We start from the raw sequence: 57,378 nt of genomic DNA, 5'->3' as shown, positions 1-57,378 counted from the left end.
GGTTCTTGTCCTCTGAATTTTTTGTATAATTCCATTGGAGGTTGTGTGCCACCTTGAGAAAGTACGTTGTCTTTAAACTTAGTTGCAATTTCTCTGTTGAAAATGCCATTTTGTTTAAAATAATCAAACGCATCGGCATCTAAAACTTCGGCCCATTTGTAGCTGTAATATCCCGATGAATATCCGCCCGCAAAAATGTGTGAGAAAGCTGTGCTCATTGCATTTTCTTTAACATCTGGATATAACTTGGTACTTTCGAATTGTTCGTTTTCAAATGCTTTTAAGCTCGTGATGTTTTTAGGGTTTTGAGCATGCCAGCCCATATCTAACAATCCAAAACTCAATTGACGAACGGTTGCCATTCCTTCTAAGAAACTCGCACTTTCTTTGATTTTTTCAATCAATTCCATCGGAATGGTTTCACCTGTTTCGTAATGTTTTGCAAACAATTCTAAAGCTTCTTTTTCATAACACCAATTTTCCATTACTTGCGATGGTAATTCTACAAAATCCCAATATACAGAAGTTCCGGATAAGCTTGGATAAACGGTGTTTGCCAACATGCCGTGTAACGCATGACCAAATTCATGGAACAACGTAGTAACTTCGTTAAAAGTTAATAACGATGGTTTGGTTGGTGTTGGTTTCGTGAAATTACAAACAATAGAAACATGCGGACGTTCGTTGATTCTGTCTTTGATAAATTGCGGTTTAAACGAAGTCATCCAAGCGCCGTTTCTTTTTCCTTTACGTGGGAAGAAATCGGCATAGAACAAAGCAACTAAATTGTTGTTCTCGTCTTTTACTTCGTAAGTTTCTACATCTTCGTGATATACATCAATGTTAGAAACTTTTTCAAAACGTATTCCGAATAATTTATTTGCAACTTCAAAAGCTCCGTTTAAAACATTTTCTAATTTGAAATAAGGTTTTAGTATTTCATCATCTAAATTGAATTTTTCTTGTTTCAATTTTTCAGAATAATAAGCGCCATCCCATTTTTCTAATTGCTCAATGTTATCTAAGTTTTTAGCAAAAGCAGTTAATTCTTCAAATTCATTAGTTGCAGCAGGTTTTGCTTTGACTAATAAATCGTTTAAGAAATCTAAAACTTTTGTAGGATTTTGAGCCATGCGTTCTTCCAAAACAAAATCGGCATGTGTTTTATATCCTAATAAATTTGCACGTTGCTGACGTAAATTTACGATGCGTAAAACGTTTGCTTCGTTATTGAACTCATTATCTTGAAACGCTTTTTTTCCTGCTGCAATCGAAATTTCTTTACGTAATTCACGATTTTTAGCATAAGTTACAAATGGTAAATAACTCGGGAAATCTAAAGTGAAAATCCAACCTTCTTTATTTTCAGATTCTGCCAATTGTTTTGCCATGATTTTAGTGTCTTCCGGCAAACCATCTAAATCATTTTCGTTGGTGATATGTAATTGGTATGCGTTTGTTTCTGCTAAAACATTTTCACCGAATTTTAATGATAACAACGCTAATTCGGCATCAATAGTTCGAAGCTGCTCTTTTTCAGATTCTGATAAAAGCGCACCGTTTCTTACAAAACCTTTGTACGATTTTTCTAACAACATCAATTGTTCTGCTGTTAAATTAAATGTTTCTTTTTTATCATAAACGGATTTTACACGTTTAAATAAATCTGGATTTAACGTGATATCATTTCCAAATTCAGATAATTTCGGAGCAACTACTTGCGCAATTTTTTGTAATTCTTCGTTAGTTTCTGCCGAATTTAAGTTGAAGAAAATGTTCGAAATTCTATCTAGTTGCATTCCAGAAAATGCCATTGCTTCTAATGTATTTTCAAAAGTTGCTTCTTCTGAATTGTTGATGATATCTTGAACTTCTTGTTTTGCATCTTTAATCGCTTGTTCAAAAGCGGGCTCAAAATCTTCATTTTTGATTTGAGAAAAAGGTGCCGTATCGAATTTTTGTAATAAAATATTTTCCATATAAATAAAAAAAGCTGTCGGTTTTATTTGACAGCTTAAAATTACGAATTATTCCGTTAACGAATTGTGAAATGGTATTTTTTGCGATTTACAAATTTCAGCAATTACTTTATTTAAATTTTTTGGATTTTGTGTTCCAATCATGACTTTTTTACCATTTTTTAAAAACAATTTTAATCCAATATTTCCCTTGATGTTGTAAGCCTTATCATCTCCAAGTCCGCGAATTCCCCAACCACCATATTCAACCAAAGGTTGGTATTTCTTTAATTCAATTTTCTGAATATCATCCCATAAAAAGGATTTTGGTTTTCTGATAAAAGGAAAAAACTGAATATCAATGCTTTTTTGGTTTATGGATGTTTTTAAATTCATTACAAGAAATAAAATAATAATTAATAGGGTCGGAACCAAACAAATTAGTAACGAAACAAGATTTACTTCTGATGAATTAACTATTGGTAAAATAGAAATTGGTGTGGTAATTAATATAATTGCCCATAACCAAATTTGTTTAAAATATTGTTTTTCTGTAAAAAGCATGATTTGTTGTTTTCTCAAAGATAAAAAAAATAAGCCAACTAAAAAGTTGACTTATTCTGAAATTTATTAATTAATGTCCCACCAAATTTTGATGTTCATATCGTCACCGCCCATATTTTCAACCGCTTTGATGTATTCATTTCGGTTTTGTTGTTTGATGTTTGGTGGATACGGATAACGCGAAGGCATGATTCCGTTGTTATGTATGTTTTCGACCAATGGCATTGATGGATAACCAGTTCGTCTGAAATTATTCCATTGTTGATTGTCAGTAAAATGCAGTGCAAAATATTTGTGAAGAATTATTTGCTCTAATGTATTATTGAATTTATTCTTAGGATTTTCGAAATACGTTGTTGGTACTTTTACTCCCCAAGTTTCAATAGCAGCAATAATTCCTTTTTCGTAAGCAGATTGTGCATCACCAGCGATTAAACCTTTCTGAATTAATTCGGCTTTAATGAACTCTATTTCTGCATAGGTCATAATAAAGTTTTTCATTGGTGTTTTTGCTTGCGCATCATTTGGCTCAGATGGTGCATAATCGATTAAAGATTCGTTTCCAAAAAAGCCACTCGGAATTCCTTTATAACCAATTTCAACATTGTCTTTTTTTGCTTTGGTAGCCCAAAGTGGTAAACGTGGGTCGTCCATTGCAACTAAATTGTCAATAAAGAAAGTTGATAGTTTTCTTGCTCCACCTCTAAAATCTTGTATACGAGGCCATGGTGTTATGTTTGGAGTAATTCCGGTGTTTATTAAAATGGCATTGTCAGCATTGCTTTCAAATATTGGATAGGTTGCTGCATCAGTTAACATGGTATTGATTTTCTGAAATGAAATTGCAGGTTGTGCATCCGAAACTTGTAATAACAATCTTAAATGAATTGAATTGGTCAGTTTTCTCCATTTAGTAAAATCGTTTGCGTATAATAAATCGGCAGTGTAATTACTTTTTTTATTCGAATCGTAAATGGCATTTGCTTCTTCAAGATATTCAAAAATAGTTTTATAAATTTCTCGTTGGTCGTCGAATTTCGGATTGGTAATTCCTAATTCACCTTTTGAAGCTTCAGAAAATGGAATGTCTCCAAAACAGTCAACCAAGTTTGCATAGCACCAAGCTTTTAAAGTTAAAGCAACAGCTTTGTAGTTTGGGTCGGCAGCTTGTTCTGAGGCAACTAACATTTCTTCAATATTTTTTAACCAACGGTAATGATTGTTCCACATCGTTGTTCCGATATTTTCAGTTACGTGATAACGGTCATATCTTTCTTCAACATCAGAAGGAAAAGGAACAATAGTTTGCATTAAAAATGCATTTCTGTAAAAATATGCCGAATAAGAATTATGATTCGTAACTCCGTATAAAATTGGATTTAATAAAGTACTCGGGCTAATTGCATCTAAACGATTTGGGTCTGTATTTATTTCTTCAAAATTATCTGTACAACTGCTTAAAGTTAACGAAGCAATTACGATGGCTAATATTGAATTTTTGATTTTTTTCATTGGATTATATTTTTATAAACTAACTTTTAAATTGAAACCATAAGTTGCAGGCGATGGCATTTGTCCCATTTCAACTCCAGGAACCATGTTTGCACCATTTAATGCTGCTGTTTCTGGGTCATAGATTGGGAAGTCAGACCATGTGTAAAGATTTCTTCCGTAAATACTTAATGACAAGCCTTTTAGTTTTGTTTTTTCTAAGAATGATTTAGGGAAAGTATATGTAAAACTAATTTCTCTTAATTTTACATAAGTTGCATCAAAACTATTTGCTTCAACGTTTGCACGACGATAATATTCAGAATAATATCCTGGAACATCCACTTTTGTTGTATTTGGACTGAAGCTACCATCTGCATTTTGGATTACTCCATCTCCAATGATAAATCCTTCTTCACGTCCAGGCAACGAACCATTAAGTTTTCCGTGTTCCATCATTTTATGATACGATTGCGAATATAAAGTTCCTCCGAAAGAACCGTCAATAGTAACTCCTAATGTAAAGTTTTTATATTTGAAGTTGTTTGTCCAACCACCTTTCCAGTCAGCGTAAGCATTTCCGATTTTTTGAACTTCGTCAGGTCTTACTGGTAAGCCTGTAGTTTCGTTATAAATGATTTTTCCTTCGTCATTTCTAACAAAACCATAACCATACATATCACCTGTAGAACCACCAACTTTTCCAATGATACTTACCGTACCAGAAGATGATAATGTTTGTTCGTCTCCACCTTCAACACCTGCAGCTAATTCTAAAATTTCGTTGTGATTTTTAGAATAAGTGAATGTTGTTTTCCATTCAAAGTCTGGAGATTTTAATGGAGTAGCATGTAAAGTAACTTCAATTCCACGGTTTAAAACTTTACCAGCATTAATATATTTACTTGTATATCCGGTTGCATAATCTACAGGTACACGAATGATTTGATTTTCTGAAACGGTATTATAGTAAGAAAAATCAAAACCAATGCGGTCATGTAAAAAACGCATATCTGCACCAACTTCAAAAGATGTTGTTAATTCTGGTTTTAAATCTGAATTAAATAAGTTTGTATCTACAACTGCCGATGCGGCGAAATCACTATTATTATAATATTTACTTACTAAATACGGATTTGAATCATTACCTACTTGTGCCCAAGAACCACGAATTTTTGCAAAGTCAATAAATAATGGCATGTTTATGATGTCACTCATTATCACACTTAAGTTGGCCGATGGATAGAAATACGAATTGTTTTTTGCAGGTAGAGTAGAAGACCAATCGTTTCGAGCTGTTAAATCTAAGAAAATTTGGTTTTTATATGAAAATGAACCTAATGCATACATACTGTTTACCTTTTGATAAGCATCGTCAGTATTTGTAATTACAGTGTTTAAGGCATTAGCAAATTTGTAAATTCCAGGAACAACTAAACCATTAGCTTTTGAAGTCATCTGTTGGAATTTATTAACCATGTTGTTTCCTCCAACTGATAAGCTATAATTGAAAATTTCAGATTCGTTTCCTTTATATGTAAGTAAGAAATCAGTGTTAATTTCTTCGCTATGAATCATACTTTTTGAATAGTATCCTTGAGCGAATTTATTTAAATCGTACGGACGTTTTTGTTCACGAGTTTCTTGTGATGTATTGATTCCCGAACGAACCATTAATTTTAAGTTTTTAGTAAAATCAATATCTAAACTTAAATTACCCGTTAATGTATTGTTGTTCATGCTGTTTAGTACCTCGTAAGCTAACACATACGGATTCTCTAAATACGAACTAAATGGACTAATTTGTTCTGTTTTACTATTGTCTTTCCATAACTGATATTTATACCAATCTAAATTCGTATTTGGATTCGTAAGAATCATAAAATAAGCAATCGAATGGTTGTTGTAACCGGTTAAAGGTAAGTTGTCACTTCCGCGATTTGAAAAGTTGATAGTTGAATTAAGCTTAATGTTTTTAGAGATTTGATAATTTCCTTTAGTAGAAATTACAGTTCTGTCAAATCCAGTATTAGGCATAATCCACTCGTTTTTTGTATGTGTTAACGATGCACGCATTGAACCTTTATCATCACCACCTTCAAAAGAAAGGCTGTTTGTTACCGTATTTCCGGTTTTCCAGAAACCTTTACGAGCGTTGTCATAGTTTTGCCAAAGTGTTCTTTCAGCGCCTTGACCTTGTGTAACTGGGTCGTATTGGAAATAATATTGACCATCAAATTTAGGTCCAAATCCTAAATTACTTTGTGTTCCAGGTCCATCTTCACTTGCACCAAATGAATAGTATAAATCACCATCAGCATTGAATGCTTTTCCTGTTCCTGAACCATATTGAGTTTGCCAATCTGGCCAGCGTTGAATAACATCAACTGAAACGTTTGAGCTATATGTAATTCCTAATCCTTTTGCTTTTTTACCAGATTTAGTAGTAATCATAATTGCTCCGTTTGCTGCACGAGAACCATATAATGCAGTTGCTCCAGCACCTTTAAGTACAGTTACCGATTCGATATCTTCTGGATTGATGTCTGACATTCCATTTCCGAAATCGACTGGTGAATCTGAAGATAGATAACCGTTTGATTCTCCCGAAGAAACCATTCCAGAATTAATTGGAATACCATCAACTACAATTAAAGCGCCGTTTGCGTTTGCGTCAATCGAACGATTTCCACGTAAAACAACTTGGGTTGAACTCATAGGTCCTGAACTAGCAGAAGTAAAAGTCATACCAGCAACTTTACCTTTCATATTATCAACCCAATTGTTTGATCTTGCATCGGTAAAATCATCAGCACCTAATTTTTGTTGTGCATAACCTAATTGTTTTTCTTCTCGTTTTATACCTAAAGCTGTAATTACCATTTCTTCCATTTGATCATTTAAATCAGGAAGCATGGTTATAACAATGTTTTTTTGACCTGTGTAAAACATTTCATATTCTACATATCCCAAATAATTAACTACAAGCGTAACATCGTTTTCTAAACTTTCTAGAGAGAAAACTCCCAGCGCATTTGTTTCTGAACCAATGTTTGTTCCTTTTATATGAACAGAAGCTCCTTCTAATGGTTTTCCGTTTTCATTTAAAATAACACCTGTGATTAGAATCTTTTCTGAATTAACATTCGAAGCAAAATGATATTTTGTTTCATTTGCATAGGTAATTGTTGAATTACAAAATACGAGCGACGCTAAAGAAAAAATTCGGATCAGCGTTTTTAAATCGCAGTAATTTTTTTTCATTGTTAGTTGTTTGATTTTTATTGGGACAAATTTCAATCAACAAAATTGTTTTAAAGGTGTAAATAGGATTATCAAAATTGTAATAAAAGGTTATCGGAATATTAGAAAAACAAGTAGTTTTCCTGATTTTATTAAAGTTTTAGTAATCTAACTTTTTTTTCGAAAAGAATATTATTTAGGAGTTTTGTTAGAACTAAAAATCAATAAAAATGAATATTAAAAGAATTGTTTTAGCGACATTCCTTTTGTCTTTTTCAGTTTTGAATGCCCAAGAAAAAGCTAAAGGTTTTGTTTTTAATGACAACAATAAAAATGGTAAAAAAGATTCAAAAGAAATCGGTATTCCAAATGTATTAGTAAGTAATGGTGTGGATGTTGCGGCGACGGATGCTAAAGGTAAATATGAAATAATGCTTACCGATGGACAAACTTTATTTGTTATTAAGCCAAATGCATATCAGTTTTTGCTAGACGAATATAATTTGCCTAAATTCTATTATAATTATCGTCCTTCTGGTTCACCAAAATCAAAATACAAAGCTATTGAACCAACAGGAAAGTTGCCTAAAGAAATCAATTTTGCTTTAATTCCTCAAACAGAATCAGACCAATTCACAGCTTATGCATTTGGTGATCCACAAGCTTATACTTTAGAAGAAATTCAATTTTTTAAAGATGGAATTGTAAACGAAATCGATAGTAATAAAGCTGTTTTTGGAATCAGTTTAGGTGATTTGGTTGGTGATGATTTAGATTTGCATTTACCATATAAAAATGTAATAAAAGAAATTGGTTTGCCATGGTATAATGTAATCGGAAATCATGATATGAATTATGATGCTAAAATCGACGAACATTCTGATGAATCATTTGAACAGAATTTTGGACCTGCTAATTATTCATACAATTACGGAAAAGTGCATTTTATTATTTTAGATAATATTTTGTATCCAGATCCGCGTGACGGAAAAAGTTATTGGGGTGGTTTAAGAGAAGACCAGTTGAAATTTATTGAAAATGATTTGAAACATGTCCCAAAAGATCATTTGATTGTACTGTCACATCATATTCCGTTAGAAGATAATAATGGAGAATGGTTTCGTGTAGAAGACAGAGATAGATTATTTGATTTATTAAAAGATTTTCCAAATACCTTGTCACTTTCTGCTCATACGCATATTCAACAACAAATTTTTTACGGAAAAGATAAAGGATTTAATCGTTCAACTCCGCATCATGAATACAATGTAGGAACAACTTCTGGAGATTGGTATTCAGGTGAGAAAAATGCGCAAGGAGTTCCGGCTTCGACGATGCGTGACGGAACGCCAAAAGGTTATGCTTTTATTCATTTTGATGGAAATACTTATAAAGTAGATTATAAAGTTGCTGGTAAACCAGAAGCTTATCAGATTAATGTTTTTGCGCCAAAGGCTGTTAAAAAAGCTAAGAAAAGTCGTCATGAAGTTTTTGCAAATGTGTTTATGGGAACGCCAACCGATGAGGTTTTATTCAGTGTAAATAACGGAGAATGGAAAAAAATGAAATACACAAATGATGATGACCCTGCGTACGAAAGTACTTTCTATAAATGGGATGTTTCAGAAAAAGCCATGGAAGGTCGTCGTCCGTCGAAATCGATGAAGTCAACACATTTATGGTCTGCTAAAATCCCTACAGATTTGCCTGTGGGTGAATATAAAGTAAAAATCAAAGCGACAGATATGTACGGAAAAGTACATTTCGGAGAAACAATATATAAAATTACTGAATAAGAATTTTTATTCAAGTGTGTGTGTGAAAAAACCAACCTTTCGGGGTTGGTTTTTCTTGTTGTATCTTATTTGTTTAAACCTTCAGCAGCTTTTAAAACCGCTTCTTTTAAACCTAATTTGTATTGAATCATTTTTTCTAATAAATCTGCATTTTGACTAGCAAGAATTTGTACTGCTAATAATCCTGCATTTTTTGCTCCGTTTAAAGCTACCGTTGCAACCGGAACGCCACCTGGCATTTGTAAGATAGATAAAACCGAATCCCAACCGTCAATAGAGTTTGATGATTTTACAGGAACTCCAATTACCGGAAGCGGACTCATAGAAGCTACCATTCCTGGTAAATGTGCAGCTCCACCGGCACCCGCGATAATTACGTTGATTCCGTTTTTGTGTGCGTTGTTAGAAAAATCTACTAATTTCTCTGGAGTTCTGTGCGCTGAAACAATATCAACATGTGTTTCAATTCCGAATTCTTTTAATACGTCGATGGCTTGTTGCATAACCGGCATGTCCGAAATACTTCCCATTACTACTGCTACTTTCATTTATTGTTGTGTTGTTGTTTATTTATGCATTTTTGATTCGTCTCTTCTTGAATCCCAAATTAAGTGAATAATTATTTCTGTTAAGTTGAATTCGTACATGATTAAATAATCTTTAACTGGAGTAACTCGGATATTTGAATCGTTTGTTTTTCTACCAATTTCAGGATATACAGATATTAATTTAATCCGTTCAGAAAATAAATCATTTAGTTTTTTGTTGTATTTTTTTTGATAATGTTCGATGAAATCAATATTCAAGAATTTGTTTTCGATTAGAAATTGCAGATTTTGTCCAAATTATTTTTCGCTTAACCATTGGTTAATATCATTAGTTGCTTCATCGTCATTTAAACAATCTCCGATTTTATATTCTTTTCGAGATTCTTCAATAGCGTTTAATTGTTCAGATGATAAATTATAAACATCCTTACTTAATTCAAAATCTAAAAGACGCTTAATTTCTTCTATGATTCTAACTTCTTTAAGTTCGGCTATTTTACTAATAATTTCTAATTTTAAATCTGCAGTTTTCATAATTTGAATATTTTGATTTTCACCAAGCTTTTGTTTGGTTGAAGATTTATTATAGAATACTTATTGTCTTTCTAATTATAAATTATTGTAGATTAAATAAGTGAATTTTTCTTGGTAACAAATCTGTAATAAAATAACAATTAATAAAGCAATGCTAAAAGAAATATAATTCTGATGTTTTTGATTTCTACAAATTTTTTTCAATAAAAGCTTTATTATAAAACCAATAAAAAAAGTAAATATAAATCCATTGACTATTTGCATTAATACATCAAAAAAAGAAAACATTTTTCCGATTCCATCTTGACCTTCAGCTTTCATTATGCTAGGAAAAAAAAGAATTAAAAATACCCAAATAGATTTTCTAAATTTTTTCATTAATGATTTATAGATAATTTCTTAAGCTTGCAGCCAATTATCAAATTTACAAAAAAATTATTTCGAAATCACTCGAATCGTTTCTTTAACTTGTTGTGCAACTTTACGAGCTTCAGCCATGTTTTCGTTTACAATAGTTACGTGACCCATTTTACGGAACGGACGTGTTTCGCGTTTTCCGTAAATATGAGGAGTAACACCGTCAATTGCCATAATCTTTTCGATGTTTTCATAAACTACTTGTCCAGAATAACCTTCTTCACCAACTAAATTTACCATAATTCCGGCAACTTTACTATCGGTGTTTCCTAAAGGTAAATCTAAAATTGCGCGAATGTGTTGTTCAAATTGCGAAGTATAACTCGCTTCAATCGAATAATGACCTGAATTATGTGGGCGAGGAGCAACCTCATTCACTAAAATCTCATCGTTTTGAGTTTGAAACATTTCAACAGCTAATAAACCTACATGATTATAAGCTTCTGAAACTTTTAAAGCAATTTCGCGAGCGTTGTTTGCAACCTTCTCATCAATACGAGCCGGACAAATTACGTATTCTACTTGATTTGCTTCTGGATGAAATTCCATCTCAACAACCGGATACGTTTTGATTTCTCCTGATACCGAACGAGCTACAATAACTGCTAATTCGTTTTTAAACGGAATCATCGTTTCTGCAATACATTCAGTTTCTGGAAGGGTTTCTAAATCTTCTATTTTACGAACTACTTTAACGCCGTTTCCGTCATAACCACCTTCAGTTGCTTTCCAAACAAAAGGGATTTCAATGTTTCCGTTTGCAACTTCCGCTTTTAAAGCCGTTAAAGTTAAAAAACGTTCGTATGGTGCTGTTGGAATATTATGTTGGGTGTAAAAATCTTTCTGATTTCCTTTGTTTGAAATCAAACGTAAGGTTTTTGGCGAAGGAAAAACTTTTTTACCTTCTGCTTCTAAAGTTTCTAAAGCTTCAAGATTTACATTTTCAATTTCAATGGTTAAAACATCTACTTGATTTCCTAAATCGATAACGGTTTGATAATCGTTTAAAGAACCTTGAAAGAATTTTGTAGCTCCGAATTGGCAAGGTGCCTCAGAACTTGGGTCAACTACATAAGTTTGAATGTCGAATTTTCTAGTTTCAGTCAACATCATTTTACCAAGTTGACCGCCACCTAAAATTCCTAATTTAAAATCTGAAGAAAAAAAACTCATCGTTAAATTTTTAATTGTGTTGTTGTTTAGAGCGCAAAGATAAAATTTTACAAGAACTTATTACTTAGCTTCTTTATGAATTTTCTTCATTATTTTTTTGGCTCGGCTAACAAACGAAGCTTCGTTTAATTGCATTTGTTGGTCAATGATTGCTACAAGTTCAGGTTTAATCCAATCGGTTTCGTTTCGTAATTCAAATAAAACGCTTAAACAATTGACTCTTGTTGCAACTAACGAATTTGTAATTAACCAATCAAAATGAATGTCGATTAATTTATCTTTTTGTTTTTTTGAAAATAATGTAGCGTCGTATTTAAGTAAATTAAAAATAATTCGACTTGTGCAGCGTTTGCAAGTTTCGTTTGCAAAAGTTTCTTGAAGATTAATAAAAAGGACTAAATCATTAGCTAAAAAATCGGGATGTTCGTCAATGATATAATCTAAAACACAAATAAATAAAACTTGAGTTCTTTCGTTAGAAATCTTGATAAAATGAATCAACTCTTTAGCGTTAATTTGTGAATCTAAAATAGTGTTTCTAGCAAAAATTCTACTTTTGATGCTTAGGTCAACTTTTAAATTTGATAATATTTTTAAAGAATCCATTTTATTTTTTTTGAACTAATAATTTATCGCAAATAAAACATAATAAATCATAAAATTAAACAAATCAAAACAAAAGCTCAATTCAAATTCATATATTTGCATGTCGTAAGAATCTTAGATGATATGGAAATTCAAATTTTAGACAAAGTTTTCGTGCCTTATATTTTGGAAGAAGAAATTCAGACGAGATTACAAACTGTTGCTAAACAGATGATGCAAGATTTAGGAGGTGAAACGCCTGTTTTTACAGGTGTTTTAAATGGTTCTTTCATGGTTTTGTCTGACTTAATGAAGTATTATGAAAATCCGTGTGAAATATCATTTGTAAAAATGGCATCTTACGAAGGAACACAATCTACAAACGAAGTAAAGCAACTAATCGGTTTAGATGTTGATGTAACAGATAAAACGGTTGTAATTGTTGAAGATATTGTAGATACAGGAAATACAATTGAAGTTTTAGAACAACTTTTTAATAGATATAAAATCAAAGGGTTGAGAATTGCTACTTTGTTTTTTAAACCAGAAGCTTACACCAAACAAATTAAAATGGATTATGTAGGTTTTGAAATTACCAATAAATTTATTGTTGGATACGGTCTAGATTACAACAAACAAGGTAGAAATTTACCAGCTATTTATCAAATCAAATAAAGAAACAAATTAATTATGATTGCTATTGTTTTATTCGGGAAACCTGGAGCAGGAAAAGGAACTCAGGCAGAATTTTTAAAGGAAAAATATAACTTAACACACATCTCAACAGGTGATGTTTTTAGATATAATTTAAAAAATGATACCGATTTAGGAAAACAAGCGCGTGTTTATATGGATAACGGCGAATTGGTTCCGGATGAACTTACAATCAATATGTTAAAAGCTGAGGTTGAAAAAAATATGGATAAGGCTGGTTTCTTATTCGATGGTTTTCCAAGAACAATTCCGCAAGCTAATGCTTTAGATGCTTTCTTAAAATCTATTAATTTAGATGTAACAGCAACGATTGGTTTAGAAGCGAATGACGATATTTTAGTAGCTCGTATTCTTGAAAGAGGTAAAACTTCAGGAAGAGCAGATGACCAAGACGAAGCTAAAATTAGAACACGTTACGAAGAATATAACGAAAAAACAGCGCCACTTATCGAGTTTTATAAAACACAAGATAAATATTATGCTGTTGATGGTATCGGTACAATTGCCGAAATTACAGAACGTTTAAGTAATATTATTGATAAATTATAATAATCATAAAAAATAAAATTGCATTAATCTTATCTTTGAATTTCAAGGATAAGATTTTTGTATTTTTAATAACCTAAACAAACAAACTTTGGAATTACTCATTATTTTCTTTTTGATTATATTAAATGGAATATTTTCTATGTCCGAAATGGCGTTAGTTTCTGCTCGAAAAAATCGATTAGAAATTGCTGCTAAAAAAGGAAGTTCAAGTGCAAAAGCGGCTTTGGAGTTGGCGAATAATCCAAACAACTTTTTTTCGACTGTACAGATTGGAATTACTTTAATCGGAATTTTAACAGGTATTTATTCTGGCGATAATATAACAACATCTGTAAAAGATTATATTATTCAATTTCCAATTTTAGCTCCTTATGCAGCATCTTTGAGCGTTGGTTTGGTTTTGTTTATCTTAACTTTTTTTACATTGATTTTAGGTGAATTGGTTCCTAAAAGATTAGGTTTAAATTTCCCTGAAGGAATTTCAAAAGCCGTTGCTTTACCAATGACTTTGATTTCAAAAATTGCTGCGCCTTTTGTTTGGTTGCTAACATTCTCAACAGATGGTGTGCTTAAAATTTTAAACATCCGTCCAACAGCCGATGGTAAAGTTACCGAAGAAGAAATCCGTTCTATTATTCGTCAAAGTACAGAAGGTGGCGAAGTTCAAGAAATAGAACAAGATATTGTTGAACGCGTTTTTAATGTCGGCGATAGAAAAATAAATTCGTTGATGACTCACAGAAAATCGGTGGTTTATATTGAATGTACCGACGATTTGCAAACGGTAAAAAATAAAGTTATCGATGAACTGCATTCATTTTATCCAGTTTGTGAAGACGGATTAGATGAAGTAATTGGGATAGTTACTTTAAAAGATTTATTTTTGCTGTTCGAAAATCAACATACCGATTTAAGAAGTATTACCAAAGAGCCAATCTTTTTAATTGAACATACTTCGGCTTATAAAGCCCTAGAAATATTTAAATCGACTAAAATTCACTATGCTTTAATTACCGATGAATATGGAGTTATTCAAGGAATTATTACTTTAAATGACATTTTAGAAGCTTTAGTTGGTGATGCATCTGAATTTGATGAAGAAGAATATCAACTTCAAGAAATTGAAGAAGGAAAATATATTGTAGATGGTTTTTATCCACTACATGATTTGTTTGCTTATTTTGAATTAGACGAACTTATGCAGGATTACGATGTAACGACTGTAAGTGGTTTGGTTATGAAAGAATTATCTTATATTCCAAAAACGGGTGAAAAGCTAATTTGGAATAAAATGGAATTTGAAGTTCTAGAATCAAACGGTGTCAAAATAAGTAAAATAGGAATTAATTTATTAAAAGAATAACTTGAGTTTTTCAAGTAAAACAAAATACAATGACTGAAGGGAATTTCGTAGATTACGTAAAAATATATGTAGCTTCTGGTAAAGGTGGTAAAGGTTCAACGCATTTGCACCGTGAAAAATTTATCGAAAAAGGTGGGCCTGATGGTGGAGATGGTGGTCGTGGTGGTCACGTTTACATTGTTGGTAATGAGAGTTTATGGACTTTATATCACTTAAAATTTGCACGTCATATTAAAGCCGGACACGGTGGTGATGGTGGAAGCGCACGAAGCACCGGAGCTGATGGTGAAGATAGATATCTTGAAGTACCATTAGGAACTGTAATTAAAGATAAAGAAACTGGAGAAGTTTTGTTTGAAATTACAGAAAATGGCGAAAAGAAAATTTTAGCCAAAGGTGGAAAAGGAGGTTTAGGAAACTGGCATTTTAGAAGTCCTACAAATCAAACGCCTCGTTATTCACAACCAGGTTTACCAGGGGAAGAGTTGGATATTATTTTAGAACTTAAAGTTTTAGCTGATGTTGGTTTGGTTGGATTTCCAAATGCAGGTAAATCAACTTTACTTTCTGTGTTGACTTCGGCTAAACCTAAAATTGGTGATTATCCATTTACAACCTTAAAACCAAATTTAGGAATTGTTGCTTATCGCGAATTTAAATCATTTGTGATTGCTGATATTCCTGGAATTATCGAAGGTGCGGCAGAAGGTAAAGGTTTAGGGCATTATTTCTTGCGTCACATCGAACGTAATTCAACTTTATTGTTTTTAGTTCCGGCAGATGCGAAAGACATCAAGAAAGAATACGATATTTTGTTAGATGAATTACGTCGTTATAATCCAGAAATGTTAGATAAAGACCGTTTAATTGCTATTTCAAAATCGGATATGTTAGACGATGAATTAAAAACAGAAATGCGTGTGCAATTAGATAAAGATTTTGGTGGAATTCCGTATATGTTTATTTCATCGGTTGCGCAACAAGGTTTAACCGAATTAAAAGATAAGCTTTGGTTAATGCTAAATAAATAAAATATAAGTCTCTTCGAAAGAAGGGACTTTTTTTATATCTTTAATGTTGATAACCAAACTTATAACTTATATATGAAAGTCAAATTTTTATTTTTTATTATGTTTTTATTTTCAATCAATATGCAAGCACAAGATGACGACGTGGTAGCAATTGATGTTTTAGGTGATGAATTTATTATCGAATCACCAATTGATACGTTAAATTTCAATTCAGGTAAACCTCAAGTTTTTTTAATTCAAATTCAAAGTCAAAACGATGGTTATACCATTGCTGGAAATGATATTGAACACAAAGAACTTCTAAAGAATTTTAATCACAATCAAGTTAAGATAAATTATATTACAAAACAATCTTACATTAGATTAGAAGATGGTCAATACATCGATGTAACCGATGTTAACGCTTCTTATGACGCCATTGTTTTTTGGAACGGAAAAAGTAAATCAAATTTAAAAACGCAAGAAGGTTCTCGATTGGCAACCGAATTTGTTTCGGAACAATTAGGACAAAAAAAGAAATCATCTTACATCACAAATTCCGAGTTATATAAAAAAGAAATTGCGCAACTTCCTAAGCAAGATAATTTCACTGAAAAATCAAGAAAAGTAATGAATCGTTTTTTGAAAAATTATTCAATTTCAGAAATTTGCACTCTAAATCATCATTTGTTTTTTAATCTTAATCAAGATAAAGTCAAAACAATTACCGTTTATCAAGTAAATCCAAAAGGTAAGAAAACCAAATATGAACAAATTCACTTAAACGAACTGAATCATCCTATAAAAGTGATTCGATTTGATGATGATGGAAAAACGGTTTATTATGCTACCGAATTTAAATATGAAAATGATATTCTAAAATCAATTAAACACGATGAACGTGAAGATTTTATTAGATACAATGATGACGTTTTGTTTTTTACATCTGATTTAGGTGGTGCAAACGAAACTACTTTTTATATTTTAAAAGATAACGAATTGTTAATGAAACGAATTTTATTAATGAAAGATGATGTTGGTTTTGAAGAACAAAATTCGTTTGTAGAACAACGTCTAGAAAAAGGAAATATCAATTATTATATCGATAATGAACTTTGGACAAGTACAAGTAAATCGGCTCCAAACAAATTTCCGTTTGTATTAACCGTTACATCTTATGATGGTGAAAATGTTGTCCATAAATTAAGAGAAGAAGTTGTGAAAAAATCAGACTCGCAATATGAGATTTTTTATGATAATGTGTTGCATGTTCATAAAGGTAAAAACAACATCCAATTAAATGACAGAGGACTTTTAGAAACATTTACTTATAAAGACGAAAACGAAATGGAGAAATATCAACTTGAATATACTTATTATTAGTTAGCGTTATAAAAGTATAAATAATATGAAGTTTTGATAATTTAAAACACTAAAACTAAGTTAAAGATGACGTTTATGTTATATAAAGTTCGTTTTATTTATAAAATCAATTATCTTCGCATGTGAAATCATTTAATTATAATATGAAAAAATTAGTTCTATTCTTAACAGTTGCTTTAATGGCATTACCATTAAAAGTAAAAGCTGATGAAGGAATGTGGTTTTTAATGTTCATTGAACGTTTAAATCACCGCGATATGCAAAAAATGGGACTTCAGTTAACAGCTGAAGAAATTTACAGCATCAACAACAATTCATTAAAAGATGCTATTGTTCAGTTTGATGGTGGATGTACTGCAGAAATCATTTCTAAAGAAGGTTTGATTTTAACAAATCACCACTGTGGATATGATAAGATTGCTGAGTTATCAACGCCACAAGACGATATTTTAACTAACGGTTTTTGGGCTAAAAGCAAAGCAGAAGAGCGCGCTCCAAAAAACATTTCTGTTCGTTTCTTTGTTCGTATGGACGATGTTACAAAACGTATTTTAGGAGTTACAAATCCTAACATGACGGAAGCTGAACGCGAAAAAGCAATCAAAGCAGAAATCGCTAAAATCGAACAAGAAAATAACGAAGGTGGAAAATATACAGTTTCTGTACGTCCGTTTTTTCAAGGTAACGAATATTACTACTTTGTTTATCAAGATTTCGAAGATGTTCGTTTAGTTGGAACACCTCCAAATGCAATCGGTAAATTTGGTGGAGATACAGACAACTGGGAATGGCCACGTCATACAGGAGATTTCTCTTTATTCCGTGTGTACACTGATAAAGATGGTAATCCTGCACCATATTCTCCAGACAATATTCCAATGAGTCCAAAGCATCACTTACCTGTTGCTACATCAGGAATTAAAGAAGGAGATTTTTCAATGATTTTAGGTTATCCAGGTCGTACAAACCGTTGGATGCCAGCACAAGGAATCGAGCAAAACGTTTCATTCGCTTATCCAGCTTGGGTTGAAGGTTCAAGATTAGGAATGGATGTGATGAAAAAATACATGGACCAAAACGATGAAGTTCGTTTAAACTATGCAAGTAAATACGCAAGTGTTGCTAACTACTGGAAAAACCGTCAAGGAATGATTGATGCTTTAAAAGCTCACAAAACGGTTGAAAAGAAAACGAAAGAAGAAAAAGACTTTAATAAGTGGGCAAATAAAAAAGAAAATAAAGCTACTTACGGAAAAGTTATCGAAGATATCAATGCTTATTACGCAGCAACTAACGAAAAATCACGTCATGATAATTACTTGATGACTATTTTACGTACGTCTGATATGGGAGCTTTACCTTATAGTTTAGGAAGTGCTTTTTCTCAATACATGGAAGCAAGCCCTGAGCAACGTGCTGAAATGAAACCATATTTAGTTAACGGAATCAACGAATCTTACGCAACATTAGCTTTACCTTTAGAGCAAGAAATGTTAGCTAAACAATTACAATTATACGCAACTAAATCTACAGGTTTTGATATTGCTCCATATGTAAAAGAAATCGGTTCTAAATCAAATAATGATTTTACTGCTTATATCAACAATGCTTTTGCAAATAGTATTTTTGCATCAGAAGAAAAAGCAATGGCTTTCTTAGAAAATCCAAATGCAGATGTTTTAAATAACGACGAATTATTTAAATTATCTTCTGATTTAATTAGACAATACAATACGGTTCCAGAAAACGTAAAAACATTACAAAACGATTACCAAAAATCTTACAGATTATTAGTTGATGGTTTAAGAAAAGCAAATCCAGACAAAAAATATTATCCAGATGCTAACTCAACTTTACGTTTAACTTACGGTAAAGTTATTGACTTACCAAGAGGAAATAAAGTAAACGATGCTGCCGAAAATTGGTACACAACTTTACAAGGTACAATTGCTAAACACAAAGCAGGTGACGAAGAATTTGAAGTTCCACAACGTTTAATCGATTTGTATAACAATAAAGATTTTGGAACTTACGCTGACGAAAACGGAGTTTTACACGTGAACTTCTTAACAGACCACGATATTACAGGTGGTAATTCAGGTTCTCCAGTTTTAAACGGAAAAGGTGAGTTAATTGGTTTAGCTTTCGACGGAAACATTGAAGCTATGGCTGGTGACGTTATTTACGACCCTAAATTGCAACGTACAATTAACGTTGATGTTCGTTATATTTTATTCATTATCGATAAATATGCAGGTGCAACAAACTTAATTGAAGAAATGACTTTAGTGAAATAATTCATTAAACAGTAATAAGTTTTAAAAACCGTTTCAGAATTTTCTGAAGCGGTTTTTTTGTGCCCTTTATTTTTGTATTTTTATTCAATGAAAAAAATCTTTTGGCTTTTAATTTTATTACTAGGTTTAAGTTGTTCAAAAAAAGAAAACAATATTGCCACATCTTTTTATTATTGGAAAACTCAATTCAAGTTAGATAGTGCAGACGTCGATTTTTTGGAACAAAATGGTATCGATAAAATGTATGTTCGGTATTTCGATGTTGGATTAAAAGGCGGAAAACCAATTCCGATTTCAGCTATAACTTTTGATTCAATACCTAAGAATTTACAAATCATCCCAGTAGTTTACATCAAAAACGAAGTGGTTTTGATTCCGAATTTAGAAGTAAAAGAATTAGCAAAAAACATAGTAACGTACATCAATCAAATCAATTCGAAAAATCAAATTTCTATAAACGAAATTCAATTAGATTGCGATTGGAGTTTAAAAAGTAAGGCGCAATTTTTTGCTTTGGTTGATGAAATAAAAAAACAATCGAATTTAAAATTAAGCGCAACGATTCGTTTACATCAAATAAAATATTTCGAGAAAACGGGAGTTCCAAATGTCGATGAAGGCGTTTTGATGTATTACAATATGGGAACGATTGCAGCCGATTCGTTGAATTCTATTTATGATAGAGAAGTTGCTTCAAAGTACACAAATAGTTTGGCAAATTATCCATTGAAATTAAATGTTGCATTGCCCGTTTATTCTTGGTTGGTGCATACACGAAATCGAAAACCAATTAATTTGATAAGTCGCATTCGTTCTGAGCAATTAGATACGATTGCTAACTTCAAAAAAATAGACGAAAACCGTTATGTAGTTCAAGAAGGTAAATCGTATTTTGGGACTTATTTTAAAAAAGGCGATGTCGTGAAAATCGAAAGTACATCGGCAAAACAAGTAGAAGAAATGATGGCTGATTTGAGCGAAAAAATGAAAACAAATCCAACCGAAATTATTTTTTATGATTTCGATAAAACCAATACCAATTATTATGAAAATGAATTTTTTAAGAAAGTCGTTACTAAGTTTTAGTTTGTTATCCGTTTTTGGTTACGGAGTTTATTCTTACGGTTGTGCCGATGGTTGGTGGGGCAACGATTTTAATTCGATGTTTGCACCTGAAACATTTGTAGATAAATCGTACAAACCTATGTTTTTTGATTCGTACAATTTATTTTATAATTATAATCCATTAGAAGATTATACGACTAAATTTAAAGATGATATCGTTTCTGATTGGACAAATTATATTGGTAAATCAGAACCAAAAGCTGCTATTTCTTATTATTTATTGAATGATACCGCTGCGCAATACATTCCTAAATTGATTAATAAACAATCGGTTTCTGGCGCAAAATATAGTTTGAATCTAAAAAATCAAGAAGCTAAAAATTTTCTTGAGTTTCTTCAAATTGCCAAAAAAGTAGAACAATATGCTACAAATTCTTATAGTTATTGGGATTACGAAAATAAGAATCAAGAAAAAGCAGATGCTAAAATCGTTTCAACAATCGAAGATTATTATAATAAATTAGGAAGCAAAGACGATTTTTATAAAAACAGAATTTGGTTTCAGTTAATGAAAGCCAAGTTTTATTCGAACAATGTAAATGACGCGGTTACTTTTTTTGATGCAACACAAGCCAGTCAACCTAAAAACTTATTGTATTATCGTGCTTTAGGTTATGTTGCTGGAGTTTATTATCAGAAGAAAAACTATGATAAATCCAATGTTTTGTTTGCGGAGATTTTTGATAAAGTTCCTCAGTTAAGACAAGAAGCATTGTATAATTTTCATCCAGAAGATGAAGCTACTTTTTTTAAGCAAGTAGAATCAGCTCCAACCAAAGAAGTTAAAGCTGCAATGTGGGCAATTTATGGTTATTATGCCGATGAGTTTAAAGCCATGCAAGAGATTTATAAAATCGATTCGAAGAGCGAACATATCAATTTCTTGTTGACACGTTGGGTAAATATTCAAGAAAATTCGATTAATATCTATCAAGAAAAAGCGATTTCTACACCAGGAAATTATCATAAAGAAGTAGCTAAAGCCATCAATCAAAAACAATTTAAATGGATTAATGAAGTTGCTTCAAAACCAGACTTGCTTCAAAATCCTGAATTATGGTATTTAGCTTCGGGATATTTGAATACGTTTCAAGGAAATTTTAAAGTTGCAGAAAAACAATTTGACCAAGCTAAAATTTATGTGAAAGCTGGCGACCAATTAGCAAAAAATCAAATCCGATTGATGAATTTGATTAATAAAGTTTCGCAAGTAAAAACCATTTCTTTAAAAGAAGAAGCAACTTTAATTGAAGATTTAAATTGGTTGTTGTATGAAGTTCCAGAAAAGTACGATTATCAAAATCCTTTCCGTTCTAATTATGCAATCAGTTGGGTTAAAAATTATTTATCATCGGTGTATAAAAGTCAAGGCGATTTGGTGATGTCTGAAATTCTAAAATCGGACAAGGTTTTTTATGAAAATGAGAAAAACGGAAATGCGATGGAAAGCTTCTTCTTAAAGAAAAATAAAACCGCTTGGGAAGAATTGTTTGTTGGTTTGTATCCGTATAACATCAGCGATATTTACGAATGCAGAGCAATTAATCTGTATTATGCTGGTAAGTTAGATGAAGCTATTGCGATGTTCGAGAAAATATATCCAATTAAAATGCGTACTTATAATTACGATTCTAGTAAATATGTAACAGATTTTGTCGACTACAACAAACGCGAACTTTACGGAAATCCGTTTAACGGAAAAATTAAAGATTGTAACGATTGCGATCATCAAGCGAAGCAATCTGTAAAATATTCGAGTTTAGATATGCTTCGTAAAATGAAAGAAATGCGTACAAATGTCGAAGTCGGTAACGATGTGTATAACAATGCGTTGTTACTAGCAAATGCGTATTACAATACTTCGTATTACGGAAATGCACGTTCGTTTTATTACAATGCTATTTTCGGAGAAGATGGAAGTAATTATATATCTAAAGAAAATCAGCATAAATTATTTGATTTATCTCAAGCTAAGAAATATTATGAAATAGCTTTTAAAGCTGCAACTGATAACGAACAACGAGCCAAAATTACTTATATGCTTGCAAAAGTTGAACGTAATGATTTTTATTACAATCAATATTTTAGTACAGATAGATATTGGGGATATGGCGATGTCATGTTTAAAAAATGGAACGGTTTTAAACAGTTAAAAGAAAATTATGCTGATACCAAATATTATCAAGAAGTAATCAAAGAATGTGGTTATTTTAGAAAGTATTTAGGTATAGAAAAATAAAAGTTTGCATAAAACATGAAGATTTTTAAAAAGATAGGGTTGACGTTTTTCATGATTATTTCTAGTTTAGGAATATATGTTTACGCCTGTGGTTATATTGAATGGTTTGGTTATGATTATCAATCCATGTTTACACCCGAAGCGGTTGTTGATGAATCGTATCAATCCATGTTTTATGCGCCTCAAGATTTGTTTTATGGTTACGAAAATTTGGATAATGTTAATCGATTTAATTCTGATTTTGTTTCGGATTGGTCAAATTATATTGGAAAGTCCGAATCTAAAGATGCAATTGCATATTATCTGTTAAATGATACAGCAGTTCAATATATTCCTAAGTTGATAAATAAAGAATCAGTTAAGGATGCGAAATATCAATTAAATCTAAAAAATCAAGAAGCTAAAGACTTTTTAGAATTTTTGCAAATAGCCAAAGAAATAGAAAAATTTTCAATTCGGTATGATTATTATTGGGATTATGATAATAACGAATACAAAAGTTTAGATTCAAAAACGATTGCTACAATTGAAGAATATTATAATCAATTAGAAAATAGAAGTGATTTTTATAAGAATCGCATTTGGTTTCAGTTAATGAAAGCTAAATTTTATTCCTATAATCCGAATGATGTAATTACTTTTTTTGATTCAACTTCTAAAAACCAACCTAAAAATTTATTGTATTATAAAGCTTTGGAATATGTTGCTGGAGTTTTTTATAAACAACGTAATTATAATAAGTCTAATGTTTTATATGCTCAAATTTTTGATGAAATTCCTAAACTGAGAAAAAATGCTCTTTTCTTTTTTCATCCAGAAGATGAAACTACTTTTTTAAAGCAAGTGGAGTCAGCTCCGACTAAAGAAATTAAAGCATCATTGTGGGCAATTTATGGTTATTATACCGATGAGTTTAAAGCGATGCAAGAGATTTATAAAATCGATTCTCAAAGCGAGCATATAAATTTCTTACTTTCTCGTTGGGTAAATAATCAAGAAAGTAATATAAATGTTTATCAAGAAAAGGAATTAAATTCATTAAATAAATATCACAAAGAAGTAAAAAGGGCAATAAATCAAAATCAATTTAAATGGATTTGTGAAGTTACTGCACAACCAAATAAACTTCGTAATCCTGAAATATGGAATTTAGCAACTGGATATTTAAATGTTTTTCAAGGAAATTTCAAAGAAGCAGATAAGCAATTTATAGCAGCTTCTGAAAATATTAATAAAGATAATCAATTAGCTAAAAATCAAATTCGCTTGTTTCAGTTAATTAATAAAATCTCTCAATTAAATAAAGCAAATTCAAATAATGAAAAAGCTTTAATTGATGATTTAAATTGGCTCTATTTAAATACAGAAAATGATTTAAGTTTTGGAACTTTACGAATTGATTATGCTACCGTTTGGATAAAAAAATATCTTTCGGTTTTATATAAAAATCAAAGCAATGGTTTAATGTCAGAACTTATTTATTCAGATAAAAGTTTCATTATTCAAGAAAAAAATCTAGATAAAATGATTCAGCTTTTTGAAAAAAAGAATAAATCCGATTTCGAAAAATTATTTGTCAAAGTTTACAAACATAGCATTAATGATTTATATCAATGCAAAGCAATTTATTTATATCAATCTGGAAATATAGACGAAGCTATTGCATTTTATCATAAAATGAAACCAATGCCAATTCGTTTTTTTAATTACGATACAAGAAGATATGAAGTTGAAAATAGTGGAAATTTAGAAAGCCCATTAAAAGAGTTATTTGGAAATCCGTTTAACGGAAGAATTTCTGATTGTAGCGATTGTGACCATGAAGCTGTACAAAAGGTAAAATATACACCTTTGACGATGCTTTTGAAAATGAAAGAAATGCAGACTAATATTGATAATAATCAAGATGTTTTTAATAATGCTTTGTTAATCGGAAATGCATATTATAATACGTCTTATTACGGTAATGCAAGAGCTTTTTATTATAATCCTATAATTAATAATAATTTGTCGAATTCTAATTTAGCTGTTGATGTTGAAAATGCAAATGTTGTTTTAGATTTCAATCAAGCTTTTAAATATTATAATATCGCCTTGAATGCTGCTCAAAATGATGAACAACGTGCTAAGGCAACTTTTATGTTGGCTAAGATTGAACGTAATAATTATTTTTCTAAAAACAGTATGGGTTTTAAAAAATTCAACAAGATGAAATCTAGTCAAAAATTCTTAGATTGGAATAGTTTTAAGAGTTTGAAGGAAAATTATGCCGATACCAAATATTATCAAGAAGTAATCAATGAATGTGGTTATTTTAGAGATTATATTGAATTTAATAAATAAAAAAAAATTGTAGATTTACGCTACTATTTTAGATTAAAAAACAGAAATCAAATGCGTGTACATTTTATAGCAATTGGCGGAAGCGCTATGCACAATTTAGCATTAGCTTTACATGAAAAAGGTGATGTAGTTACCGGAAGTGACGATGCTATTTTTGAACCTTCGAAAACCCGTTTACAAAACGAAGGTTTATTACCAGAACAAATGGGTTGGTTTGCAGATAAAATAACTTCTGACATCGATGCGGTTATTTTAGGAATGCACGCAAAAGCTGATAATCCTGAGCTTTTAAAAGCACAAGAATTAGGTTTACATATTTATTCATATCCCGAATTTATTTTCGAACATTCAAAAAATAAAACACGTGTAGTTATTGGTGGTTCACACGGTAAAACAACGATTACTTCGATGGTGCTTCACGTGATGCATTACCACAATCGCGCGGTAGATTATTTAGTTGGTGCGCAATTAGAAGGTTTTAAAACCATGGTGCATTTAACAGAAAATAACGATTTTATTGTTTTGGAAGGGGATGAATATTTATCTTCTCCAACAGATTTACGTCCGAAGTTTCATTTGTATCAACCAAATATCGCTTTAATTAGCGGAATTGCTTGGGACCATATCAATGTGTTTCCAACGTTTGAAAATTACGTAGACCAATTTAAAATCTTCATTGATAAAATTACCGATGGCGGAATTTTAGTTTATAACGAAGAAGATGCAACGGTTAAACAGATTGTTGAAGAAGCTACAAAGCCAATTCGTAAAATGCCTTACGAAACTCCAGAATATACGATTGAAAATGGTGTTACACTTTTAGAAACTCCAGATGGTCCAATGCCAATTGAAGTTTTTGGAGCGCATAATTTAAATAATTTAGCCGGTGCAAAATGGATTTGCCAAAACATGGGAATCGATGAAGAAGATTTCTATGAAGCCATTCAAAGTTTTAAAGGTGCGGCAAAACGTTTAGAGAAAATTGCAGAAACTTCATCTGCTGTTGCTTATAAAGATTTTGCACATTCGCCAAGTAAAGTTAGTGCGACAACACAAGCGGTTAAAAAACAATATCCGAATAAGAAATTAATTGCATGTTTAGAATTGCATACGTATTCGAGTTTAAATGCCGAATTCTTATCGCAATATGAAGGTGCTTTAGATGCTGCTGATGTTGCAGTTGTTTTCTATTCGCCAGATGCTGTTGCTATTAAAAAATTAGAAGAAATTTCTAAAACACAAATTGAATCGGCTTTTAACAGAAACGATTTAATTGTTTATACCAATCCAACAGAATTTCAGAATTTCTTAAAAGAACAACCGTTTAATGATTCGGTTCTTTTGTTAATGAGTTCTGGAAATTACGGAGGTTTAGATTTTGACGAAGTTCAAACGATAATTTCATAAAACAAAAGCGACTTTTTAAAGGTCGCTTTTTTTGTGATTTTTTTTCAGATGTTCAATATTTCAGGTTTGTTGATTTATTAATTCGTGTAGACTTTTAAAACTTACTCCTTTTAAAGGGGTTAAATTTAATAGATATAAATTTCCATTATGATTTATAAAACTAACAGAATTATATTTCGTGTAAAAAATAATACCCAAATAAGCTTCATTTATATTACCAAAAGAAATAAAAATATTTGTAGGTTCTAAAACACTTGGCATTTTATCAAAATAGCCAGATTCAATTTCTAGTTCAAAAAAAATGTTTTCATTAGTACGAATAGAAGATGCGTTACTTGTAAAAAAAAGATTTGGATTATTGAATGGATATTTACTCACATTTATATAACCTCCCACTAAATCTAAATATTCAGGATTATAAAATAAATTAGGAGCCTTTATCTCAATTTCTTTATCGATTTTAGTAATATCAAATTTTTTATTTGAAGTCCCCAATAAAGTTATTTGAAGATAGAATTTATTATCAATTAATACGTTCTCACCTGCATATTTATCTTTTATGTAACAACTGTTTAAATATGTAATTCTGTCTTTATTAATAGGGATAATGTCTTGTATAATTAAGCTGGGGTAATCTTTTTTAAATTCAATAGCATTTTCATTTATAAAAAAAAGAGTTATTTTATAAATGAAATAAATAAGAAAAACGGAAAGAATAATATACAATATTTTATACTTTTTCATAAATCGCATTTGAGTTTCTATTTACAAATCTAATGTTAAAAAAGGATACTAAATTAATTTTTTAGATGTAATGCTTAGGATTGTTTTTTTTTAATTTAAATTTAACTCATGAGAATTTATCCCGAAGAAGGTTTTAAAATAGTTGAAGTTTCAGATACGCCACCAAATAAGTTCTATGCTTTTATGGAAACAAAATCTTTAATTTTAATTTTTTTAATTATCGTACTTGCTTGGATTTTAGAAAGTTATTTTCCAAATAATTCATTAACTAACGTGTTATTCTATTCTGTGATTTTCTTAGTAATGTTTTATGTTACTTATGTAAATGTTGGAAATTATTTTCGTTATGAAAATGTTGCATTCACGGTGATTGGTAAACTACATTTTTATCGAGATTATATTGATGTAAACGGAAAATTATTTGATTTTACTAATGTTTATCGATTAGATATTTCAAACTACGATTATGTTGATAAGTTTTCACCAAGTAGATTTCGTCCGTCAAATTCTTATGGAATTTCTAATTATTTAATCATACATTACAGAGGCGGTGTGAAAGAAAAAATTCAATTCATACAGAATAGTGAAATTCATTTAAAATACTTTAGAAATGAATTTAAGCATTATTACGATTTAGGTTTGTTAGATATTGAAACGCTGAATCGATTGAAATAAATTAACTATATAGATTATTTATGAAGTATAAACTTTCAGATTATTTGCTTTTGTTTAGTTGTGTTTTTGCAGGATTGTTTTTGTACTTTGTTTTTTATCTTGTGCCAAATGACAAAGTTGTAGAGACAATAGGATTTGTTATTTTTTCAATGCTTTATATATTGTTAATTTTTTTACTTCCAATGATTACCTTTTATTATTGGCGTGAAAATCGTTATTCTTTTAAATCAAAAGAATTTTTGTCTTTAGTTTTTTCTACTTTACCTTGGACGTTAACTATATTTCTTTTGTTGGTTCGTTATGTTATCGAATTTGTAGTTTAAATCAAAAACTATTTCGTAACTTTAGTTATTAAGTTGTTGAAATATGGACGATTATCAAGATAAACATTTCTCGATAAAACATTGGTCAGAAGATGATAAACCACGAGAAAAACTCATGCTTAAAGGAAAAATTGCTTTAAGTGATGCCGAACTTTTGGCTATCTTAATTGGTTCAGGAAGCAGAAACGAATCGGCTGTGGATTTATGTAAACGTATTTTAGCTTCAAACGAAAACAATTTAAATCAACTCGGTAAACAATCCATTCAGCAATTACTTCAGTTTAAAGGAATCGGTGAAGCTAAAGCAATTACCATTATCGCAGCTTTAGAACTCGGTAAACGTCGTCGTTTAGAAGAAGCAAAACAACTCACTCAAATCAAATCAAGTAAAGATGTTTTTGAACACATGCAACCTTTGATTGGCGACTTGCAAAACGAGGAATTTTGGGTTTTACTTTTAAATAATAGCAATAAAATCATACAGAAAATCCAACTTTCAAAAGGTGGTTTAACCGCAACTTTGGTTGATGTTCGTTTGCTTTTTAAACAAGCGTTAGAGCATTTTGCAACCGCGATTATTTTAGTTCATAATCATCCTTCAGGTCAATTAAAACCAAGTGAAGCCGATAAAAATATCACCCGTAAAATTGCCGATGCCGGAAATGTTTTAGAAATCAAATTATTAGACCACATCATCATTACAGAATATGATTATTTTAGTTTTGCCGATGATGGTATTTTATGATTTATTTTGGATTTAAATTCTTAAATTGCAAGCTATTATTAGAAACAAACTTTTTGAAATGATTACAACTCAAAATCTTCAGTTTTCTTATAACAGTAAACAAAATTTTTCGTTTCCTGATTTAGCTTGCAAATCTGGAGAAACGCTTTTGATTACCGGAAGTTCAGGAAAAGGAAAAACAACATTACTTCATTTACTTGGCGGACTTTTAACGCCAACATCAGGTAGTATTCTTATCGATGAAACTGAAATATCAAAACTCTCGCCATCTAAGTTAGATGCTTTTCGTGGAAAAAATATCGGAATGGTTTTGCAAAAATCATATTTCGTAGAAGCTTTGTCGGTTTTAGATAATGTGATTTTGGCTTCTTGGTTAGCAACTGGGAAAAAGGCAAAAGAAAAAGCGATTCAACTTTTAACGCAACTCGATTTAGAAAATCAAATACATAAATTGCCAGCTCAATTGAGTATTGGTCAGCAACAACGTGTAAATATTGCTCGTGCTTTAATCAATAATCCAAAAGTGATTTTGGCAGATGAACCTACGTCAAGTTTAGATGACGAAAATGCACAAATTGTTGCAGAACTTCTTTCTAATTTGGCAAACGAACACAAAGCTGCGTTGATTATTGTAACGCACGATCAACGTTTGAAAGCACAATTTACTAACGCTATAAACTTATAATATGATTGGGAAAATAGCTTGGAAAAATATGTGGTTCAAACCACTAAATACGGTTTTAAGCGTTTTGCTTTTAACGGCTTCGGTATCTATTATCACCGTTTTGATTTTATTGCAAAAGCAATTCGAAGAACAGTTTTCATCTTCAATGGATGATATTGATTTGGTTCTTGGAGCCAAAGGAAGTCCGTTGCAATTGGTGCTTTCTTCAGTTTATCAAATCGATGCGCCTCCCGGAAATATCAATTATTTAGAAGCTAAAAAATGGATGGAAAATCCGTTTGTCGCTTCTGCAATTCCGTTGGCTTACGGCGATAATTACAAAGGATATAAAATCATCGGAACTACACCTGATTATATTTCAAAATATGGAGGTGAAGTCATGCAAGGACAGGTTTTTCAAAAAGATTTTGAAGTGGTTGTTGGTTACGAAATCGCTCAAAATTTAGGTTTAAAAGTTGGAGATACTTTTTTAGGAACGCATGGCGATGCTGAAGAAGGTGGAGAAGTTCATGAAGATAAACCTTATACTATTGTTGGTATTACTTCTAAAACCGGAAAGATTTTAGATAAAGTGATTTTATCAAATATCGAATCAGTTTGGAATATGCACGACCACGATCACAGCCACGAAGGTGAAGAAGTTCATGTTCATGCTGAAGGAGAAGAACACGACCACGACCATGATGAAATGCACGATCACGAACATACCGCAGATTGTAATCACGAACATAGTGAAGTTACTTCTTTAGAAGGAAAAGAAATTACAGCTGTTCTTTTAAAGTTTCGAAATAAAATGGGAATTGTGACGTGGCCAAGAATGATACCACAAAATACCGAAATGCAAGCAGCTTCGCCAGCAATCGAAATCAATCGTTTGTTTTCATTGTTCGGAGTTGGTTTAACGGCTTTACAATATTTAGCTTACGGAATCATGTTGATTTCTGGAATTAGTATTTTTGTAGCACTTTATAATACTTTAAAAGAACGTAAGTTCGAATTTGCTTTATTACGTGTGAATGGTGCAACACGTTTACAACTTTTAAAATTGGTTCTGATAGAAAGTTTATTACTTTGTATTACAGGCTTTGTTTTCGGAATGATTTTTGGAAGAATCGCTTTGTATTTCATTTCACTTTCTTCCGAGGCTGAATTTAAAATGGCTTTTAATCCGTTTGAATTCATTTGGGAAAAAGAAGGTGTTTTGTTCTTACTGACTTTATTTGTCGGAATTTTAGCAGCCTTAATTCCAGCAATTAAAGCTTATTATTTAAACATATCAAAAACATTAGCAAATGCTTAAAAAATATATATTACCTGCGGTTGTTTTCAGTGCTTTTGCATTGATGAGTTTTACAACTTTTAATCACGAAACAAAAGAAAATGATTTTGAATATTTTCAACAAAAAGATACCATTACCTGGAAACAATTAGGAAATATTACCTTTCTGAAGAAAAAAGATCCCACTTATGGCGAAGTGATGTTTCCGGTTATTAATGCAAATTTGAAAACTAAACAAGGGAAGAAAATTGTTGCTAAAGGTTTTATTGTACCTATCGATAATAAAACTTATGCATTAAGTAAGAATGTTTTTGCACAATGTTTTTTCTGTGGAAATGCTGGGCCTGAAACGATTATGGGGTTGAAATTTAAAGGGCCGACTCCAAAATTAAAAACCGATCAATATGTTACAATCGAAGGGAATTTCCGTTTTAACGATAAAGATATCGAAGATTGGATTTATCATATTGATAATGCTGTAATTGTAAAAGGAAAATAGTGAAAGATTTTGAAAAAATAACCGATATTTTCTTTGATTTAGATCATACGATTTATGACTTCGAGAAGAATTCTGAATTAACTTTCCTTCAGATTTTCGAAGATTTGAATTTGGATGTACATTCTGATTTTATGAAGCATTTTAAACCAATTAACGATTATTATTGGGATAAAATGACTAAAAAAGAAATTACGCATGAGTATTTACGTTATGCACGTTTGGCTGATACTTTTAAGATGGTAAATATGCAACCGTCAGATGAAATTATCTATCAGATTGCCGATTTGTTTATCGAAAATTTACCCAATTACAACCATGTTTTCGAAGGCGCTCATGAAACTTTATCTTACTTAAAGTCTAAATATAATTTGCATATTATTACAAATGGACCTGATAAAGTTCAAGAATTAAAATTAAAAAATGCCAATCTAAATCAATATTTTTGTACAGTTACAAATTCAGAATTAGCAGGCGTTAAAAAACCAGATCCTGAAATTTTTAATTACGCTTTAAATCTTGCAAAAGTTTTTGCCGAACAAAGTTTGATGATTGGTGATAATTTAGATGCAGATATAAACGGAGCTTTAAATGCTGGACTTCAGGTTGTTTGGTTTGATGAATTTAAAACTAACGTCGAACAAGAATTTGTTACTATTAATGAATTAATTCAATTAAAAAATATTTTATAAAAATGAAAAAAATAATATTGCTATTTATAGCGCTTTTTTCTCTAGGAATGAGTGCTCAAAAACAAGATGTGAAATTTATCAATTTGAAAAGAACATACGATTTTCAGTCAGAACCTAACGAATATAGATTGAATACAGCTTTAAAGCAAAAATTAGAAAACTTAGGTTATATTGTTTATTTTGATAATGAGATGCCTCAAGAAGTTCGTTTAGATCCATGTGCTGAATATGTTGGTGAATTAACAAGAGGTAAAGGAAGTTTGTCAACTGAATTAACTTTTGTACTTAAAGATTGTAAAGGCAATATCGTTTTTAATAATAGTGGAAAAAGCCGCTTGAAATTACATAGTAAATCGTATATGGATGCGCTTCAGAATATTTTTAAATATTCAACAATTGGACGTCTAAAAATTAACTAATTGCTAAAAAAGCACTTCGAAAGAAGTGCTTTTTTAATAATTATATTTTCCTTGCCAACGTTGACGTAAGAAATCTTGTGTTTGTTTTTCTCTTGTGTTTTCACCAGGTTCGTAAAACGGAACATTACTCAATTCGTCGGGTAAAAATTCCTGATAAGCAAAATTCCCAGGATAATCGTGTGAATATTTATAATCTTCGCCGTAACCTAATTCTTTCATTAATTTAGTTGGCGCATTTCTCAGATGTATCGGAACCGATAAGTCGCCAGTTTGTTTTACTACTTGTTGCGCTTTTCCGATGGCTAAATAACTTGCGTTACTTTTTGGAGAAGTAGCTAAATAAATAGCACACTGACTTAATAAAATTCTACTTTCTGGATAGCCAATAACTGAAACCGATTGAAAGATATTATTTGCCATAATAATCGCTGTCGGATTTGCTAAACCAATATCTTCAGAAGCGGAAATAACCAATCTTCGAGCGATGAATTTTAAATCTTCGCCGCCTTCAATCATTCTTGCTAACCAATAAACGGCTCCGTTTGGGTCGCTTCCGCGAATCGATTTTATAAAAGCGGAAATTATGTCATAATGTTGTTCGCCAGTTTTGTCGTATCTAACCGTATTTTGTTGAACAACTTGTAAAACTTTATCATTGGTGATTTCAATCTCATCTCCAGAAATTGAGTTCACAATTAATTCAAACGTGTTTAAAAGTTTTCGACCATCGCCACCAGAAATTCGGAATAAGGTTTCAACTTCTTTTAATTCAATATTCTTTGTTTTTAGAAGATTGTCTGTTTTGATTGCGCGTTCCAATAAAGCTTGTAAATCGTCTTTTGTAAAGGCGTTTAAGGTGTAAACTTGACAACGCGAAAGTAGGGCTGGAATAACCTCAAAACTTGGGTTTTCTGTAGTTGCACCAATTAATGTAATCCAACCTTTTTCGACGGCAGCTAAAAGAGAATCTTGCTGGGATTTACTAAAACGATGAATCTCATCAATAAACAAAATAGGATTTTTTGCTGTGAAAATACCACCGCTATTTTTTGCCTTTTCGATAACTTCACGAACATCTTTAACTCCTGCATTAATCGCACTTAGAACATAAAACGGACGTTCACTTTCTTGAGCAATAATTTCTGCTAAAGTAGTTTTTCCGGTTCCTGGAGGTCCCCAAAAAATCATCGAAGGAATTAATCCACGTTTGATGTTTTGTGTTAAAATACCTGATTCACCAACCAAATGTGTCTGACTGATGTAATCTTCTAATCGTTTTGGACGAATGCGTTCTGCTAAAGGTGCTTCCATTTTGTAAAAATAATAAAATCGTTTTTAATTTTTTCATTTCTGTCAAAATAGCAGTCTTTTTTTTGTGGTTGATTTTTTGATTGCTTTTGATTATGCAAGAAAAGAAATTTGAATTTTCAACAAACGTTATATTAAATCCTTTTTTATTTATTTTAGGAATGTGGTCGGTTTATTATTTAAACTGGAGCTATTTTTTAGAATTGAATGAATTCGGAATTTACCCTCGAACTTTTGAAGGTTTAAGAGGTGTTTTGTTCAGCCCATTTCTTCACGGGAACATTGGTCATATTACAAATAACTCTTTAGCGTTAGCTGTACTTTTACCAATTTTATATTTCTTTTATAGAGAAGATTTTTGGAAAGTTTTACTAATTGGTTGGTTAGCTTCTGGACTTGGAACTTGGCTTATTGGACGTGAAAGTTTTCATATCGGTGCAAGCGGTATCGTTTATGTTTTAACGAGTTTTATTTTCTTCGCAGGAATGCGAACCAAATATTATCGATTGATGGCACTTTCGTTTTTCGTGGTTTTAATTTACGGAGGTTCTATTTGGTATTTGTTTCCAGATGTCGAAAAAGGTATTTCTTGGGAAGGGCATTTATCAGGATTTATTGTTGGTTTGATTTTAGCTTTTACGTTAGAAAAACGTCAATACGAACCGATTTATAAATACGATTGGCAACATCCCGATTTTGACGCTTCTGAAGATAATTTCATGAAACATTTTGATGAAAAAGGGGATTTTAATCCGAAACCTAAAAATTATATCGAGTTAAATAAACCCAAAAGAACCATTAAATATTTAGAATATTCGATGATTTATTCAGGTAAAGTTACTTATGAATTTAATTCGTATTCTTGTAATTTCGAATCACAAATTGAATTGCCGTATCCAGAATTTCTCCCATAGTTTCGCAGTTTTTAAAAGCTTTTTCGTGCGTTAATTTTTGTAAAGCTTTTCTTAGGTTTTCAACGTGCTCAAAAGGTGCAATGTTGTCTTTTTTCATTACAGCAATCAAATCATCAAAGCGTTCTTTGTTTGCTAAAACACGACGTGCTATCACCGAACGAACTTCTCTACGATATTGCTCCATCGAACCGCGAACTAGTTTTTCTAAAACCATTTGAACCATCGTAAAGTTTTCTTTGAAATACTGCGGTAAATAGATTTTTAAATTGCCTTCGTAATTCTGTTGGTCAAAATCAATTGGTCGAATTCTGTAAACTACTTGATCAAAATCATGCGTTGGAATAACCACATAATTGTACGAACGCATATCGCCTAAAAGACCAATCATGCAACGTTCATTAAACTTAACAAACTCTTTAGAAATCTGTGCTTTTTCTAATTCGTTACAATTTGGTAAATGATTTTTAATAAACACATCGCCCGGAATTCCTAAAATATGTTCTTCAATTAAAGTGTCTTTGTAAACCAAGTAATTCATCGGATAGGGCAAAAGCATTTCTTCTAATTCCAATCCGTATAAACGAGAAGCATCGGCACGTTTAATGTAAAAATTGGTGTAATTATCGTTTAAGATATTACGCACTTTTACACGAAATGGTTTTGAATTTCCGAACGTACAGAAATCAATACTATCAACTTTTAGATAAGGTAAAACATCTTTATCGCCGTTAGAATGTAATAAAGTGTAAATTTTATTTAAGCTGTCTTCAATTTCCTTTTGTTCGAATTCTGGATAATAAACTCGCAACCAAAGCGTGTCGTTTCCGTCTTTGTCTTCTAAAGAAATGAAACCTGAAAAACGCATCAAATCATCGTAAAAAACACTTGTTTTTGTAGTACGATTGTATTTTTCTAAATATTCCATAAGTTCAGGAATAATCGGATAAATGGGTTTACGATATTCTATTTTAACGTCGTTTTTCATAATTGTTTTATTAAAAAATGAGATATTAAATTTGTTGTGCAAACTCAATATCTCATCATGTATTTTATTCGAATTCTAAAATTTTCTTATAATCTTTGACGAACGGCTTCATATAAAAAAGCACCGCAAGCTACAGAAACATTCAATGAAGAGATGGTTCCGTACATTGGTAATTTTGCTTTTTCGTCTACAATTTTTAAAACCGATGGATTTACTCCTTTGTCTTCAGAACCCATAATAATCGCAATAGGTTGATTGAAGTTAATGTCGTAAATGTTGTTTTCTGTTTTTTCGGTTGCAGCCACAGTAACATAACCTGAACCTTGTAAATAGAAAATAGCATCTTTAATATGGTCAACTTTACAAATTGGAATGTTGAAAACCGCTCCGGCAGAAGTTTTTACTGTGTCGCCGTTTACAGGCGCAGCTCCTTGTTTTCCGATGATGATAGCGTCAACACCTGTACATTCTGCGGTACGGATAATAGCTCCAAAATTACGAGCATCTGATAATTGGTCTAATATTAAAATTAGAGGTGTTTTTTCAGATTCTGATATGGTTTCGATTAAGCTTTCTAGTTCAACAAATTTAATCGGAGCAATTGAAGCAACTGCACCTTGGTGATTATTGAATTTGCTTAATTTGTTTAATTTTTCAACAGGAACATAAGAGAAATTGATGTTTCCCTTTTTCATTGTTTTCATTAGCTCTTGCATTAATTCACCTTGAGCTTCTTTCTGGATAAATACTTTATCGATTTCTTTTCCTGCATTTATCGCCTCGATAATTGCACGAATTCCAAATATTTGATGTTCGTTTTGCATAATGCAAAGATATTATTATATTTATAAATTCTGAGAAAATTTATCCTTAGGTTAAATCTATTTTTATGAAAAAATATGTATTGCTTTCTGTTGGATGTTTGTTTTTTATTTCGTGTAAAACAAATGCGACTTTAGATAAATCTAATTTTGATGTAGATGTATTGGCTCAGTCCATTTCTTTAGATGCGGTTCAGCTTCAACAAGGTATGAATTATATGGGGCAAGTTCGTGTTACGGATTCGGTTTATGTTTATGGAAATGTTCCGCAAACAGTAATCGATTCAGTTATGAACGCAAGAAAACTTGAAAATAAAAAATAAGCAGACTTTAATTAGTCTGCTTATTTTTTTAAAACTGTGTTTTGTAACTCAAGTGAATAATCGAATTACTCATTTTAAAATCTTGTTTAGGTTGCAATCCGTTAGCGTAAATCAGATTAAATAATCCAGATGGTGTTGCAATTCCAATTCCCAGTCCAACTGAATATAAATTTCCTTTGGTATTGGTTGAGTCGTCTACATAATACACATAATCGGTAATGGAATGCGCATATAATGTTGGCGAAAGTACAAATCGATATTCTGTAAAGATACCGGCTAACGATTGTGCTTGTAATGTGTTTTCGTTAAATCCACGAATGTTTTGTACACCACCAAATCGATATAACTCATTATATAATATGTTTGGGCTAAAAAGTTGATAGGCTTTTCCTTTTAGATAAACAATATTCCGCTCATCGAGATAAAAATGATAAAAAGCTTCTAAGTCAATAAATTGTTGCTTGGTTTTTGATTCATCATCCGTTCGATTTCCTGTTCCTAACAAAGCGGTAACTCGTGTTTGTAGTGGAAATAATACATGTTCTCTGTAATGCGAATATTCGTAATTCAAAGTCAAAAAACGATTCGAATAATTCTGTGCGGCATACGTATTAAATTCTCCAGCAACTGAGGTTGTGCTTTGATATCCCAGACCAATTTTATTGTTGTAAGTAATATAATATAAAAGTGACGCGTTGAATTTGGTATTTTGTTGCGTGCTGTCTTGTTTAAATATTTGCAAATTTGCTTTTAATCCAATCGGACTTTGGAATAAATAGGGTAATTCGGTTCCTAAATTAAAGGTCGATTGTTGATTTCCGTCGTTTCTCCAATATAAGTTAAATTGTTCACCTTTGTTTAAAATGTTCATCAATTTTAAATCTACATTTCCGTTAAATCTGACGGTTCCGTTATCATCATTTGCGAATCCAATCAAACCATCAAATTGATTTGCATTTGCCTTTTCAAGGTATAAATACAAAATCGTATTGTTTTCGGTAAACAAAACTTCGGGTGGTTTTAAGGTTTTGATGAATGGAAATTGACCAAGTTCTTTTTGAAGTTCACTTATGGTTTGTTGGTTAAAATCTTTTTTAATGTATTTTTTTAGCAATTGCTTGTTGATTCCTTTCGGGAAATTGGTGTACGGATTTATTGTGATTAAATCGATTTTTCTTTTTTCGTCTAAAACGATTTTTAACTGAGAATTAATTTGGTTGTCTGAAATGATTTGATTGTCAAGCTTAATCTGACTAATTGAATAACCTTGTTTCTCTAAAATCTGAAGGTAATTAGCAATGAAACTTTCGGTTTTGTTTATAGGGATTTCAGTAAACGTTTCCTCGATATTTAATATTTTTTTTACGTTTGAATCTATTGAGTCGAAATTTATTTTTATACTTTTGATGCGCTTATTTAAAGCGATATGATATGTAAAGGTTGAATCGTTTGTTTTTTCAGACGAAAGTAAGCGTTGATTTATATATCCATCATTATATAAGGTGTTCTGAAATTTTTCAAATTCAGTAATGATGCTTTTTACATCGTCGTGATTTTTTTGGTAAGAAATACTATCGATGGTTTTACTTTCTATTTCGGTATTACCTTTGATTTTCAAAATCAAATTCTGAGAATTCATTTTGAAAAAACTTAATGTAATTAATATAAAGAGGAATTTATTCAAGAGTAAGATGTTTTTGTATAAACGAATTTAAAGTAAAATTTGGTATTCAAACTCATAAAAATAAAATAGAATTGAAAATAAATAAATTAAGTTTGTTTTCGTTAAAATTATTTATATATTTGCAACCCCGTAAATAGCGGGATTTTAATATTGTATTAAATTATTTAATAAACATTATGCCAACAATTCAACAATTAGTAAGAACAGGGAGAACCCAATTGACTAAGAAGAGTAAATCGGTTGCTTTGGATTCTTGTCCTCAAAGAAGAGGTGTTTGTACGCGTGTTTATACTACTACGCCTAAAAAGCCAAACTCTGCGATGCGTAAAGTAGCGCGTGTACGTTTGACTAACGGTAATGAAGTAAATGCTTACATTCCAGGAGAAGGACACAATTTACAAGAGCACTCGATAGTATTAGTTAGAGGTGGAAGGGTAAAAGATTTACCAGGGGTTAGATACCACATTGTACGTGGAGCTTTAGATACTGCCGGAGTTAACGGTCGTACTCAAAGACGTTCTAAATACGGTGCGAAACGCCCTAAAGATGCAAAAAAGTAATAGTTTAAAAAACTTTTAAGAAAAAGACATGAGAAAAAGACAGGCAAAGAAAAGACCTCTTTTACCGGATCCAAAATTTAACGATCAGTTAGTAACGCGTTTTGTGAACAACTTAATGTGGGATGGTAAAAAATCGACTGCTTTTAAAGTATTTTATGATGCTTTAGATATTGTTGAGTCTAAGAAACAAGATGAAGAAAAAACTTCATTAGAAATTTGGAAAGATGCTTTAACAAATGTTATGCCTCACGTGGAAGTTCGTTCTCGTCGTGTAGGTGGAGCTACATTCCAAATTCCAATGCAAATTCGTCCAGATAGAAAAATTTCTATGGCAATGAAATGGATGATTCTTTATGCAAGAAGAAGAAATGAGAAATCTATGGCTGGTAAATTAGCTTCTGAAATTTTAGCTGCTGCTAAAGAAGAAGGTGCTGCAGTTAAGAAAAGAATGGATACTCATAAAATGGCAGAGGCTAATAAAGCATTCTCTCACTTTAGATTCTAATTTTATATAAAGAACAGAAATGGCTAGAGATTTAAAATATACTAGAAATATCGGAATTGCTGCTCATATTGATGCTGGTAAAACAACAACAACTGAGCGTATTCTTTTCTATACAGGTAAAAATCACAAGATTGGTGAGACTCACGAAGGGTCCTCTACTACTGACTGGATGGAGCAAGAAGCAGAAAGAGGTATTACAATTACTTCTGCTGCGGTAACTGTTGAGTGGAATTTCCCAATGGAAAATGGAAAACCAACAGATGAAACTAAAAAATATCACTTCAATATTATTGATACTCCTGGGCACGTTGACTTTACTGTAGAGGTAAATCGTTCATTACGTGTATTAGATGGGTTAGTGTTCTTATTCTCTGCAGTTGATGGAGTTGAGCCACAATCTGAAACTAACTGGAGATTAGCTGATAACTACAAAGTTCCTCGTATGGGATTTGTAAATAAAATGGACCGTCAAGGTGCAGATTTCTTAAAAGTTTGTCGTCAGGTTAAAGAAATGTTAGGTTCTAATGCAGTGCCTATTGTTTTACCAATCGGTGATGAAGTTGACTTCAAAGGAGTTGTAGATTTAATTAAAAACCGTGCAATTGTATGGCATGATGAGAATCATGGATCTACTTTCGATGTTGTTGAAATCCCAGCTGAAATGGTTGATGAAGTTAAGCAATTTAGAGGTCAGTTAATTGAAGAAATTGCTGCGTATGATGAAAATCTTCTTGAGAAATTTATGGAAGATGAGAATTCAATCACAGAAGATGAAATTAATGCTGCTTTACGTGCTGCAACTTTAGATATGAGTATCATTCCAATGATGTGTGGGTCTTCTTTCAAAAACAAAGGAGTTCAGTTCATGATTGATGCTGTTTGTCGTTACTTACCAGCTCCAACGGATAAAGAAGCTATTGAAGGAACTAATCCAGATACTGATGAGCCAATTACTCGTAAGCCTTCTGTAACGGATCCTTTTGCTGCATTAGCATTTAAAATTGCTACTGATCCATTCGTAGGACGTTTAGCTTTCTTCCGAGCTTATTCAGGACGTTTAGATGCTGGTTCTTATGTTTTAAATAATCGTTCAGGTAATAAAGAGCGTATTTCTCGTATCTACCAAATGCATGCTAACAAACAAAATCCAATCGAATATATTGAGGCTGGAGATATTGGAGCTGCTGTTGGATTTAAAGATATTAAAACAGGAGATACGTTATCTGATGAAAAACACCCTATTGTGTTAGAGTCAATGGACTTCCCTGATCCAGTAATTGGTATCGCTATTGAACCAAAAACTAAAGCGGATGTTGATAAAATGGGTATGGCTTTAGCTAAATTAGCTGAAGAAGATCCAACGTTTACTGTACGTACAGATCAAGCTTCAGGACAAACGATTATTTCTGGTATGGGTGAGTTACACTTAGATATCATTGTTGATCGTATGCGTCGTGAATTCAAAGTTGAAGTGAACCAAGGTGAGCCTCAAGTTGAATACAAAGAAGCTTTCACTAAAGGTGCATCTCACAGAGAAACTTACAAAAAGCAATCTGGTGGACGTGGTAAATTTGGTGATATCGTATTTAAAATCGGTCCAGCTGACGAAGTTGACGGAAAAGTTCCAATGGGATTACAATTCGTTAATGAAGTTAAAGGTGGTAACGTACCAAAAGAATATATTCCTGCAGTAGAAAAAGGTTTCCGTGAAGCAATGAAACAAGGGCCTTTAGCTGGATTTGAAATGGACGCTTTAAAAGTTACTTTAACTGATGGATCTTTCCACCCTGTGGATTCTGATGCATTATCGTTTGAGTTAGCTGCTAAAATGGGTTATAAAGAATCTGCAAAAGCTGCTGGTGCTGTTATCTTAGAGCCAATCATGAAATTAGAAGTGTTGACTCCGGAAGAAAATATGGGTGATATCGTTGGGGATTTAAATCGTCGTCGTGGTCAAATCAATGCAATGGATGATAGAAATGGAGCAAAAGTTGTTAAAGCTTCTGTGCCATTGTCAGAAATGTTTGGTTATGTAACTACATTGCGTACATTATCTTCAGGACGTGCAACTTCTACAATGGAGTTCTCACACTATGAGCAAACACCTTCTAATATTCAAGAGGAAGTTATTAAGAAAGCAAAAGGAAACGCTTAATTTTTAAGAAAATGAGTCAAAAAATCAGAATAAAATTAAAATCTTACGATCATATGTTGGTTGATAAATCAGCAGAAAAAATCGTAAAAACTGTAAAAAGTACTGGAGCAGTTGTAACAGGTCCAATTCCGTTACCAACTCATAAAAAAATCTTTACTGTTTTACGTTCTCCACACGTTAATAAAAAGTCAAGAGAACAATTTGAAGTAAGTTCATATAAAAGATTATTAGATATTTATTCATCATCTTCAAAAACTATCGATGCTTTAATGAAATTAGAGTTGCCTTCAGGAGTTGAAGTTGAAATTAAAGTGTGATAAAATTTTATTTAAAATAACTTGTGTATTTCAAGCGTTGGTGTTATATTTGCCGACGCTTGAAATTATTTATGTATAATAATTATTAATTTATATTTATGTCTGGGTTAATTGGTAAAAAAATCGGCATGACTAGTATTTTCGATGAGAACGGGAAAAACATTCCTTGTACTGTAATCGAGGTGGGTCCATGTGTCGTTACCCAAGTCAGAACCAAAGAGGTTGACGGGTATGAAGCGTTTCAACTTGGTTTCGATGACAAAGCAGAGAAAAATGCAAACAAAGCTGAGTTAGGTCACTTTAAAAAAGCAGGAACTTCTGTTAAAAGAAAAGTTGTTGAATTCCAAGATTTCGAAAACGCTTATAATTTAGGTGATGTTATCACTGTAGATTTATTTAACGAAGGTGACTTTGTTGATGTTCAAGGTGTTTCTAAAGGTAAAGGTTTCCAAGGGGTTGTTAAACGTCACGGTTTTGGTGGTGTTGGTCAAGCTACTCATGGACAACATAACCGTTTAAGAGCTCCTGGTTCTATCGGAGCTTCTTCTTATCCTTCTCGTGTATTCAAAGGAATGCGCATGGCTGGAAGAATGGGAGGAGTTAATGTAACAGTTCAAAACCTTAGAGTTTTAAAAGTTGTAGCTGACAAAAACTTATTAGTAGTTAAAGGTGCAGTTCCAGGTCACAAAAACTCTTATGTAATCGTTCAGAAGTAATGGAAGTAAAAGTTTTAGATATCAACGGAAAAGAAACTGGAAGATCAGTACAATTAGCTGATTCAGTTTTCGCAATTGAGCCTAATAAACACGCTGTCTATTTAGATGTTAAACAATATTTAGCAAATCAAAGACAAGGTACGCATAAGGCGAAAGAAAGAAGTGAAGTTGCGGGTTCTACTCGTAAGATCAAAAAACAAAAAGGAACAGGTACTGCTCGTGCGGGAAGTGCTAAAAACCCTTTGTTTAAAGGAGGAGGTACAGTTTTTGGACCAAGACCAAGAAGTTATTCATTTAAATTGAATAAATCATTAAAAAGATTAGCTCGTAAATCAGCTTTCTCTTTAAAAGTTAAAGACTCTAGTTTGATTGTTGTTGAAGATTTTACATTTGAAGTGCCAAATACTAAAAATTTCATTAACGTGTTGAAAGCTTTAGGGTTAGAAAATAAAAAATCTTTATTAGTGTTGGGAGAGTCAAATAAAAATGTATATTTGTCATCTCGTAACTTACAAAGAGCTTCTGTTGTAACTTCTTCAGAATTAAGTACTTACGGAATTATGAATAATAATGCGTTAGTGTTAACTGAAGGTTCTATAGAAGGAATTGTAGATAATTTAAGTAAATAATAGGAACATGAGTACTATAATTAAACCTATAATTACCGAAAAAATAACTAAAGACGGTGAATTATTTAACCGTTTTGGTTTCATTGTAAATAAAAAAGCTAACAAAATTGTTATTAAGAAAGCTGTTGAAGCAGCTTACGGAGTTTCAGTTCTGTCTGTAAATACAATGAACTATAGAGCGGACAGATCAACTAAATATACTAAAAGTGGTATGATTAGTGGTAAAACTAGTGCTTACAAAAAAGCAATAGTTCAACTTAAAGATGGAGAAACAATAGATTTCTATACTAATATCTAATAAAAATGTCAGTAAGAAAATTAAAACCTATTACCCCAGGTCAGCGTTTTAGAGTTGTAAATAGTTTTGACGCTATCACAACTGATAAGCCGGAGCGTTCATTAATCGCACCGATAAAAAACTCTGGAGGTAGAAATAGTCAAGGAAAAATGACCATGCGTTATATCGGTGGTGGTCATAAAAGAAGATACCGTATTATTGATTTCAAAAGAACTAAAGTTGGAGTTCCTGCTGTAGTTAAAACAATCGAGTACGATCCAAACCGTTCAGCTTTTATTTCTTTAATTGCTTATGCAGATGGAGAAAAAGCTTATATCGTTGCTCCTGCAGGATTACAAGTTGGTCAAACTGTAATTGCGGGTCCAGATGTACAGCCAGAAGTTGGAAATGCAATGCCTTTAAGTAAAATTCCTCTAGGTACAATTATTTCTTGTATCGAATTACGTCCAGGACAAGGTGCTGTTATTGCACGTTCTGCAGGTACTTTTGCTCAATTAGTTGCACGTGATGGAAAATATGCTACAATTAAAATGCCTTCTGGTGAGATTCGTTTAATCTTATTAACTTGTATGGCTATGATTGGAGCAGTTTCTAACTCTGATCATCAATTAATCGTATCAGGAAAAGCTGGTAGATCAAGATGGTTAGGTAGAAGACCTAGAACAAGACCAGTAGCAATGAACCCAGTTGATCACCCAATGGGAGGTGGTGAAGGACGCTCTTCAGGAGGTCACCCACGTTCAAGAAAAGGTTTACCAGCTAAAGGTTACAGAACACGTTCTAGCGTGAAAGCAAGTAATAAGTATATTGTAGAACGTAGAAAGAAATAATTAAGTAAGTATGGCACGTTCATTAAAAAAAGGACCTTTCGTTCACTTTAAACTTGAGAAAAAAGTTTTAGCGAACGCAGAAAACGGAAACAAAGCAGTTGTTAAAACTTGGTCAAGAGCATCTATGATTACTCCAGACTTCGTTGGTCAAACAATCGCAGTTCACAATGGTCGTCAATTTGTACCAGTTTACGTAACAGAAAACATGGTAGGACATAAATTAGGAGAATTTTCGCCAACAAGATCTTTTAGAGGTCACGCTGGTGCAAAAAATAAAGGTAAAAAATAATAAGAAGCTATGGGAGTTCGTAAAAGAGAAAGAGCAGAGCAGATTAAAGAAGCAAACAAAAGTATTGCTTTTGCTAAGCTAAACAATTGCCCAACTTCACCTCGTAAAATGCGTTTAGTTGCAGATTTAGTAAGAGGACAGAAAGTTGAGAATGCTCTTAATATATTAAAATTTAGTACAAAAGAAGCTTCAGGAAGATTAGAAAAATTATTATTATCAGCTATTGCTAACTGGCAAGCTAAAAATAGTGATGCTAATATTGAAGAAGCAGAATTATTTGTAAAAGAGATCCGTGTTGATGGAGGTATGATGTTAAAAAGATTACGTCCAGCACCACAAGGTCGTGCACACAGAATCAGAAAACGCTCTAACCACGTTACTATCGTTTTAGGAGCTAATAATAATACACAAAGCAATTAATAAACAGTATGGGACAAAAGACAAATCCAATCGGAAATCGCCTTGGTATCATCAGAGGATGGGACTCAAACTGGTACGGTGGAAATGATTATGGTGATAAACTTGCTGAAGATGCAAAAATCAGAAAGTATATCCATGCTCGTTTAGCAAAAGCTAGTGTTTCTAAAATAATTATCGAGAGATCTTTAAAGCTTGTAACCGTTACTATCACTACAGCTCGTCCTGGAATCATCATTGGTAAAGGTGGGCAAGAGGTAGACAAGTTAAAAGAAGAGCTTAAGAAAATTACTAACAAAGAGGTACAAATCAACATCTTTGAAATTAAAAGACCAGAATTAGATGCTTATTTGGCTGCAACAAGCATCGCTCGTCAAATCGAAGGTAGAATTTCTTATCGTCGTGCTATTAAAATGGCAATTGCGGCTGCAATGAGAATGAATGCTGAAGGTATGAAAGTACAAATTTCAGGTCGTTTGAATGGAGCAGAAATGGCTCGTTCTGAAAACTTCAAAGAAGGTCGTATTCCTTTATCAACTTTCCGTGCTGATATTGATTATGCTTTAGCTGAAGCTCACACTACTTACGGTAGAATGGGTATTAAAGTATGGATCATGAAAGGTGAGGTTTATGGTAAAAGAGATCTTTCTCCGTTAGCTGGTATGGATAAGCAAAAAGCATCTAAACCTTCAGGATCAGGAAGACCATCAAAACCAAACCAACGCAACAAAAGAAAGTAATTTTAAACTAAAGAAAAATGTTACAGCCTAAAAGAACAAAATACCGTAAGGTACAGAAAGGTAAAATGAAGGGAGTGTCTCAAAGAGGACATGAACTTTCAAACGGAATGTTTGGTATTAAATCTTTAGATTATTCATTCATTACTTCTCGCCAAATCGAAGCTGCACGTATCGCTGCAACTCGTTTTATGAAAAGAGAGGGGCAATTATGGATTAAAATTTTCCCAGACAAGCCTATTACTAAAAAGCCTTTAGAAGTACGTATGGGTAAAGGTAAAGGTGCAGTTGAATATTGGGCTGCAGTTGTTAAACCAGGGAGAATTATGTTTGAAGTAGGAGGAGTGCCATTAGCAGTAGCTAAAGAAGCGTTACGCTTAGCAGCACAAAAACTACCAGTTAAAACTAAGTTTATCGTTGCTAGAGATTTCGAAGCATAATCTAATGAATATTATGAAACAATCAGAGATATTAAATCTATCTGCAGCTGAGTTACAAGAAAAACTTAGTCAGTTAAAGAAAACTTATACCGACCTAAAATCAGCTCACACTATTTCTCCTATTGAGAATCCTCTACAAATTAGAACTTTAAGAAGAACTATCGCTAGAGTTAATACTGAGCTAAGCAAAAAGTTACAATAATTGTATTCTGCTGAAAGATGGAAAAAAGAAATTTAAGAAAAGAAAGAATAGGTGTTGTTACTAGTAACAAAATGACGAAATCTATCGTTGTTTCTGAAACTAAGAGAGTAAAACACCCATTATACGGAAAGTTCGTGTTGAAAACTAAGAAATATGTAGCGCACGACGAATTAAACGACTGTAACATTGGTGATACAGTAAAGATCATGGAAACAAGACCTTTATCTAAAAACAAATGTTGGAGATTAGTTGAAATCATTGAAAGAGCGAAATAATTATGTTACAACAAGAATCTAGATTAAAAGTAGCAGATAACACGGGAGCAAAAGAAGTTTTGACAATCCGTGTTTTAGGAGGAACGAAACGTCGTTATGCCTCTGTTGGAGATAAAATTGTAGTAGCTATTAAAGACGCTACTCCAAATGGTAATGTTAAAAAAGGAACAGTTTCTACTGCTGTAGTTGTACGTACCAAAAAAGAAGTGAGAAGAGCTGATGGTTCTTACATCAGATTTGATGATAACGCATGTGTATTATTAAATGCTGCTGGAGAAATGAGAGGAACTCGTGTTTTTGGTCCTGTTGCAAGAGAACTTCGTGAAAAACAATTCATGAAAATTGTATCATTAGCACCAGAAGTGCTTTAATTCGTTATTAAGATGATAAAGCTAAAAATAAAATCAGGAGATATCGTAAGAGTAATCGCTGGTGACCATAAAGGTTCAGAAGGAAAAGTTTTACGTGTATTACGTGATAAAAACAAAGCAATCGTTGAAGGTGTAAACATGGTTTCGAAACATACAAAACCAAGTGCTACAAATCCTCAAGGTGGAATTGTTAAGAAAGAGGCTGCAATTCATATCTCAAACATTCAATTAATTGATCCAAAATCAAACGAAACTACAAAAGTAGCTTACAAAATTGAAGGAGATAAGAAAGTAAGAGTTTCTAAAAAATCTAATCAAGTATTATAGTCATGACTTATATACCAAGACTTAAACAAGAATATAGAGACAGAGTTATCTCTGCTCTAACTGAAGAATTCGGTTACAAAAATGTGATGCAAGTTCCTAAACTTGAGAAAATTGTTGTAAGCCGTGGAGTTGGAGCTGCAGTTTCAGATAAAAAATTAGTTGATTACGCTGTTGAGGAATTAACTAAAATTACTGGACAAAAAGCAGTTGCTACAATTTCTAAGAAAGACGTTGCTTCTTTCAAATTAAGAAAAGGAATGCCAATTGGTGCTAAAGTAACTCTACGTGGAGAAAGAATGTACGAATTCTTAGATCGTTTAATTACTTCTTCATTACCACGTGTAAGAGATTTTTCTGGAATTAAATCTAATGGATTTGATGGTAGAGGAAACTATAACCTTGGAATCGTTGAGCAAATCATTTTCCCAGAAATTGATATCGATAAAGTTAACAAAATTGCTGGTTTTGATATTACCTTCGTTACTTCTGCAGATACAGATAAAGAAGCAAAATCATTACTTTCTGAACTAGGATTACCTTTTAAAAAGAACTAAAGCATGGCTAAAGAATCAATGAAAGCCCGTGAGGCTAAAAGAGAAGCGTTAGTAGCAAAATATGCTGCAAAACGTAAAGCTTTAAAAGAAGCAGGTGATTACGAAGCGTTACAAAAATTACCTAAAAATGCATCTCCAGTACGTTTACATAACCGTTGTAAATTAACTGGTAGACCAAGAGGGTACATGCGTCAGTTCGGTCTTTCACGTGTTACATTCCGTGAAATGGCTAATCAAGGATTGATCCCAGGAGTTAAAAAAGCAAGTTGGTAAAAATTTTTAATTGGTTGTAGGTTCAATTTTTAATTGAAAACCGTAACCGTAAATCATACATTATGTATACAGATCCTATCGCAGATTTCTTAACAAGAATTAGAAATGCAGTACGTGCAAACCACAGAGTTGTTGAGATTCCTGCATCTAATTTCAAAAAAGAAATTACAAAAATTTTATTCGAACAAGGATATATTTTAAGCTACAAATTTGAAAATGATACCGTACAAGGTACAATCAAAATCGCTTTAAAATATGATAAAGACACGAAAGAGTCAGTTATCAGAGATATCCAAAGAATTAGTAAACCAGGGTTACGTAAATATGCTTCATCTGCAGATTTACCAAGAATTTTAAATGGTTTAGGTATTGCTATCGTTTCAACATCTAAAGGTTTAATGACGGGTAAAAAAGCTAAACAACTTAATGTTGGTGGTGAGGTAATCTGTTACGTATACTAATAAAAAGACTATAGAAATGTCAAGAATAGGTAAAAATCCAATTACAATTCCTGCTGGTGTTACAGTTACTGTTAACGAAGGTGTTGTTGTAGTAAAAGGAAAATTAGGAGAGCTTTCACAGTCTTACGATGACGTAACTGTAAAAGTAGAGGACGGACAAGTAATCGTTGAGCGTTCTTCTGACGCTAAAGATTTGAGATCTAAACACGGTTTATATAGAAGTTTGATCAACAACATGATTGTTGGAGTATCAGAAGGATTTACTAAATCTCTTGAATTAGTTGGTGTGGGTTACCGTGCTTCTAATCAAGGTCAAGTTTTAGATTTAGCTTTAGGTTTTTCACACAATATCGTTTTAGATATTGTTTCAGAAGTTACTGTTGAAACTATTTCTGAAAAAGGTAAAAACCCAATCGTAAAATTAATTTCTTCAGACAAACAACTTTTAGGACAAGTGGCTGCAAAGATTCGTTCTTTCCGTAAACCAGAGCCTTACAAAGGAAAAGGAATTAAGTTTGTTGGAGAAGAGTTAAGAAGAAAAGCAGGTAAATCAGCTTAAAAATTAAGACCATGTCATTAAACAAATCTGAAAGAAGACAAAGAATTAAATACAGAGTTAGAAAAATCGTTAGCGGTACTGCTGCTAGACCAAGATTATCTGTATTTAGAAGTAATAAGGAAATCTATGCTCAAATCATAGACGACGTTAACGGAACAACTCTAGTTGCTGCATCATCAAGAGAAGCAGGAGTAACCGGAACAACCAAAATTGAAACTGCTGCATCAGTTGGAAAACTTATCGCAGAGAAGGCTTTAAAAGCTGGTATCGATACAATCTCTTTCGATAGAGGTGGGTATTTATACCACGGACGTGTGAAATCATTAGCTGACGGAGCTAGAGAAGCTGGATTAAAATTCTAATTAGTTATGTATCAAAATTATAAAAACGTAGAATTTGTAAAACCAAGTGGTCTTGATTTAAAAGATCGTTTGGTAAGTGTAAACCGTGTTACTAAAGTAACTAAAGGTGGTAGAGCTTTCGGGTTCTCTGCTGTAGTTGTAGTAGGTGACGAAAACGGTGTAGTGGGTCATGGTTTAGGTAAATCAAAAGATGTTTCTGAAGCAATTGCTAAAGCTGTTGAAGATGCTAAGAAAAACTTAGTTCGTATTCCATTAAATGGAAGTACTATTCCTCACGAGCAAAAAGGTAAATTTGGTGGAGCTAGAGTTTTCTTAATTCCTGCTTCATTAGGTACCGGAGTAATCGCTGGTGGATCTGTACGTGCAGTATTAGAATCAGTTGGTATTCACAACGTATTATCAAAATCTCAAGGATCTTCAAACCCTCATAACGTAGTTAAAGCAACTTTTGATGCTTTATTACAAATGAGAAGTGCTCTTACAGTTGCAAAACAAAGAGGAATTTCTTTAGAGAAAGTATTTAAATCTTAATTTTGAGTATTATGTCAAAAATTAAAGTAAAACAAGTAAGAAGCAAAATCAATTGTCCAGAGAATCAAAAAAGAACGTTAGCGGCTTTAGGATTACGTAAAATGGGACAAGTTGTTGAGCATGATAATACACCAGCTATCAAAGGAATGGTAAATAAAGTTCAACATTTGGTTTCTGTAGAAGAAATTAATTAATTTATTGAATATGAATTTAAGTAATTTACAACCAGCAAGCGGTTCTGTACATAATCAAAATAAAAGAGTAGGACGCGGAGAAGGTTCTGGAAAAGGTGGTACTTCTACAAGAGGGCACAAAGGAGCTAAATCACGTTCAGGTTACTCTAAGAAAATTGGTTTTGAAGGAGGTCAAATGCCTTTACAGAGACGTGTACCTAAATTTGGTTTTAAAAATATCAACAGAGTAGAGTATGTAGGAATCAATCTTGATACTTTACAATTAATGGTTGATAACGGAATAATAACTGACACTGTTGATTTCAACACGTTAGTAGAAAATGGATTAACTTCTAAAAAGAGCTTAGTAAAGATTTTGGGAAGAGGAGAGCTTAAGTCTAAATTAAAAGTTACTGCTCACAAATTTACTGCGTCTGCTAAAGCGGCTATTGAAGCAGCAGGTGGAGAAGTAGTATCTTTATAAAATCTTTATAAAGTATGAAGAAGTTTTTTGAAACATTTGCCAATATTTGGAAAATTGAAGAACTTAAGAATAAAATCTTATTAACTTTAGGATTGTTACTTGTGTACCGTTTTGGTACGCAAGTAACATTACCAGGTATTGATGCTACAAGATTACAAGCTTTATCAGATCAAACAGATCAGGGTATTGGATGGTTAATCAACGTATTTACAGGAGGAGCTTTCTCACAAGCATCTGTATTTGCACTTGGTATTATGCCTTATATCTCTGCTTCGATTGTAGTTCAGTTAATGGGTATTGCTGTACCATATTTACAAAAACTTCAAAATGATGGAGAAAGTGGTAGAAAGAAAATGACTCAAATTACGAGATGGTTAACTATCGGAATTACCTTAATTCAAGGTCCAGGTTATATCTATAATTTGTACAAACAATTACCACCAGATGCCTTTTTATTAGGTTTCGATGATTTTTCTTTCTTGTTCTCTTCAGTATTAATCTTGACTACAGGTACAGTTTTTGCTATGTGGTTAGGTGAGAAAATCACTGATAAAGGTATAGGTAACGGTATTTCTTTACTTATTATGGTTGGAATTCTTGCTAATTTGCCACAATCGTTTATTCAAGAGATTCAATCTCGTTTAGCGGTAGGAAATGGTGGTCCAATTATGATTGTTTTTGAAATTATAATCTGGTTACTTATTATAATTGCATGTATATTGTTAACTATGGCAGTTCGTAAGATTGCTGTTCAATATGCAAGAAGAAGTGCTTCAGGTGAATACGATGCATCTTCAGTTAATGGAAATAGACAATGGATTCCTTTGAAATTAAATGCATCTGGTGTAATGCCAATCATTTTTGCTCAAGCAATCATGTTTATACCAGCGGCTGTGGCAGGTTTATCTTCTTCAGATACTGCGCAATCAATTACTGCAACTTTCAGTAATATATTTGGTTGGGAATATAATTTAGTTTTTGCCTTGTTAATTATAATTTTTACTTATTTTTACACCGCAATTACAGTTCCTACTAATAAGATGGCAGACGATTTAAAACGTAGTGGTGGATTCATTCCGGGAGTACGTCCTGGAGCAGAAACTGCAGACTATTTAGATCGAATTATGTCTTTAATTACGTTTCCAGGATCATTGTTTTTAGCAATAATTGCAATATTTCCTGCAATTGCTGTATCTTTGCTTGGAATTCAACAAGGATGGGCTATGTTTTACGGAGGAACTTCCTTACTAATTATGGTAAGTGTTGCGATAGATACTATCCAACAAGTTAATTCATACTTATTAAACAAGCAATATGATGGCTTGATGAAAAGTGGTAAAAACAGAAAAGCAATCGCTTAGTAATTATGGCAAAACAATCAGCAATAGAACAAGACGGAGCAATTATTGAAGCATTATCAAATGCAATGTTTCGTGTAGAATTAGAGAATGGACATATTGTAATCGCTCATATTTCTGGAAAAATGCGTATGCATTACATCAAATTATTACCTGGTGATAAAGTGAAATTAGAAATGAGTCCTTATGATTTGTCTAAAGCAAGAATTACTTATAGATACTAAAGGCTATTAAAATGAAAGTAAGAGCATCAGTTAAAAAAAGAAGTGCAGAGTGCATTATTGTACGTAGAAAAGGTAGATTATACGTTATTAATAAAAAGAATCCTAGATTTAAACAAAGACAAGGATAATTATGGCAAGAATCGCAGGGGTAGATATACCTAAAAATAAAAGAGGAATTATTGCTTTAACTTATATCTTCGGAATAGGTTCAAGTAGATCAAAAGAGATTTTAGCAAAAGCTGAAGTTGACGAGAACAAAAAAGTTTCAGAATGGAATGATGACGAGATCGGAGCTATCCGTGAAGCTGTTTCTTATTTCAAAATTGAAGGTGAGTTACGTTCTGAAATTTCATTAAACATCAAACGTTTAATGGATATCGGATGTAATAGAGGTATTCGTCATAGAGCTGGTCTTCCATTAAGAGGACAAAGAACTAAAAATAACTCTAGAACAAGAAAAGGTAAAAGAAAAACTGTTGCTAACAAGAAAAAAGCAACTAAATAATAAGTAGTATGGCTAAAGCAAATACAAAAAAACGTAAGGTTATAGTTGAGTCTACTGGAGAAGCTCATATCAATGCGACTTTCAATAACATCATCATTTCGTTAACAAACAAAAAAGGTGAAGTTATCTCTTGGTCATCAGCAGGTAAAATGGGATTCCGTGGTTCTAAAAAGAATACACCTTATGCAGCTCAAATGGCAGCAGAAGATTGTGGTAAAGTAGCTTTAGAAGCTGGACTTAAAAAAGTGAAAGTTTACGTTAAAGGGCCAGGAAATGGTAGAGAATCTGCAATACGTTCTATCCACAACAGTGGAATTGAAGTAACAGAAATTATCGATATCACTCCAATCCCTCACAATGGATGTCGTCCTCCAAAAAGAAGAAGAGTATAATTAATAGTATAACCTAAGGTAGGAATAAGATTATCGGAGGATGAGACCTGAATTCATAATCCCTACCTTTTTTAATTTTTTGAAATGGCAAGATATACTGGTCCACAAACTAAAATTGCTCGTAAATTTGGTGAAGCAATCTTCGGTGATGACAAATCATTCGAAAAAAGAAATTACCCTCCAGGACAACATGGAATGGCGAAAAGAAGAGGTAAAAAATCTGAATACGCTATCCAGTTAATGGAAAAACAAAAAGCTAAATACTCTTATGGTATCTTAGAAAAACAATTCCGTAACTTATTTAAAAAAGCTGCTGCATCTAAAGGTGTAACTGGTGAAGTTTTAATTCAGTTATGTGAATCAAGATTAGACAATGTTGTTTACAGAATGGGTATTGCTCCTTCTCGTAGAGCTGCACGTCAAATCGTTTCTCACAGACACGTTACTGTAAATGGAGAATTAGTAAACATCCCATCTTATCAATTAAAAGCTGGTGATAAAGTAGCTGTTCGCGAAAAATCTAAGTCTCTTGAAGCAATAGAGCGTTCGTTATCTAATTCTAGCGCTGTTTATGAATGGATTACTTGGAATAATGATACTAAAGAGGGAACTTTCGTTTCTGTTCCTGCTAGACTTCAAGTTCCAGAAAACATCAAAGAACAGTTAATCGTAGAGTTGTACAACAAATAATAATTGACATTCAGTCGAATTTAATATGGCAATATTTAATTTTCAAAAGCCCGATAAAGTTATCATGATCGATTCAACCGATTTTAAAGGTAAATTTGAATTTAGACCTTTAGAACCTGGTTACGGATTGACTATCGGTAACGCACTAAGAAGAGTACTTCTGTCATCACTTGAAGGATTTGCAATTACGTCTGTTCGTATTGAAGGTGTTGATCATGAGTTTTCTACTATCGCTGGTGTAGTTGAAGATGTTACTGAAATTATCTTAAATCTAAAACAAGTACGTTTTAAACGTCAAATTGAGGATATCGATAATGAATCAGTTACAATTTCATTTACTGGTAAGGAACAATTAACAGCTGGTGATTTCCAAAAATTCGTTTCTGGATTCCAAGTTTTAAACCCTGAATTAGTTATCTGTAATTTAGAGAGTGATATCACTATCAATATGGAGTTAACTATTGAAAAAGGGCGTGGTTATGTTCCAGCAGAAGAAAACAAAAAATCAAACGCTCCAATAGGAACTATTTTTACAGACTCTATTTATACGCCTGTAAAAAATGTTAAATATGCTATCGAGAACTACCGTGTTGAACAAAAAACTGATTACGAAAAATTAGTTTTTGATATCGTTACAGATGGTTCTATTCATCCTAAAGACGCATTGACTGAAGCAGCTAAAACGTTGATTCACCATTTCATGTTATTTTCTGATGAAAGAATCACTCTTGAGGCCGATGAAATTGCTCAAACTGAAACATATGATGAGGAGTCATTACATATGAGACAGCTTCTAAAAACGAAATTGGTAGATTTAGACCTTTCAGTAAGAGCGTTAAATTGTTTAAAAGCGGCTGAAGTTGACACATTAGGCGATTTAGTTTCTTATAACAAAAACGATTTAATGAAATTTAGAAATTTCGGTAAGAAATCTTTAACTGAATTAGAAGAACTAGTTCAAGTGAAAAGTTTATCTTTCGGAATGGATCTATCAAAATACAAATTAGATAAAGAATAATCTAGACTCAATAAGTCTAAATTCTAGAAAGCAATGAGACACGGAAAAAAAATAAATCACTTAAGCCGCCAATCTGCACACAGAAAAGCGATGTTGGCTAATATGGCTTGTTCTTTAATTGAGCACAAGCGTATTAACACTACAGTTGCTAAAGCTAAAGCTTTAAAACAATATATTGAGCCTTTAGTAACTAAATCTAAAACAGACGACACTCATAACCGTCGTATTGTTTTCTCTTACTTAAAAGATAAGTATGCTGTAACTGAATTATTCAGAGAAGTTGCTGCTAAAGTAGGTGACCGTCCAGGTGGATACACACGTATTATTAAGTTAGGAAATCGTTTAGGAGATAACGCTGATATGGCGATGATTGAATTAGTTGATTTCAACGAAATTTATAATGCTGGTGCTAAAGAAGTGAAAAAAGCTACTACTCGTAGAGGTAGAAAAAAAGCTGATGCTGCTCCTGCAACTGAAGCTACTGCTGAAACTTCAACAGAAACTAATGAATAATAATTCTTATTCATATTAAATATATTAAAAAGGACATGCTTTTATAGTTTGTCCTTTTTTTTATTTTCTTTTTTAATCTGTAAAATTTATTTGTAATTTTGCAAAGTTTATAACAACGCAACAATGAAATATACTTCAAGAGATAAAGCGATTATCTTATTAAGCGACGGAACCATTTTCTACGGTAAATCTATCGGAATTAAAGGTACTACTACTGGTGAAATTTGTTTTAATACTGGTGTAACTGGTTATCAAGAAATTTTTACTGACCCATCTTATTACGGTCAAATTATGTTGTCAACGAATGCTCATATCGGTAACTATGGGGTACATGAAGATGAAGTTGATTCTGACGGAATTAAGATTTCAGGTTTGGTTTGTAAAAATTTTAGTTTTAATTATTCACGTCCTGCAGCATCAGGATCTTTGTATGATTATTTCGAAAAGAAAAATTTAGTTGTCGTTTCAGATGTTGATACACGTGCTTTAGTGAGTTATATTCGTGATAACGGAGCTATGAATGCTGTGATTTCAACTGATGGTAAATCTATTGAAGAATTAAAAGCAATTTTAAATGACGTTCCAAACATGAATGGATTAGAGTTGGCTTCTAAAGTTTCTACAAAAGAACCTTATTTTTATGGAAATCCTGATGCGCCTTTCAAAGTTGCTGCTTTAGATTTAGGTATTAAAACAAATATTTTAAGATGTTTTAATGAGCGCGATGTTTATGTGAAGGTTTTTCCTTACAACACACCATTTGTAGATTTAAATGCTTTTAATCCAGATGGATATTTCTTATCTAATGGGCCTGGTGATCCACAGCCATTAACTGGAGTGATTGATGTAGCTAAAGAAATGATTGCTTCTGATAAACCTGTTTTTGGAATTTGTTTAGGACATCAATTAATTGCTCTTTCTCAAGGAATTTCTACTTATAAAATGTTTAATGGACACCGTGGAATTAACCATCCGATTATGAATGCAATTTCAGGTAAAGGTGAAATAACTTCTCAAAATCACGGTTTTGCTGTTTCTAGAGAAGAAGTTGAAGTTAATCATAATGTAGAAATTACACATTATCATTTAAATGACAATACAGTTGCTGGAATTAGATTAAAAGATAAATCTGTATTCTCTGTTCAATATCATCCTGAATCATCTCCTGGGCCAAACGATTCAAAATATTTATTTGACGAGTTTGTTCAGAATATGAAAACATATAAAGAAGCTTAGGCTTCTTTTTTTGTAAATTTTAATTTCTGTTAAGTATAAAAATTCTTTTTTAAAAATCAAATACTTACATTTGCACAACAAAAAACACAACACAATTAAATAATTATGAGTACAATCGTAAAAATTCATGCACGTCAGATTTTAG

The 57,378-nt window shown here is 32.1% G+C and carries 69 protein-coding genes (2 of these 69 only partly in view); 55 read left to right on the top strand and 14 right to left on the bottom strand.

Annotated features, from left to right (window positions below; translation table 11 throughout):
• From HW119_RS03105 to HW119_RS03090, 4 genes are all read right to left on the bottom strand, one after another.
• Positions 1-1,979 carry the 5' portion of a M3 family metallopeptidase gene (locus HW119_RS03105; protein ID WP_177761204.1) on the bottom strand. It extends 40 nt beyond the left edge of the window, so only the first 1,979 of its 2,019 coding nucleotides appear in the window; the start codon lies at positions 1,977-1,979; its stop codon lies beyond the left edge, outside the window.
• A 48-nt stretch (positions 1,980-2,027) separates the two neighbouring features.
• Positions 2,028-2,522 (bottom strand): hypothetical protein, encoded by a 495-nt coding sequence (locus HW119_RS03100; protein WP_177761203.1) that lies wholly within the window; start codon positions 2,520-2,522, stop codon positions 2,028-2,030.
• 66 nt (positions 2,523-2,588) lie between these two features.
• Entirely contained in the window at positions 2,589-4,034 is a 1,446-nt protein-coding gene (locus HW119_RS03095) for a SusD/RagB family nutrient-binding outer membrane lipoprotein (RefSeq protein ID WP_177761202.1), read from the bottom strand.
• 12 nt (positions 4,035-4,046) lie between these two features.
• The gene (locus HW119_RS03090) at positions 4,047-7,277 is read right to left on the bottom strand and encodes a SusC/RagA family TonB-linked outer membrane protein (RefSeq protein WP_177761201.1); all 3,231 of its coding nucleotides are present in this window, start codon (positions 7,275-7,277) and stop codon (positions 4,047-4,049) included.
• A gap of 209 nt (positions 7,278-7,486) precedes the next feature.
• On the opposite strand from HW119_RS03090, the gene HW119_RS03085 reads away from it, so the two are divergent.
• Positions 7,487-9,052 carry a calcineurin-like phosphoesterase C-terminal domain-containing protein gene (locus HW119_RS03085; RefSeq protein WP_255497972.1) on the top strand — a complete coding sequence of 522 codons (1,566 nt, stop codon included), beginning with the start codon at positions 7,487-7,489 and terminating at the stop codon, positions 9,050-9,052.
• A gap of 65 nt (positions 9,053-9,117) precedes the next feature.
• Here HW119_RS03085 and purE read toward each other — a convergent pair whose 3' ends face one another.
• From purE to HW119_RS03055, 5 genes are all read right to left on the bottom strand, one after another.
• Positions 9,118-9,600: a 5-(carboxyamino)imidazole ribonucleotide mutase gene (gene purE / locus HW119_RS03080; protein WP_177761200.1), complete on the bottom strand. Its 483-nt coding sequence runs from the start codon at positions 9,598-9,600 to the stop codon at positions 9,118-9,120.
• An 18-nt stretch (positions 9,601-9,618) separates the two neighbouring features.
• Positions 9,619-9,858, bottom strand: coding sequence for a type II toxin-antitoxin system RelE/ParE family toxin (locus HW119_RS03075; protein WP_177761199.1), 240 nt, complete (start codon positions 9,856-9,858; stop codon positions 9,619-9,621).
• 39 nt (positions 9,859-9,897) lie between these two features.
• The gene (locus HW119_RS03070; protein ID WP_177761198.1) at positions 9,898-10,134 is read right to left on the bottom strand and encodes a hypothetical protein; all 237 of its coding nucleotides are present in this window, start codon (positions 10,132-10,134) and stop codon (positions 9,898-9,900) included.
• A gap of 435 nt (positions 10,135-10,569) precedes the next feature.
• Positions 10,570-11,724, bottom strand: a complete 1,155-nt coding sequence (locus HW119_RS03060; RefSeq protein WP_177761196.1) for a 5-(carboxyamino)imidazole ribonucleotide synthase — start codon at positions 11,722-11,724, stop codon at positions 10,570-10,572.
• 60 nt (positions 11,725-11,784) lie between these two features.
• Entirely contained in the window at positions 11,785-12,330 is a 546-nt protein-coding gene (locus HW119_RS03055; RefSeq protein ID WP_177761195.1) for a hypothetical protein, read from the bottom strand.
• A 123-nt stretch (positions 12,331-12,453) separates the two neighbouring features.
• Between HW119_RS03055 and hpt the strand changes: the two genes are divergently transcribed.
• The 10 genes from hpt to HW119_RS03010 all read left to right on the top strand — a co-directional run bounded on the left by hpt (position 12,454) and on the right by HW119_RS03010 (position 26,739).
• The gene (gene hpt, locus HW119_RS16715) at positions 12,454-12,984 is read left to right on the top strand and encodes a hypoxanthine phosphoribosyltransferase (protein WP_255497971.1); all 531 of its coding nucleotides are present in this window, start codon (positions 12,454-12,456) and stop codon (positions 12,982-12,984) included.
• Between the two features lie 15 nt (positions 12,985-12,999).
• Positions 13,000-13,572: an adenylate kinase gene (locus tag HW119_RS16710; RefSeq protein WP_255497970.1), complete on the top strand. Its 573-nt coding sequence runs from the start codon at positions 13,000-13,002 to the stop codon at positions 13,570-13,572.
• A gap of 88 nt (positions 13,573-13,660) precedes the next feature.
• A complete protein-coding gene (locus HW119_RS03045) occupies positions 13,661-14,935 on the top strand; it encodes a hemolysin family protein (protein WP_177761194.1) in 1,275 nt (424 codons plus the stop codon).
• A gap of 29 nt (positions 14,936-14,964) precedes the next feature.
• Entirely contained in the window at positions 14,965-15,966 is a 1,002-nt protein-coding gene (gene obgE / locus HW119_RS03040) for a GTPase ObgE (RefSeq protein ID WP_177761193.1), read from the top strand.
• 99 nt (positions 15,967-16,065) lie between these two features.
• The gene (locus tag HW119_RS03035) at positions 16,066-17,328 is read left to right on the top strand and encodes a hypothetical protein (protein WP_177761192.1); all 1,263 of its coding nucleotides are present in this window, start codon (positions 16,066-16,068) and stop codon (positions 17,326-17,328) included.
• Positions 17,329-17,471: 143 nt separating this feature from the next.
• Positions 17,472-19,625, top strand: coding sequence for a S46 family peptidase (locus HW119_RS03030; protein WP_177761191.1), 2,154 nt, complete (start codon positions 17,472-17,474; stop codon positions 19,623-19,625).
• 87 nt (positions 19,626-19,712) lie between these two features.
• Entirely contained in the window at positions 19,713-20,711 is a 999-nt protein-coding gene (locus tag HW119_RS03025; RefSeq protein ID WP_177761190.1) for a hypothetical protein, read from the top strand.
• The gene (locus tag HW119_RS03020) at positions 20,671-22,989 is read left to right on the top strand and encodes a hypothetical protein (RefSeq protein WP_177761189.1); all 2,319 of its coding nucleotides are present in this window, start codon (positions 20,671-20,673) and stop codon (positions 22,987-22,989) included. Before HW119_RS03025 ends, HW119_RS03020 begins: the two co-directional genes overlap by 41 nt.
• 15 nt (positions 22,990-23,004) lie before the next feature.
• The gene (locus HW119_RS03015; protein WP_177761188.1) at positions 23,005-25,332 is read left to right on the top strand and encodes a hypothetical protein; all 2,328 of its coding nucleotides are present in this window, start codon (positions 23,005-23,007) and stop codon (positions 25,330-25,332) included.
• Between the two features lie 51 nt (positions 25,333-25,383).
• Positions 25,384-26,739 carry a UDP-N-acetylmuramate--L-alanine ligase gene (locus tag HW119_RS03010; protein WP_177761187.1) on the top strand — a complete coding sequence of 452 codons (1,356 nt, stop codon included), beginning with the start codon at positions 25,384-25,386 and terminating at the stop codon, positions 26,737-26,739.
• Between the two features lie 60 nt (positions 26,740-26,799).
• On the opposite strand, the gene HW119_RS03005 is transcribed toward HW119_RS03010, so the two are convergent.
• Positions 26,800-27,483, bottom strand: coding sequence for a hypothetical protein (locus tag HW119_RS03005; RefSeq protein WP_177761186.1), 684 nt, complete (start codon positions 27,481-27,483; stop codon positions 26,800-26,802).
• A 108-nt stretch (positions 27,484-27,591) separates the two neighbouring features.
• Here HW119_RS03005 and HW119_RS03000 point away from each other — a divergent pair, with 108 nt between their 5' ends.
• Genes HW119_RS03000 through HW119_RS02965 form a run of 8 tightly spaced genes read left to right on the top strand, consistent with a single transcriptional unit; the run spans position 27,592 to position 32,797 of the window.
• Positions 27,592-28,158 carry a hypothetical protein gene (locus HW119_RS03000; protein WP_177761185.1) on the top strand — a complete coding sequence of 189 codons (567 nt, stop codon included), beginning with the start codon at positions 27,592-27,594 and terminating at the stop codon, positions 28,156-28,158.
• 20 nt (positions 28,159-28,178) lie between these two features.
• Positions 28,179-28,481, top strand: a complete 303-nt coding sequence (locus HW119_RS02995; RefSeq protein ID WP_177761184.1) for a hypothetical protein — start codon at positions 28,179-28,181, stop codon at positions 28,479-28,481.
• Positions 28,482-28,524: 43 nt separating this feature from the next.
• Entirely contained in the window at positions 28,525-29,226 is a 702-nt protein-coding gene (radC, locus tag HW119_RS02990) for a RadC family protein (RefSeq protein ID WP_177761183.1), read from the top strand.
• Between the two features lie 58 nt (positions 29,227-29,284).
• Entirely contained in the window at positions 29,285-29,911 is a 627-nt protein-coding gene (locus HW119_RS02985; RefSeq protein ID WP_177761182.1) for an ABC transporter ATP-binding protein, read from the top strand.
• Position 29,912: 1 nt separating this feature from the next.
• Positions 29,913-31,211, top strand: a complete 1,299-nt coding sequence (locus HW119_RS02980; protein WP_177761181.1) for an ABC transporter permease — start codon at positions 29,913-29,915, stop codon at positions 31,209-31,211.
• Complete coding sequence (locus HW119_RS02975) at positions 31,204-31,689, top strand: hypothetical protein (protein ID WP_177761180.1); 486 nt, start codon at positions 31,204-31,206, stop codon at positions 31,687-31,689. Before HW119_RS02980 ends, HW119_RS02975 begins: the two co-directional genes overlap by 8 nt.
• Positions 31,689-32,378 carry a YjjG family noncanonical pyrimidine nucleotidase gene (locus HW119_RS02970; RefSeq protein WP_177761179.1) on the top strand — a complete coding sequence of 230 codons (690 nt, stop codon included), beginning with the start codon at positions 31,689-31,691 and terminating at the stop codon, positions 32,376-32,378. The genes HW119_RS02975 and HW119_RS02970 overlap by 1 nt, the downstream gene beginning before the upstream one ends.
• A gap of 2 nt (positions 32,379-32,380) precedes the next feature.
• Complete coding sequence (locus tag HW119_RS02965) at positions 32,381-32,797, top strand: hypothetical protein (protein WP_177761178.1); 417 nt, start codon at positions 32,381-32,383, stop codon at positions 32,795-32,797.
• A 33-nt stretch (positions 32,798-32,830) separates the two neighbouring features.
• Here HW119_RS02965 and HW119_RS02960 read toward each other — a convergent pair whose 3' ends face one another.
• Positions 32,831-34,108, bottom strand: coding sequence for a replication-associated recombination protein A (locus HW119_RS02960; protein ID WP_177761177.1), 1,278 nt, complete (start codon positions 34,106-34,108; stop codon positions 32,831-32,833).
• A 92-nt stretch (positions 34,109-34,200) separates the two neighbouring features.
• On the opposite strand from HW119_RS02960, the gene HW119_RS02955 reads away from it, so the two are divergent.
• Positions 34,201-35,019: a rhomboid family intramembrane serine protease gene (locus tag HW119_RS02955; RefSeq protein WP_177761176.1), complete on the top strand. Its 819-nt coding sequence runs from the start codon at positions 34,201-34,203 to the stop codon at positions 35,017-35,019.
• Here HW119_RS02955 and HW119_RS02950 read toward each other — a convergent pair.
• Both HW119_RS02950 and rlmB read right to left on the bottom strand, forming a co-directional pair.
• Positions 34,955-36,004, bottom strand: coding sequence for a hypothetical protein (locus tag HW119_RS02950; protein WP_177761175.1), 1,050 nt, complete (start codon positions 36,002-36,004; stop codon positions 34,955-34,957). The genes HW119_RS02955 and HW119_RS02950 overlap by 65 nt on opposite strands.
• A gap of 86 nt (positions 36,005-36,090) precedes the next feature.
• Positions 36,091-36,828, bottom strand: coding sequence for a 23S rRNA (guanosine(2251)-2'-O)-methyltransferase RlmB (gene rlmB, locus HW119_RS02945; RefSeq protein WP_177761174.1), 738 nt, complete (start codon positions 36,826-36,828; stop codon positions 36,091-36,093).
• A gap of 65 nt (positions 36,829-36,893) precedes the next feature.
• Between rlmB and HW119_RS02940 the strand changes: the two genes are divergently transcribed.
• Positions 36,894-37,148: a hypothetical protein gene (locus HW119_RS02940; protein ID WP_177761173.1), complete on the top strand. Its 255-nt coding sequence runs from the start codon at positions 36,894-36,896 to the stop codon at positions 37,146-37,148.
• 28 nt (positions 37,149-37,176) lie between these two features.
• Here HW119_RS02940 and HW119_RS02935 read toward each other — a convergent pair whose 3' ends face one another.
• Positions 37,177-38,787: a hypothetical protein gene (locus HW119_RS02935; RefSeq protein ID WP_177761172.1), complete on the bottom strand. Its 1,611-nt coding sequence runs from the start codon at positions 38,785-38,787 to the stop codon at positions 37,177-37,179.
• 221 nt (positions 38,788-39,008) lie between these two features.
• Between HW119_RS02935 and rpsL the strand changes: the two genes are divergently transcribed.
• The 34 genes from rpsL to eno all read left to right on the top strand — a co-directional run.
• Entirely contained in the window at positions 39,009-39,392 is a 384-nt protein-coding gene (rpsL, locus tag HW119_RS02930; RefSeq protein ID WP_125018803.1) for a 30S ribosomal protein S12, read from the top strand.
• A gap of 28 nt (positions 39,393-39,420) precedes the next feature.
• On the top strand, positions 39,421-39,897 hold the full coding sequence (gene rpsG / locus HW119_RS02925; protein WP_177761171.1) for a 30S ribosomal protein S7: 477 nt from the start codon (positions 39,421-39,423) through the stop codon (positions 39,895-39,897).
• 19 nt (positions 39,898-39,916) lie between these two features.
• On the top strand, positions 39,917-42,052 hold the full coding sequence (gene fusA, locus HW119_RS02920; RefSeq protein WP_177761170.1) for an elongation factor G: 2,136 nt from the start codon (positions 39,917-39,919) through the stop codon (positions 42,050-42,052).
• A gap of 11 nt (positions 42,053-42,063) precedes the next feature.
• Positions 42,064-42,369: a 30S ribosomal protein S10 gene (rpsJ, locus tag HW119_RS02915; protein ID WP_023579610.1), complete on the top strand. Its 306-nt coding sequence runs from the start codon at positions 42,064-42,066 to the stop codon at positions 42,367-42,369.
• 98 nt (positions 42,370-42,467) lie between these two features.
• Positions 42,468-43,085, top strand: coding sequence for a 50S ribosomal protein L3 (gene rplC, locus HW119_RS02910; protein ID WP_177761169.1), 618 nt, complete (start codon positions 42,468-42,470; stop codon positions 43,083-43,085).
• Positions 43,085-43,714, top strand: coding sequence for a 50S ribosomal protein L4 (gene rplD / locus HW119_RS02905; RefSeq protein WP_177761168.1), 630 nt, complete (start codon positions 43,085-43,087; stop codon positions 43,712-43,714). The genes rplC and rplD overlap by 1 nt, the downstream gene beginning before the upstream one ends.
• Before the next feature lie 7 nt (positions 43,715-43,721).
• A complete protein-coding gene (rplW, locus tag HW119_RS02900) occupies positions 43,722-44,012 on the top strand; it encodes a 50S ribosomal protein L23 (protein WP_177761167.1) in 291 nt (96 codons plus the stop codon).
• Positions 44,013-44,017: 5 nt separating this feature from the next.
• Positions 44,018-44,842, top strand: a complete 825-nt coding sequence (gene rplB, locus HW119_RS02895; protein WP_177761166.1) for a 50S ribosomal protein L2 — start codon at positions 44,018-44,020, stop codon at positions 44,840-44,842.
• 10 nt (positions 44,843-44,852) lie between these two features.
• Positions 44,853-45,131, top strand: a complete 279-nt coding sequence (gene rpsS / locus HW119_RS02890; RefSeq protein WP_125018796.1) for a 30S ribosomal protein S19 — start codon at positions 44,853-44,855, stop codon at positions 45,129-45,131.
• 9 nt (positions 45,132-45,140) lie between these two features.
• Positions 45,141-45,551 carry a 50S ribosomal protein L22 gene (gene rplV, locus HW119_RS02885; RefSeq protein ID WP_125018795.1) on the top strand — a complete coding sequence of 137 codons (411 nt, stop codon included), beginning with the start codon at positions 45,141-45,143 and terminating at the stop codon, positions 45,549-45,551.
• 8 nt (positions 45,552-45,559) lie between these two features.
• Complete coding sequence (rpsC, locus tag HW119_RS02880) at positions 45,560-46,288, top strand: 30S ribosomal protein S3 (RefSeq protein ID WP_125018794.1); 729 nt, start codon at positions 45,560-45,562, stop codon at positions 46,286-46,288.
• Positions 46,289-46,305: 17 nt separating this feature from the next.
• Positions 46,306-46,725: a 50S ribosomal protein L16 gene (gene rplP / locus HW119_RS02875; protein WP_125018793.1), complete on the top strand. Its 420-nt coding sequence runs from the start codon at positions 46,306-46,308 to the stop codon at positions 46,723-46,725.
• A 13-nt stretch (positions 46,726-46,738) separates the two neighbouring features.
• The gene (gene rpmC / locus HW119_RS02870; RefSeq protein ID WP_177761165.1) at positions 46,739-46,927 is read left to right on the top strand and encodes a 50S ribosomal protein L29; all 189 of its coding nucleotides are present in this window, start codon (positions 46,739-46,741) and stop codon (positions 46,925-46,927) included.
• Positions 46,928-46,944: 17 nt separating this feature from the next.
• Entirely contained in the window at positions 46,945-47,202 is a 258-nt protein-coding gene (gene rpsQ, locus HW119_RS02865) for a 30S ribosomal protein S17 (RefSeq protein ID WP_125018791.1), read from the top strand.
• A gap of 2 nt (positions 47,203-47,204) precedes the next feature.
• Positions 47,205-47,573, top strand: a complete 369-nt coding sequence (gene rplN / locus HW119_RS02860; protein ID WP_177761164.1) for a 50S ribosomal protein L14 — start codon at positions 47,205-47,207, stop codon at positions 47,571-47,573.
• 12 nt (positions 47,574-47,585) lie between these two features.
• Positions 47,586-47,900, top strand: coding sequence for a 50S ribosomal protein L24 (rplX, locus tag HW119_RS02855; protein ID WP_177761163.1), 315 nt, complete (start codon positions 47,586-47,588; stop codon positions 47,898-47,900).
• A gap of 2 nt (positions 47,901-47,902) precedes the next feature.
• On the top strand, positions 47,903-48,454 hold the full coding sequence (gene rplE, locus HW119_RS02850; protein WP_177761162.1) for a 50S ribosomal protein L5: 552 nt from the start codon (positions 47,903-47,905) through the stop codon (positions 48,452-48,454).
• 3 nt (positions 48,455-48,457) lie between these two features.
• Positions 48,458-48,727 (top strand): 30S ribosomal protein S14, encoded by a 270-nt coding sequence (rpsN, locus tag HW119_RS02845; RefSeq protein ID WP_125018787.1) that lies wholly within the window; start codon positions 48,458-48,460, stop codon positions 48,725-48,727.
• A 62-nt stretch (positions 48,728-48,789) separates the two neighbouring features.
• On the top strand, positions 48,790-49,188 hold the full coding sequence (gene rpsH, locus HW119_RS02840) for a 30S ribosomal protein S8 (protein WP_125018786.1): 399 nt from the start codon (positions 48,790-48,792) through the stop codon (positions 49,186-49,188).
• 16 nt (positions 49,189-49,204) lie between these two features.
• Positions 49,205-49,747 (top strand): 50S ribosomal protein L6, encoded by a 543-nt coding sequence (gene rplF / locus HW119_RS02835; protein ID WP_177761161.1) that lies wholly within the window; start codon positions 49,205-49,207, stop codon positions 49,745-49,747.
• An 11-nt stretch (positions 49,748-49,758) separates the two neighbouring features.
• Positions 49,759-50,109, top strand: a complete 351-nt coding sequence (gene rplR / locus HW119_RS02830; RefSeq protein ID WP_177761160.1) for a 50S ribosomal protein L18 — start codon at positions 49,759-49,761, stop codon at positions 50,107-50,109.
• A 6-nt stretch (positions 50,110-50,115) separates the two neighbouring features.
• On the top strand, positions 50,116-50,640 hold the full coding sequence (gene rpsE / locus HW119_RS02825) for a 30S ribosomal protein S5 (protein ID WP_177761159.1): 525 nt from the start codon (positions 50,116-50,118) through the stop codon (positions 50,638-50,640).
• An 11-nt stretch (positions 50,641-50,651) separates the two neighbouring features.
• Positions 50,652-50,834, top strand: coding sequence for a 50S ribosomal protein L30 (rpmD, locus tag HW119_RS02820; protein ID WP_125018782.1), 183 nt, complete (start codon positions 50,652-50,654; stop codon positions 50,832-50,834).
• 10 nt (positions 50,835-50,844) lie between these two features.
• On the top strand, positions 50,845-51,297 hold the full coding sequence (rplO, locus tag HW119_RS02815) for a 50S ribosomal protein L15 (RefSeq protein WP_177761158.1): 453 nt from the start codon (positions 50,845-50,847) through the stop codon (positions 51,295-51,297).
• A 14-nt stretch (positions 51,298-51,311) separates the two neighbouring features.
• Complete coding sequence (gene secY / locus HW119_RS02810; protein WP_177761157.1) at positions 51,312-52,658, top strand: preprotein translocase subunit SecY; 1,347 nt, start codon at positions 51,312-51,314, stop codon at positions 52,656-52,658.
• A gap of 5 nt (positions 52,659-52,663) precedes the next feature.
• On the top strand, positions 52,664-52,879 hold the full coding sequence (gene infA / locus HW119_RS02805; protein WP_011963449.1) for a translation initiation factor IF-1: 216 nt from the start codon (positions 52,664-52,666) through the stop codon (positions 52,877-52,879).
• A gap of 11 nt (positions 52,880-52,890) precedes the next feature.
• On the top strand, positions 52,891-53,007 hold the full coding sequence (gene ykgO, locus HW119_RS02800) for a type B 50S ribosomal protein L36 (RefSeq protein ID WP_002987490.1): 117 nt from the start codon (positions 52,891-52,893) through the stop codon (positions 53,005-53,007).
• Between the two features lie 2 nt (positions 53,008-53,009).
• Positions 53,010-53,384: a 30S ribosomal protein S13 gene (gene rpsM / locus HW119_RS02795; protein WP_177761156.1), complete on the top strand. Its 375-nt coding sequence runs from the start codon at positions 53,010-53,012 to the stop codon at positions 53,382-53,384.
• An 8-nt stretch (positions 53,385-53,392) separates the two neighbouring features.
• A complete protein-coding gene (gene rpsK, locus HW119_RS02790; protein ID WP_091100371.1) occupies positions 53,393-53,776 on the top strand; it encodes a 30S ribosomal protein S11 in 384 nt (127 codons plus the stop codon).
• Positions 53,777-53,860: 84 nt separating this feature from the next.
• Positions 53,861-54,466, top strand: a complete 606-nt coding sequence (rpsD, locus tag HW119_RS02785; protein WP_177761155.1) for a 30S ribosomal protein S4 — start codon at positions 53,861-53,863, stop codon at positions 54,464-54,466.
• A gap of 25 nt (positions 54,467-54,491) precedes the next feature.
• Complete coding sequence (locus HW119_RS02780; RefSeq protein WP_177761154.1) at positions 54,492-55,484, top strand: DNA-directed RNA polymerase subunit alpha; 993 nt, start codon at positions 54,492-54,494, stop codon at positions 55,482-55,484.
• 33 nt (positions 55,485-55,517) lie between these two features.
• Positions 55,518-55,997, top strand: a complete 480-nt coding sequence (gene rplQ / locus HW119_RS02775; protein WP_177761153.1) for a 50S ribosomal protein L17 — start codon at positions 55,518-55,520, stop codon at positions 55,995-55,997.
• A gap of 123 nt (positions 55,998-56,120) precedes the next feature.
• Entirely contained in the window at positions 56,121-57,233 is a 1,113-nt protein-coding gene (carA, locus tag HW119_RS02770) for a glutamine-hydrolyzing carbamoyl-phosphate synthase small subunit (protein ID WP_177761152.1), read from the top strand.
• 105 nt (positions 57,234-57,338) lie between these two features.
• On the top strand, positions 57,339-57,378 hold the start of the coding sequence (eno, locus tag HW119_RS02765; RefSeq protein WP_177761151.1) for a phosphopyruvate hydratase. It continues 1,253 nt past the right edge of the window; only the first 40 of its 1,293 coding nucleotides appear in the window; the start codon lies at positions 57,339-57,341; its stop codon lies off the right edge, out of view.

The sequence above is a fragment of the Flavobacterium sp. I3-2 genome, from assembly GCF_013389595.1.
Lineage (GTDB): Bacteria > Bacteroidota > Bacteroidia > Flavobacteriales > Flavobacteriaceae > Flavobacterium.
Note: the sequence above shows the minus strand (reverse complement) of the source record. Positions and strands in the feature narration are given on the sequence as shown.

Coding starts and splice junctions, on each gene's coding strand:
- HW119_RS03035 (WP_177761192.1), top strand. CDS start 16,066: ATGTTTTTATTTTCAATCAATATGCAAGCACAAGATGACGACGTGGTA.
- HW119_RS02960 (WP_177761177.1), bottom strand. CDS start 34,108: ATGGAAGCACCTTTAGCAGAACGCATTCGTCCAAAACGATTAGAAGAT.
- rplP (WP_125018793.1), top strand. CDS start 46,306: ATGTTACAGCCTAAAAGAACAAAATACCGTAAGGTACAGAAAGGTAAA.
- rplE (WP_177761162.1), top strand. CDS start 47,903: ATGACTTATATACCAAGACTTAAACAAGAATATAGAGACAGAGTTATC.
- rpsG (WP_177761171.1), top strand. CDS start 39,421: ATGAGAAAAAGACAGGCAAAGAAAAGACCTCTTTTACCGGATCCAAAA.
- obgE (WP_177761193.1), top strand. CDS start 14,965: ATGACTGAAGGGAATTTCGTAGATTACGTAAAAATATATGTAGCTTCT.
- HW119_RS03030 (WP_177761191.1), top strand. CDS start 17,472: ATGAAAAAATTAGTTCTATTCTTAACAGTTGCTTTAATGGCATTACCA.
- carA (WP_177761152.1), top strand. CDS start 56,121: ATGAAATATACTTCAAGAGATAAAGCGATTATCTTATTAAGCGACGGA.
- rpsE (WP_177761159.1), top strand. CDS start 50,116: ATGTATCAAAATTATAAAAACGTAGAATTTGTAAAACCAAGTGGTCTT.
- HW119_RS03000 (WP_177761185.1), top strand. CDS start 27,592: ATGAGAATTTATCCCGAAGAAGGTTTTAAAATAGTTGAAGTTTCAGAT.
- rplR (WP_177761160.1), top strand. CDS start 49,759: ATGTCATTAAACAAATCTGAAAGAAGACAAAGAATTAAATACAGAGTT.
- HW119_RS02995 (WP_177761184.1), top strand. CDS start 28,179: ATGAAGTATAAACTTTCAGATTATTTGCTTTTGTTTAGTTGTGTTTTT.
- HW119_RS02955 (WP_177761176.1), top strand. CDS start 34,201: ATGCAAGAAAAGAAATTTGAATTTTCAACAAACGTTATATTAAATCCT.
- HW119_RS02985 (WP_177761182.1), top strand. CDS start 29,285: ATGATTACAACTCAAAATCTTCAGTTTTCTTATAACAGTAAACAAAAT.
- HW119_RS03085 (WP_255497972.1), top strand. CDS start 7,487: ATGAATATTAAAAGAATTGTTTTAGCGACATTCCTTTTGTCTTTTTCA.
- HW119_RS03055 (WP_177761195.1), bottom strand. CDS start 12,330: ATGGATTCTTTAAAAATATTATCAAATTTAAAAGTTGACCTAAGCATC.
- rplC (WP_177761169.1), top strand. CDS start 42,468: ATGTCTGGGTTAATTGGTAAAAAAATCGGCATGACTAGTATTTTCGAT.
- rplV (WP_125018795.1), top strand. CDS start 45,141: ATGGGAGTTCGTAAAAGAGAAAGAGCAGAGCAGATTAAAGAAGCAAAC.
- HW119_RS03005 (WP_177761186.1), bottom strand. CDS start 27,483: ATGAAAAAGTATAAAATATTGTATATTATTCTTTCCGTTTTTCTTATT.
- HW119_RS16710 (WP_255497970.1), top strand. CDS start 13,000: ATGATTGCTATTGTTTTATTCGGGAAACCTGGAGCAGGAAAAGGAACT.
- rplQ (WP_177761153.1), top strand. CDS start 55,518: ATGAGACACGGAAAAAAAATAAATCACTTAAGCCGCCAATCTGCACAC.
- purE (WP_177761200.1), bottom strand. CDS start 9,600: ATGAAAGTAGCAGTAGTAATGGGAAGTATTTCGGACATGCCGGTTATG.
- HW119_RS02965 (WP_177761178.1), top strand. CDS start 32,381: ATGAAAAAAATAATATTGCTATTTATAGCGCTTTTTTCTCTAGGAATG.
- rlmB (WP_177761174.1), bottom strand. CDS start 36,828: ATGCAAAACGAACATCAAATATTTGGAATTCGTGCAATTATCGAGGCG.
- HW119_RS03015 (WP_177761188.1), top strand. CDS start 23,005: ATGAAGATTTTTAAAAAGATAGGGTTGACGTTTTTCATGATTATTTCT.
- rpsQ (WP_125018791.1), top strand. CDS start 46,945: ATGGAAAAAAGAAATTTAAGAAAAGAAAGAATAGGTGTTGTTACTAGT.
- HW119_RS03010 (WP_177761187.1), top strand. CDS start 25,384: ATGCGTGTACATTTTATAGCAATTGGCGGAAGCGCTATGCACAATTTA.
- HW119_RS03020 (WP_177761189.1), top strand. CDS start 20,671: ATGAAAATGAATTTTTTAAGAAAGTCGTTACTAAGTTTTAGTTTGTTA.
- rpsK (WP_091100371.1), top strand. CDS start 53,393: ATGGCTAAAGCAAATACAAAAAAACGTAAGGTTATAGTTGAGTCTACT.
- HW119_RS02935 (WP_177761172.1), bottom strand. CDS start 38,787: ATGAATTCTCAGAATTTGATTTTGAAAATCAAAGGTAATACCGAAATA.
- rpmC (WP_177761165.1), top strand. CDS start 46,739: ATGAAACAATCAGAGATATTAAATCTATCTGCAGCTGAGTTACAAGAA.
- HW119_RS02940 (WP_177761173.1), top strand. CDS start 36,894: ATGAAAAAATATGTATTGCTTTCTGTTGGATGTTTGTTTTTTATTTCG.
- HW119_RS02950 (WP_177761175.1), bottom strand. CDS start 36,004: ATGAAAAACGACGTTAAAATAGAATATCGTAAACCCATTTATCCGATT.
- rpsN (WP_125018787.1), top strand. CDS start 48,458: ATGGCTAAAGAATCAATGAAAGCCCGTGAGGCTAAAAGAGAAGCGTTA.
- fusA (WP_177761170.1), top strand. CDS start 39,917: ATGGCTAGAGATTTAAAATATACTAGAAATATCGGAATTGCTGCTCAT.
- rplO (WP_177761158.1), top strand. CDS start 50,845: ATGAATTTAAGTAATTTACAACCAGCAAGCGGTTCTGTACATAATCAA.
- HW119_RS02780 (WP_177761154.1), top strand. CDS start 54,492: ATGGCAATATTTAATTTTCAAAAGCCCGATAAAGTTATCATGATCGAT.
- secY (WP_177761157.1), top strand. CDS start 51,312: ATGAAGAAGTTTTTTGAAACATTTGCCAATATTTGGAAAATTGAAGAA.
- HW119_RS03090 (WP_177761201.1), bottom strand. CDS start 7,277: ATGAAAAAAAATTACTGCGATTTAAAAACGCTGATCCGAATTTTTTCT.
- hpt (WP_255497971.1), top strand. CDS start 12,454: ATGGAAATTCAAATTTTAGACAAAGTTTTCGTGCCTTATATTTTGGAA.
- radC (WP_177761183.1), top strand. CDS start 28,525: ATGGACGATTATCAAGATAAACATTTCTCGATAAAACATTGGTCAGAA.
- rpsC (WP_125018794.1), top strand. CDS start 45,560: ATGGGACAAAAGACAAATCCAATCGGAAATCGCCTTGGTATCATCAGA.
- rpsD (WP_177761155.1), top strand. CDS start 53,861: ATGGCAAGATATACTGGTCCACAAACTAAAATTGCTCGTAAATTTGGT.
- HW119_RS02980 (WP_177761181.1), top strand. CDS start 29,913: ATGATTGGGAAAATAGCTTGGAAAAATATGTGGTTCAAACCACTAAAT.
- HW119_RS02975 (WP_177761180.1), top strand. CDS start 31,204: ATGCTTAAAAAATATATATTACCTGCGGTTGTTTTCAGTGCTTTTGCA.
- rplX (WP_177761163.1), top strand. CDS start 47,586: ATGATAAAGCTAAAAATAAAATCAGGAGATATCGTAAGAGTAATCGCT.
- rpsS (WP_125018796.1), top strand. CDS start 44,853: ATGGCACGTTCATTAAAAAAAGGACCTTTCGTTCACTTTAAACTTGAG.
- HW119_RS03070 (WP_177761198.1), bottom strand. CDS start 10,134: ATGAAAACTGCAGATTTAAAATTAGAAATTATTAGTAAAATAGCCGAA.
- HW119_RS03095 (WP_177761202.1), bottom strand. CDS start 4,034: ATGAAAAAAATCAAAAATTCAATATTAGCCATCGTAATTGCTTCGTTA.
- rpsL (WP_125018803.1), top strand. CDS start 39,009: ATGCCAACAATTCAACAATTAGTAAGAACAGGGAGAACCCAATTGACT.
- rpsH (WP_125018786.1), top strand. CDS start 48,790: ATGTATACAGATCCTATCGCAGATTTCTTAACAAGAATTAGAAATGCA.
- HW119_RS03060 (WP_177761196.1), bottom strand. CDS start 11,724: ATGAGTTTTTTTTCTTCAGATTTTAAATTAGGAATTTTAGGTGGCGGT.
- infA (WP_011963449.1), top strand. CDS start 52,664: ATGGCAAAACAATCAGCAATAGAACAAGACGGAGCAATTATTGAAGCA.
- rplD (WP_177761168.1), top strand. CDS start 43,085: ATGGAAGTAAAAGTTTTAGATATCAACGGAAAAGAAACTGGAAGATCA.
- rplF (WP_177761161.1), top strand. CDS start 49,205: ATGTCAAGAATAGGTAAAAATCCAATTACAATTCCTGCTGGTGTTACA.
- HW119_RS03025 (WP_177761190.1), top strand. CDS start 19,713: ATGAAAAAAATCTTTTGGCTTTTAATTTTATTACTAGGTTTAAGTTGT.
- rpsJ (WP_023579610.1), top strand. CDS start 42,064: ATGAGTCAAAAAATCAGAATAAAATTAAAATCTTACGATCATATGTTG.
- rplW (WP_177761167.1), top strand. CDS start 43,722: ATGAGTACTATAATTAAACCTATAATTACCGAAAAAATAACTAAAGAC.
- rpmD (WP_125018782.1), top strand. CDS start 50,652: ATGTCAAAAATTAAAGTAAAACAAGTAAGAAGCAAAATCAATTGTCCA.
- rplN (WP_177761164.1), top strand. CDS start 47,205: ATGTTACAACAAGAATCTAGATTAAAAGTAGCAGATAACACGGGAGCA.
- ykgO (WP_002987490.1), top strand. CDS start 52,891: ATGAAAGTAAGAGCATCAGTTAAAAAAAGAAGTGCAGAGTGCATTATT.
- rpsM (WP_177761156.1), top strand. CDS start 53,010: ATGGCAAGAATCGCAGGGGTAGATATACCTAAAAATAAAAGAGGAATT.
- HW119_RS03100 (WP_177761203.1), bottom strand. CDS start 2,522: ATGCTTTTTACAGAAAAACAATATTTTAAACAAATTTGGTTATGGGCA.
- rplB (WP_177761166.1), top strand. CDS start 44,018: ATGTCAGTAAGAAAATTAAAACCTATTACCCCAGGTCAGCGTTTTAGA.